General features: G+C 36.6%; 45 protein-coding genes, 1 tRNA gene and 1 other RNA gene. 16 read left to right on the forward strand and 31 right to left on the reverse strand.

Annotated features, from left to right (window positions below):
• Window positions 1-125: 125 nt before the first annotated feature.
• From DKM50_12100 to DKM50_12140, 9 genes are all read right to left on the reverse strand, one after another.
• On the reverse strand, window positions 126-344 hold the full coding sequence (locus DKM50_12100; protein PZM78169.1) for a hypothetical protein: 219 nt from the start codon (window positions 342-344) through the stop codon (window positions 126-128).
• A 96-nt stretch (window positions 345-440) separates the two neighbouring features.
• The gene (locus tag DKM50_12105) at window positions 441-950 is read right to left on the reverse strand and encodes a phospholipase D family protein (GenBank protein PZM78170.1); all 510 of its coding nucleotides are present in this window, start codon (window positions 948-950) and stop codon (window positions 441-443) included.
• Window positions 951-962: 12 nt separating this feature from the next.
• An RNA gene (gene rnpB, locus DKM50_12110) (RNase P RNA component class A) lies at window positions 963-1,313 on the reverse strand.
• 104 nt (window positions 1,314-1,417) lie between these two features.
• Window positions 1,418-2,275 carry a hypothetical protein gene (locus tag DKM50_12115; GenBank protein PZM78171.1) on the reverse strand — a complete coding sequence of 286 codons (858 nt, stop codon included), beginning with the start codon at window positions 2,273-2,275 and terminating at the stop codon, window positions 1,418-1,420.
• The gene (locus DKM50_12120) at window positions 2,265-3,026 is read right to left on the reverse strand and encodes a ParA family protein (protein ID PZM78172.1); all 762 of its coding nucleotides are present in this window, start codon (window positions 3,024-3,026) and stop codon (window positions 2,265-2,267) included. Before DKM50_12120 ends, DKM50_12115 begins: the two co-directional genes overlap by 11 nt.
• 3 nt (window positions 3,027-3,029) lie before the next feature.
• A complete protein-coding gene (gene rsmG, locus DKM50_12125) occupies window positions 3,030-3,740 on the reverse strand; it encodes a 16S rRNA (guanine(527)-N(7))-methyltransferase RsmG (GenBank protein ID PZM78173.1) in 711 nt (236 codons plus the stop codon).
• A gap of 24 nt (window positions 3,741-3,764) precedes the next feature.
• Window positions 3,765-4,283: a hypothetical protein gene (locus DKM50_12130; protein ID PZM78174.1), complete on the reverse strand. Its 519-nt coding sequence runs from the start codon at window positions 4,281-4,283 to the stop codon at window positions 3,765-3,767.
• A 137-nt stretch (window positions 4,284-4,420) separates the two neighbouring features.
• The gene (locus DKM50_12135) at window positions 4,421-6,295 is read right to left on the reverse strand and encodes a tRNA uridine-5-carboxymethylaminomethyl(34) synthesis enzyme MnmG (protein ID PZM78175.1); all 1,875 of its coding nucleotides are present in this window, start codon (window positions 6,293-6,295) and stop codon (window positions 4,421-4,423) included.
• Between the two features lie 20 nt (window positions 6,296-6,315).
• Window positions 6,316-7,500, reverse strand: coding sequence for a hypothetical protein (locus DKM50_12140; GenBank protein ID PZM78176.1), 1,185 nt, complete (start codon window positions 7,498-7,500; stop codon window positions 6,316-6,318).
• Between the two features lie 202 nt (window positions 7,501-7,702).
• Between DKM50_12140 and gap the strand changes: the two genes are divergently transcribed.
• Window positions 7,703-8,704, forward strand: a complete 1,002-nt coding sequence (gene gap / locus DKM50_12145; protein ID PZM78177.1) for a type I glyceraldehyde-3-phosphate dehydrogenase — start codon at window positions 7,703-7,705, stop codon at window positions 8,702-8,704.
• 80 nt (window positions 8,705-8,784) lie between these two features.
• Here the strand turns inward: gap and DKM50_12150 are convergent, their stop codons facing one another.
• From DKM50_12150 to DKM50_12180, 7 genes are read right to left on the reverse strand one after another with little or no spacing between them, the layout of a single operon-like run.
• Window positions 8,785-9,897 (reverse strand): ABC transporter permease, encoded by a 1,113-nt coding sequence (locus tag DKM50_12150; protein ID PZM78178.1) that lies wholly within the window; start codon window positions 9,895-9,897, stop codon window positions 8,785-8,787.
• Window positions 9,890-10,996, reverse strand: coding sequence for an ABC transporter permease (locus DKM50_12155; protein ID PZM78179.1), 1,107 nt, complete (start codon window positions 10,994-10,996; stop codon window positions 9,890-9,892). The genes DKM50_12150 and DKM50_12155 overlap by 8 nt, the downstream gene beginning before the upstream one ends.
• Window positions 10,996-11,730, reverse strand: a complete 735-nt coding sequence (locus tag DKM50_12160) for an ABC transporter ATP-binding protein (protein PZM78180.1) — start codon at window positions 11,728-11,730, stop codon at window positions 10,996-10,998. The genes DKM50_12155 and DKM50_12160 overlap by 1 nt, the downstream gene beginning before the upstream one ends.
• Before the next feature lie 4 nt (window positions 11,731-11,734).
• Window positions 11,735-12,649: an ABC transporter ATP-binding protein gene (locus tag DKM50_12165; protein PZM78181.1), complete on the reverse strand. Its 915-nt coding sequence runs from the start codon at window positions 12,647-12,649 to the stop codon at window positions 11,735-11,737.
• 6 nt (window positions 12,650-12,655) lie between these two features.
• Window positions 12,656-13,540 (reverse strand): secretion protein HlyD, encoded by an 885-nt coding sequence (locus DKM50_12170; protein ID PZM78182.1) that lies wholly within the window; start codon window positions 13,538-13,540, stop codon window positions 12,656-12,658.
• Window positions 13,540-14,826 (reverse strand): hypothetical protein, encoded by a 1,287-nt coding sequence (locus DKM50_12175; GenBank protein ID PZM78183.1) that lies wholly within the window; start codon window positions 14,824-14,826, stop codon window positions 13,540-13,542. Before DKM50_12175 ends, DKM50_12170 begins: the two co-directional genes overlap by 1 nt.
• Complete coding sequence (locus DKM50_12180; GenBank protein PZM78184.1) at window positions 14,823-15,458, reverse strand: TetR family transcriptional regulator; 636 nt, start codon at window positions 15,456-15,458, stop codon at window positions 14,823-14,825. The genes DKM50_12175 and DKM50_12180 overlap by 4 nt, the downstream gene beginning before the upstream one ends.
• Before the next feature lie 431 nt (window positions 15,459-15,889).
• Between DKM50_12180 and DKM50_12185 the strand changes: the two genes are divergently transcribed.
• On the forward strand, window positions 15,890-16,798 hold the full coding sequence (locus tag DKM50_12185; GenBank protein PZM78185.1) for a hypothetical protein: 909 nt from the start codon (window positions 15,890-15,892) through the stop codon (window positions 16,796-16,798).
• On the opposite strand, the gene DKM50_12190 is transcribed toward DKM50_12185, so the two are convergent.
• Window positions 16,799-17,764 carry a hypothetical protein gene (locus DKM50_12190; GenBank protein PZM78186.1) on the reverse strand — a complete coding sequence of 322 codons (966 nt, stop codon included), beginning with the start codon at window positions 17,762-17,764 and terminating at the stop codon, window positions 16,799-16,801.
• A gap of 389 nt (window positions 17,765-18,153) precedes the next feature.
• Here DKM50_12190 and DKM50_12195 point away from each other — a divergent pair, with 389 nt between their 5' ends.
• Complete coding sequence (locus DKM50_12195) at window positions 18,154-18,831, forward strand: 1-acyl-sn-glycerol-3-phosphate acyltransferase (GenBank protein PZM78187.1); 678 nt, start codon at window positions 18,154-18,156, stop codon at window positions 18,829-18,831.
• Window positions 18,832-18,881: 50 nt separating this feature from the next.
• Here the strand turns inward: DKM50_12195 and DKM50_12200 are convergent, their stop codons facing one another.
• The 3 genes from DKM50_12200 to DKM50_12210 all read right to left on the reverse strand — a co-directional run bounded on the left by DKM50_12200 (window position 18,882) and on the right by DKM50_12210 (window position 21,462).
• Window positions 18,882-19,223 (reverse strand): transcriptional regulator, encoded by a 342-nt coding sequence (locus DKM50_12200; GenBank protein ID PZM78188.1) that lies wholly within the window; start codon window positions 19,221-19,223, stop codon window positions 18,882-18,884.
• Between the two features lie 12 nt (window positions 19,224-19,235).
• A complete protein-coding gene (locus DKM50_12205) occupies window positions 19,236-20,546 on the reverse strand; it encodes an ammonia channel protein (protein ID PZM78189.1) in 1,311 nt (436 codons plus the stop codon).
• A gap of 325 nt (window positions 20,547-20,871) precedes the next feature.
• Window positions 20,872-21,462 carry a hypothetical protein gene (locus tag DKM50_12210; protein ID PZM78190.1) on the reverse strand — a complete coding sequence of 197 codons (591 nt, stop codon included), beginning with the start codon at window positions 21,460-21,462 and terminating at the stop codon, window positions 20,872-20,874.
• A 383-nt stretch (window positions 21,463-21,845) separates the two neighbouring features.
• Here DKM50_12210 and DKM50_12215 point away from each other — a divergent pair, with 383 nt between their 5' ends.
• From DKM50_12215 to DKM50_12225, 3 genes are all read left to right on the forward strand, one after another.
• Window positions 21,846-22,133, forward strand: coding sequence for a DUF1540 domain-containing protein (locus DKM50_12215; GenBank protein ID PZM78191.1), 288 nt, complete (start codon window positions 21,846-21,848; stop codon window positions 22,131-22,133).
• 256 nt (window positions 22,134-22,389) lie between these two features.
• Window positions 22,390-23,280 (forward strand): carbon-nitrogen hydrolase, encoded by an 891-nt coding sequence (locus DKM50_12220; protein PZM78192.1) that lies wholly within the window; start codon window positions 22,390-22,392, stop codon window positions 23,278-23,280.
• A gap of 26 nt (window positions 23,281-23,306) precedes the next feature.
• Window positions 23,307-24,371: an agmatine deiminase family protein gene (locus tag DKM50_12225; GenBank protein ID PZM78193.1), complete on the forward strand. Its 1,065-nt coding sequence runs from the start codon at window positions 23,307-23,309 to the stop codon at window positions 24,369-24,371.
• A 6-nt stretch (window positions 24,372-24,377) separates the two neighbouring features.
• On the opposite strand, the gene DKM50_12230 is transcribed toward DKM50_12225, so the two are convergent.
• Window positions 24,378-24,809 (reverse strand): hypothetical protein, encoded by a 432-nt coding sequence (locus DKM50_12230; GenBank protein ID PZM78194.1) that lies wholly within the window; start codon window positions 24,807-24,809, stop codon window positions 24,378-24,380.
• A gap of 124 nt (window positions 24,810-24,933) precedes the next feature.
• Here DKM50_12230 and DKM50_12235 point away from each other — a divergent pair, with 124 nt between their 5' ends.
• Together DKM50_12235 and DKM50_12240 are read left to right on the forward strand one after the other, a co-directional pair.
• Window positions 24,934-25,470 carry a hypothetical protein gene (locus DKM50_12235; GenBank protein ID PZM78195.1) on the forward strand — a complete coding sequence of 179 codons (537 nt, stop codon included), beginning with the start codon at window positions 24,934-24,936 and terminating at the stop codon, window positions 25,468-25,470.
• Window positions 25,471-25,558: 88 nt separating this feature from the next.
• Window positions 25,559-26,167 carry a hypothetical protein gene (locus tag DKM50_12240; protein PZM78196.1) on the forward strand — a complete coding sequence of 203 codons (609 nt, stop codon included), beginning with the start codon at window positions 25,559-25,561 and terminating at the stop codon, window positions 26,165-26,167.
• A gap of 24 nt (window positions 26,168-26,191) precedes the next feature.
• Here the strand turns inward: DKM50_12240 and DKM50_12245 are convergent, their stop codons facing one another.
• From DKM50_12245 to DKM50_12285, 9 genes are all read right to left on the reverse strand, one after another.
• Window positions 26,192-27,109 (reverse strand): hypothetical protein, encoded by a 918-nt coding sequence (locus DKM50_12245; GenBank protein PZM78197.1) that lies wholly within the window; start codon window positions 27,107-27,109, stop codon window positions 26,192-26,194.
• Between the two features lie 137 nt (window positions 27,110-27,246).
• A tRNA-Ser gene (locus DKM50_12250) sits at window positions 27,247-27,334 on the reverse strand.
• Window positions 27,335-27,476: 142 nt separating this feature from the next.
• Complete coding sequence (locus DKM50_12255) at window positions 27,477-28,823, reverse strand: hypothetical protein (GenBank protein ID PZM78198.1); 1,347 nt, start codon at window positions 28,821-28,823, stop codon at window positions 27,477-27,479.
• A 73-nt stretch (window positions 28,824-28,896) separates the two neighbouring features.
• Entirely contained in the window at window positions 28,897-30,264 is a 1,368-nt protein-coding gene (locus DKM50_12260) for a tRNA uridine-5-carboxymethylaminomethyl(34) synthesis GTPase MnmE (protein PZM78199.1), read from the reverse strand.
• A 19-nt stretch (window positions 30,265-30,283) separates the two neighbouring features.
• The gene (locus DKM50_12265) at window positions 30,284-30,901 is read right to left on the reverse strand and encodes a hypothetical protein (protein ID PZM78200.1); all 618 of its coding nucleotides are present in this window, start codon (window positions 30,899-30,901) and stop codon (window positions 30,284-30,286) included.
• 30 nt (window positions 30,902-30,931) lie between these two features.
• Entirely contained in the window at window positions 30,932-31,582 is a 651-nt protein-coding gene (locus tag DKM50_12270) for a hypothetical protein (protein ID PZM78201.1), read from the reverse strand.
• A gap of 12 nt (window positions 31,583-31,594) precedes the next feature.
• On the reverse strand, window positions 31,595-31,816 hold the full coding sequence (locus tag DKM50_12275) for a membrane protein insertion efficiency factor YidD (GenBank protein PZM78202.1): 222 nt from the start codon (window positions 31,814-31,816) through the stop codon (window positions 31,595-31,597).
• On the reverse strand, window positions 31,813-32,151 hold the full coding sequence (gene rnpA / locus DKM50_12280) for a ribonuclease P protein component (GenBank protein ID PZM78203.1): 339 nt from the start codon (window positions 32,149-32,151) through the stop codon (window positions 31,813-31,815). Before rnpA ends, DKM50_12275 begins: the two co-directional genes overlap by 4 nt.
• A gap of 36 nt (window positions 32,152-32,187) precedes the next feature.
• The gene (locus tag DKM50_12285; protein ID PZM78204.1) at window positions 32,188-32,322 is read right to left on the reverse strand and encodes a 50S ribosomal protein L34; all 135 of its coding nucleotides are present in this window, start codon (window positions 32,320-32,322) and stop codon (window positions 32,188-32,190) included.
• A 557-nt stretch (window positions 32,323-32,879) separates the two neighbouring features.
• On the opposite strand from DKM50_12285, the gene DKM50_12290 reads away from it, so the two are divergent.
• From DKM50_12290 to DKM50_12325, 8 genes are all read left to right on the forward strand, one after another.
• A complete protein-coding gene (locus DKM50_12290) occupies window positions 32,880-34,268 on the forward strand; it encodes a chromosomal replication initiator protein DnaA (protein ID PZM78212.1) in 1,389 nt (462 codons plus the stop codon).
• Between the two features lie 228 nt (window positions 34,269-34,496).
• Window positions 34,497-35,630 carry a DNA polymerase III subunit beta gene (gene dnaN, locus DKM50_12295; GenBank protein PZM78205.1) on the forward strand — a complete coding sequence of 378 codons (1,134 nt, stop codon included), beginning with the start codon at window positions 34,497-34,499 and terminating at the stop codon, window positions 35,628-35,630.
• 51 nt (window positions 35,631-35,681) lie between these two features.
• A complete protein-coding gene (locus DKM50_12300; GenBank protein ID PZM78206.1) occupies window positions 35,682-36,809 on the forward strand; it encodes a DNA replication/repair protein RecF in 1,128 nt (375 codons plus the stop codon).
• Complete coding sequence (locus tag DKM50_12305; protein PZM78207.1) at window positions 36,810-37,742, forward strand: hypothetical protein; 933 nt, start codon at window positions 36,810-36,812, stop codon at window positions 37,740-37,742.
• 49 nt (window positions 37,743-37,791) lie between these two features.
• Window positions 37,792-40,254: a DNA topoisomerase (ATP-hydrolyzing) subunit B gene (gene gyrB / locus DKM50_12310; GenBank protein PZM78208.1), complete on the forward strand. Its 2,463-nt coding sequence runs from the start codon at window positions 37,792-37,794 to the stop codon at window positions 40,252-40,254.
• Between the two features lie 50 nt (window positions 40,255-40,304).
• A complete protein-coding gene (locus DKM50_12315) occupies window positions 40,305-42,800 on the forward strand; it encodes a DNA gyrase subunit A (GenBank protein ID PZM78213.1) in 2,496 nt (831 codons plus the stop codon).
• A gap of 14 nt (window positions 42,801-42,814) precedes the next feature.
• A complete protein-coding gene (locus DKM50_12320) occupies window positions 42,815-43,915 on the forward strand; it encodes a redox-regulated ATPase YchF (GenBank protein ID PZM78209.1) in 1,101 nt (366 codons plus the stop codon).
• A 12-nt stretch (window positions 43,916-43,927) separates the two neighbouring features.
• Window positions 43,928-44,470, forward strand: coding sequence for a hypothetical protein (locus DKM50_12325; GenBank protein ID PZM78210.1), 543 nt, complete (start codon window positions 43,928-43,930; stop codon window positions 44,468-44,470).
• Window positions 44,471-44,497: 27 nt separating this feature from the next.
• Here DKM50_12325 and DKM50_12330 read toward each other — a convergent pair whose 3' ends face one another.
• On the reverse strand, window positions 44,498-45,124 hold the full coding sequence (locus tag DKM50_12330; protein ID PZM78211.1) for a hypothetical protein: 627 nt from the start codon (window positions 45,122-45,124) through the stop codon (window positions 44,498-44,500).
• Window positions 45,125-45,339: the final 215 nt, after the last annotated feature.

The raw sequence follows: 45,339 nt of genomic DNA on the forward strand, positions 1-45,339 counted from the left end.
ATTACCTGGACAGCATGAATCTGAATCCCATGGACACCACATCTGAATCGACTGGATACCTTGTTTCTGAATCACCTGGCGCCTTGCGCCTGAATCTGCATCAAAGAGCTTTTTGAGGAAAATCATCAATTAACGATACAAACATAGACGCCAGAAGAGGAATTTTTATATATTGCTAACTTTTTTATTCTGTAAAGGATCCGAATTTCGCCAAACCGGCCTTTTTGCCACACAAGGCGTGGTTCGCCGACTTCCCTGCCCCAAAGCATTAACATGCAAGCGTTGACTTCTTTATCAGGACAAAACGAGGCTCCAAAATAACCAGGCGAGATTAACGCTCTCAATCTTTATGTCACCCTAGGCATTATTGCCATAAGCTATCGGCATGTCAAACTTTTAGCTTAAGACAAGACGCCTTACACACGAATAACCGATGTATTCTATCGTAGGCTCCATAGTTTGTTGAATTCCACTACATATCGATTAACTATATTTATTTCATTAATTACAAGCATATTCTCAAAATTATAACGTTCGGCATTTGTTGTCCAGTTATAAGACCCCGTCATCAAGACTTTCTTATTGAAGATAACAAATTTATTATGCATGATGCCTCGTCTCCCCACACTACCATCCATAACTTTAATAACAAAGCCCTTTCTATCTAGCCAGGCAACTTCCGAACTCTTGCTTTTTAACTGACTTTTATCTACTATCAACCGAATCATCACACCCCGGAGTTTCGCCGTCTCCAAAGCTTGCGCAATATCCGACGAAGTAAAACTGTACATGGCAATATCAATCGATCCGGTAGTCAAATTAATTTCTCTTACTATCCGCTCCGCTATATTTTCATTTGGCGAGAAAAATACTTCCGTCGCAAAGGCTTGCGGGGAAATTAATACCAGCATAAGTGTGATTATATGTAGTTGTTTAAAGATTTTATTCATAGTAATGGTAATAGGGCAGGTAAGCCTATAAGCCGAGTTCTGTCGTGTATGATTATTTCTCTGGGATTATCATCACTGATAACCTCAAGCGACCAACCCAGGAATCGTAACGGAACGAGCAGTTCCTCTTCCCCTATTTGGTCTTGCACTGAATGGGGTTTGCCAAGCAAGCATATTGCTACGCTTCTGGTGAGCTCTTACCATCACCATTTCGCCCTTACCACCGGATTAGAGTGGCGGTATATTTTCTGTTGCACTATCCGTAAGATTACTCTTCCCACTAGTTAAGTGGCATTCTGCTCTGTAGTGCTCGGACTTTCCTCATATAGTAAGAGTACTATACGCAACCATACAGCCTACCTGCCTCAAATATTGTATACCATATCTTAATTTTTGCAAGCAAGAGATTCCAAACAAAAAAAAAGCGGGCTTTTCAGCCCGCTACACTTTCTATAATAATAATTTACCTATTGTATGCCCAGGCTATTAAGCAATTCCTGTTTTTCCTCAGGTGACGAATAACTAAAAACGAACTTCCCTGTCTTTTGATTCCCTTTAAAAGTAAATTTTTTCCAAATGTTTTCCTTTATATAGCTTTCTTTCTCAAACACATACACCTGTTTTGCAGGAGTTGGGACCTTACCTATCTCCATACTTCTGCGGACCAAATCCTCTGCCTGACGAACACTTAATTTATCATTAATTATTTTATGCAAAGCATTAATTCTATCTTCATTTACTGACAAGGACAATAATGTCCTCGCATGTCCGGCTGATATCGTGCCAGAAATAACGTGTTCAATAATTTCATCCGGAAGATCCAACAAACGAATAGCATTAGTTATTGCCGGCCGGCTCTTGCCGATTTTTTGAGCTAGCTCATCCTGGGTATAGCTGAATCGCTTTATCAGCTGCTGATACGCCCTGGCCTCCTCTATCGGGCCAATATCTTCTCTTTGAATATTTTCAATTAAAGCAATTTGGAGAGACTCTTCATCCGTTAGCTCTCTCACTATTGCCGGGATTATTTCCATCTTCAGCATTGAGCAGGCTCGCCATCGACGTTCGCCAGCAACAATCTCATACTTTGCGTTATCAATCTTTCTAACCAATATTGGCTGATTAATGCCATTACACTTTATTGAATCGGCAAGCTCTTTCATTTTCTCTTCATCAAATATAACTCGTGGCTGACTAGGATTTGGAACAATTTTTTCGATGGCCAGATACTGCAGCTCCGAAACTTGTGCCTTGTCTTCATCGAAATCAGGTATTAGGGCTCCAAGCCCTCTTCCCAATCGTGGTTTTTTGTCTTTAAGCAACACTTACTACCTCCTTAGCTAATCGCCGGTAAGCGATCGCTCCTTTCGATTCAGGCTCATACATTGAAATTGGCAATCCATGACTAGGCGCCTCAGACAATCGAATATTCCTGGGAATAACCGTCTCAAAAACTTTTTTCCCGAAGTAATTCTTGGCATCAACTACAACCTGATTATTTAACATAGTCCGAGCATCAAACATCGTCATAACGATACCCGCAATTTCTAACCCCGGATTTATGCTTTTCTTTACTAACTTTAATGTCCCGATTAAATTACCAAGACCTTCTAAGGCATAATATTCGCATTGAACAGGAATAATAACCTTATCAGACGCCCCAAGCGCATTAATGGTCAAGAGTCCGAGCGAAGGAGGACAATCAATAATAACATAATCAAAGCTATCTTTAATGCTCTTCATGCTCGACTTCAACATATATTCTCTTGCCTCCATCCCAGCAAGCTCAACCTCAGCTCCCGCCAGATTCTTCGTAGCAGGTATTATTGAAAGATTCTCGATTTCAGTTGAAACAATACTATCGTTAATATCAACCCGACCTATAATGACTGAGTAGATATCAAACTCTATGCTATCCTTATTTACGCCAAGACCTGAAGAAGCATTGCCTTGTGGGTCCATATCAATAATCAGCGTTTTTTCTCCGCGACTTGCCAGATAGGCACTTAAGTTTACCGCAGTCGTTGTTTTCCCAACTCCGCCTTTTTGATTCACGATCGAAAATATATTCCCCATGGTTCATCCCCTCTTATACATTTTTTTTAGCCTTATCAGTGGTCTCGGCTTAAAATCATTTACTTCTTTAGTCTTCTTATAAATGATGAGCACACGATCATCATCCTCAATAGAATACCGGATCTCTCTTTCAACAACTAAATTATACATCTGAACAATATCTTTTGCATCACTCAATTCTTCGGCTAATCCCTTACATGATTTATACGCAATAATATAGCCATTCTCCCGGACCAGGCCACTACACAATTCCAACATAATTGGCAAATAAAATATTGCCCGCCCAACAACGGCATCAACTTTACCGAGCGGGCTATGCTTGCCCGACAAGTCTTCAATTCTCGCATTTACAGCCTTCACCTGCTTCAAACCCAACACACCAATGACATTTTCCAGAAATTTAACCTTTTTACCAACCGACTCTACAAGGTAAACACGAATATCACCATATAGTATTCCGATTGGAATTCCCGGAAATCCGGCACCGCTTCCCACATCGACGAGGCTTTCAATTTTCACCTGATCAAGAAAACTGACAACCTGCAAAGAGTCCTTGAAATGCTTCAAATATATTGACCGCTCATCCCTGATTGCTGTTAAATTAATTTTCTTATTCCACTCCACAAGAAGATCAGCGTAACGCACAATCTTATCAAGCACAGCATCGTCAGCACTCTTCATTTCCAACAATTCAACAATTTCATCTTTTTTCATAAGGCCCTCGTTTCACGTGAAACATCACTCCCGATCTAATATCATTTCCTTGGTGGCATTTACCGCATATACCATCTCTTCGTCATTGTTTCGAATTAAATCCCGAACATCACATCTTCTATAAAGCCGATAGTCAACTCTCTGAGTAAGGAATGCCAATGTTTCCTGTATTTTACTCGCTATCTCAATGATTTTCGTACAGCCATCACATACCACCACAAGCAACGATTTCGTTGCAACCATACCACTTACGCTTTTTTCATACATAAAGGCGTATTCAATATCGCCAATCTTGGACAAAGCATCCCGAATACACAACCCAGCCAATTCTGTTTTATAAAAAATTCTCTTCAGCTCTGCATAGAACACAAAAGATGTATTAAGACTGAATATCCTTAAATTAGCCCTTCGTTTTTCCAAGATAAAATTTATGCCGACGAGATTATCAAGCTCTTTCTGATAAGAACTGAGATTCTTGCCGAGATCATTTTTTAGCATACTCATATAGATTTCTTTGTCTGGATTACGAAAGAAATACGACATCAAATCAACCCTCGATGCCGACGTAAACAAATTTTTCAACAGCCTGTCATCAGTCATATTTTGTCTTTACTATTTTTTCGTAACGTCGTACTACTTTATAGTTTTATCTTACTATTTTTTTATCGTTTTATAAACAACTAATTTTGGAAACTGTTTTTGTGAAGATATATGACCAGAACGGATATATCTGCGGGATTAACACCGGAAATTCGAGATGCCTGCCCAAGATTTTCAGGGCGAATCTTATCTAGCTTTTCGGCAGCTTCTTTGCGTAATCCTGAAATATCCTTATAATTAACGGCTGCAGGAATCTTCTTTTTCTCAAAATCTTTTGACTTCTGTATTTGGCGATCTATTCTTTCGATATAGCCCTTATATTTGACTTCAATCTCAACATTCTCCCCATAAGGAAAGTCTTTTTCAATTTTGAAGCCATCAAAGGCAGATAAGTTTTTCCAGGTCACCTCGACCCTCTGCAGCAACTCAGCATAAGAAAGCTTTTTTCTTAAAGATGTAGTAAAAGACGCCAGAAGATCATTCGTGATCTCGTTTGGATAAACATAGTTTTTTTCAACGCTATCGAGATAATGACGGATAGATTTTTGTTTCGTGATATATTGATCATAAATAGGCTTAGCTACCAAGCCGATCCCATAACCCTTTTCCAGTAACCGCCGATCAGCATTATCTTGTCTGAGAAGCAATCGATATTCGGCCCGTGCCGTCATCATCCGGTATGGTTCCTGGATATCTTTATTAATAAGATCATCAATCAACAGACCAATATATGATTCCTCGCGTGATAGAATTAAAGATTCTTTACCCTTCACCTTCAAGGCAGCATTAATTCCAGCCATAAGTCCCTGTCCGGCAGCTTCTTCATAGCCACTGGTCCCATTAATTTGTCCTGCCAGAAAAAGTCCCTGAACGGATTTTGTCTCCAAATTGTATTTTAGTTGATATGGAAATACGAAATCATATTCAACGGCATAGCCAGGCCTCATTACAACAACGGATTCCAGTCCAGAGATACTATGTAAAGCCTCAATCTGCACATCAACCGGAAGGCTGGTATTGAAGCCTTGAATATATATTTCATTTGTTTCCAAACCCTCTGGCTCAACAAACAAATGATGTGAAGATTTATCAGAAAACCTCACAATCTTATCTTCAATCGAAGGACAATACCGGGGGCCAATACCTTTAATTTTTCCAGCATATAAAGGAGATCGGTCAAGATTATTCAAAATGATTTCGTGAGTTTTAAGATTAGTATGAGTCAAATAACAAGGGATTTGGGCTCTTGCAGGGCTTGGGTGAAAAAAGGAAAATCGCTTCTCATCCTCGTCCCCAGGCTGAATTACTATTTTTTCGTAATTGATTGTTCTGCCATCTAATCGGGGCGTTGTTCCAGTTTTTAAGCGACCTAAATTCAGTCCTAACGCCTTTAGGCTATCTGACAAATGCACAGAAGTTTGTTCGCCTAATCTCCCGGCAGGTTGAGAAACAAACCCGGTATGGATTATTCCATTCAGAAAAGTCCCTGTTGTTACGATGATGCAGGCCGCCTCATAAGTCACGCCCAGAATAGTTTTTACGCTTTTTACGTAATTGCTGTTATCAACCGAAATGTCAGTTACCATATCTTGCTTGATCTCCAAGTTAGCTTGGTTTTCACAGGTCTTTTTCATATAGACTTGATATAGGAGTTTATCAGACTGGGCACGTAAGGATTGCACGGCAGGACCTTTTGAACGGTTCAGAACTTTCATCTGGATATAGGTCATATCGGCAGCAATGCTCATCTGCCCGCCAAGGGCATCGATCTCTGAAACAATATGGCTTTTTCCCGGGCCACCGATTGCCGGATTGCAAGGCATGTAACCAATGCGATCGAGGTTGATTGTCAGCATTAATGTGCTACAACCCATTCTAGATGAAGCGAGGGCAGCTTCAACTCCAGCATGCCCTCCTCCGATTACTATTACATCATAATGTTTTGGATAAATCATTTCACTCTATAGTACACTAACTAAAATTTAAATGGAATAGCGTAGCCATACTCCGTAGAATCTTCCATTTGTCCTTGATCATTATATACCCTTTTCCAGGTGATTTTTGCATTACCCGGAAAATTAACTCCCAGCATTGTCAAAGGAGCATATGTGTCAACTGCGATATTAGCTCCACCTGAGCCAATTTTTGAAAAAGAAGTCATTTGTACTTGCTCATATCGAGCCTGTGCACTAACGCCAGCGATCTCATTTACAGTTAAAATTGCCTTCAAGGAAGGATCTTCTTTTGCTTTATTTTTATACTTAATATTCTGATACTCAGCAATGAAATTCGCAAGGTTGAAAATACTAAAACCAAGAGAGCCATGATACCCAGACATGCTGCCAAGATTAACGGTTTCTAAGTCTGTTGGACTTAATTCATATTGATAATTAAAATATCCAGGAACAAACTTAGAACCAAAAGTCCTATAATCTACCTGATAATCAAGAAAGTTAAATACTTTACCTTTAACACCAGTCATACCACCCTTACTATAATTGATGAGTTGCCCAACTTCGACAAATAACGTCCCGGCATCTCCGAATACTAACCATCCGGCATCGGCAGCCATAGCCGCTTGCCCTTTTCCTATAGTCCCGGCGGTATTGCTCACACCATCATTATCAACGGCATAGCTAAGGCCAAGTTTAACTTGTTTGCCTAATAATTCTAATTCGGCAGGTTGATAAGTCAGTCTACCTGCATATACCTTTGTATTCGTTATAACAGCCATCATACCATACGGATTAAAAGCATTTGTATAAGCTTTCACGCCAGCCTTTGATGGATCAAAAATTGTTGAGCCATTCACTTCGGTGGAATAATCATTCATTATTAAACCATAGCCAAGAGTAATCCCGCTCAGAACTCCATAACGAATCCCATTTATTCCGTCATCATATTCTACATATCGGATTGAAACAAAGGATGCATTTTTTGGTTTATTTTCAGCTGGCATAAAAAGGTTAACATCCAGTCCGAATCCAAAATTTCCAATACCTAGCGTTGGACTTAAAGTCAAAACAGTAGCTGACTTCCCACCACTTGAAATTATACTTACACCCCCAGTCCCCTTTCCACTCATATTATCCACTGCCATTACCGCGCTACCAACAAACAGAAGCAACGTCGCAGTTAGGATTCTTGATTTAATATTCATATTACAATTCCCCTTTCATTTTTTTACTTTCTACCTTTATTATACTTAAATAGCCATACTTCTAACAATATATAATATTTTTAACATTATTTATTAAATGACTACAATTAAATTCGATTATATTATTGACTCATTTATTGTGTTCTGCTAAATTATAGTTTGTGCGCCTATCGGGCAATATATTTAAAAAGGAGTGTTCAAAATGGGAATTAAAGTCGGTATTAATGGCTTCGGCAGAATCGGTAGACTAGTTTTTAGAGCAATGGTTGCAAACGAAAACTTCGAAGTTGTAGGGATTAATGATCTTATTGATGCAGAATATATGGCATACATGCTGAAGTACGATTCAACACACGGCAGGTTCAAAGGCACTGTCGAAGTAAAAGATAGTCAATTAATCGTAAACGGCAAAAAAATCAGAGTAACCAGCGAAAGAAATCCAGCAGACTTAAAATGGGATGCCATTGGAGCAGAATACGTTGTAGAATCAACCGGTCTGTTTACTACTGTAGAAAAAGCAGAAGCTCACCTTAAAGCCGGAGCAAAGAAAGTTGTTATTTCAGCTCCATCAGCCGATGCGCCAATGTTCGTTATGGGTGTAAACAACACAACCTACAAAAAAGACATGAATGTCGTTTCAAATGCTTCTTGCACAACTAACTGCTTAGCACCTATTGCGAAAGTATTAAATGACAACTTTGGAATAGTTGAAGCGTTAATGACAACAGTTCACGCTACAACAGCAACTCAGAAAACCGTTGACGGCCCTTCGATGAAAGATTGGAGAGGCGGTAGAGGCGCTGGCCAAAACATTATCCCATCTTCAACCGGCGCGGCGAAAGCTGTAGGAAAAGTAATTCCTGAATTAAACGGCAAATTAACTGGGATGGCCTTCAGAGTACCAACTGCAGACGTTTCGGCTGTTGATCTTACCTGCAAACTTGCTAAGCCAGCTAAATATGAAGACATAAAAAAAGTTATGAAAGCCGCATCAGAAGGTGCCCTAAAAGGTATTCTTGGCTATACAGAAGATGCAGTCGTTTCAGCTGACTTCATCGGTGATGCAAGAACTTCTATATTTGACGCTGATGCAGGTATCTCGTTAAATGATACATTCGTAAAAGTAGTATCTTGGTATGACAATGAATGGGGTTATTCTTGCAAAGTAGCAGATTTAATCTCTTACATGGATACAGTAAAATAATTTAAACCAATCTCTCCCCCAAAAGCCGGGCGCAAGCTCGGCTTTTCCCTTTTTTATACACTGGTTGAAATTGAAGACGACTAACTCATACGCTTGTGAAACCTGATAATTGCAAGGGAGAGCATCGTACTCCCATAAAGTGACAAAGATATGATTTCCGGAACCAGATCGGACACACCAGATCCTTTTAAGTAGATTCCGCGAATAACATCCATGAAATACTTAAGAGGATCAAGATAAGTTACAATTTGTACCCATGGCGGCATATTTTCTATCGGGATAAAAAAACCGGATAATAAAATCGCGAAGATGGAAAAAAACCAGGCGTAAAACATAGCTTGCTGCTGGTTCGTAGCGATAGTAGAAATAAAAATCCCCACACCCAGAGTTGAGAGCATAAACAAAACGCTGATCACATACAATAATAGAAGATTTCCTTTCATCCAGATACCAAAGATTAGTCCTGCAGCCAGCATTCCTACATTCAGCATTACAAATCCCATAATCGCAAAGGGTATAATTTTACCGACAATTAATTCCCGACCTTTAATAGGAGTAACTAATAACTGCTCCAATGTACCGATTTCTTTTTCTCTTACAATATTAATCGATGCCAGAAAAACCGTGATCATGGTTAACAGCATCACCATGATTCCAGGAACAATATTATAGACACTATCTAAATTAGGATTATAGAGCATCCGTGTCTGAGTCTCAATAATATGGCGTGGTTGCGCTGAGGGGAGAGCCATAGTCATATTCCGTTGCAATTGCTTGAATATCTGAGTTAAATAGCCCAAGGCGATGCCCGCCGTGTTCCCATCGACGCCATCAACTATCGCTTGTATTTCAGGAGTTTCTCCACTTAAAACGTTGTTTTCAAAATGCTGTGGGATGACAATCGCCAGCTTGATCTTTCCGGAATCCATTTTCTTGACTGCAGCTTCCGTTTGATCAGTACTCCCTTTTATAGTAAAAAACTCGCCGGAACTAACGGTTCTGATAATTTTGCGGCTTAATTGAGACCGGTCCATATCAACATACATCGTCGAGATATTCTTCACATCTGTCGTTATCGCGAATCCTAAAATAACGAGCTGAATAAACGGCATCACAAAAATAATTACCAGATTTGCTTTCAATCGGAAAATTTGACGGAATTCTTTCTGTATAAGATAAAGTATGTTACGCATCAAGGTTCACTCGAAACTTCTTAATACTCACTATAATTAAAACCAACGATAATAAAGTTAAAAAAGATATCTGACTTATCAATTCAGGAATTCCTACTCCCTTGAGCATTATTCCCCGAATAATCTGAACAAAATGGCTGGCTGGTATTATTTTTGATAACCACTGGAACAATATCGGCATGCTTTCGATCGGAAACATAAACCCACTGAGGAGAAAGGTAGGAAGCATAGTACCCATTAAGGCCATCATCATTGCAAGCTGCTGAGTCTGGGCTATCGTCGAGATTAACAAACCCAAGCTGAGACCATTGAAAATATACAGAAGCATCATCAGTAAAAGCAAGAGAAGAGAACCATTAACCGGAACATTAAACCAGAATACTCCGGCAAAAAGAATGATAAGCCCGTCTATAAATCCAAGGATCAAATAGGGGATTAACTTCCCAATAATTATTTGTATTGGATTAATCGGACTCACCAGCACCTGTTCCATCGTGCCTTTTTCTTTTTCTCGAACAATTGCTAAACTGGTCAATAAAGCGCTTATCAGCAATAAAATAACGGCAACGAGCCCAGGCACAAAATAATTTGCAGATTTAAGGTCGGGATTATAAAGAAATCTCGGCTGTAAAGTAAACAGAGCCGAATTGCTTAGGCTCATTTCTAGGTTGCTTTGATTAACAATATTATTAACATAATTGCTGATTAGTTTAGCGCCATTAGGATCACTCGCATCAATTATCACCTGCAGATATGTCACAGGAGAATCAACAATACCGGTAGAATAATCTTTTGGAATAACAATGATACATTTGGCTTCTCTTCTTCGAAAAACCGTATCAATAGAAGATTCATCGATATGGTTGAGCTCTACTTCAAAGAAATTGCTGGAGACTAGCTTTTTAACAAATAACCGGCTTTCCGGTGTTTTCGACAAATCAGAAACGATAGTTGGAATATTTCTCATTTCTAACGTAATTGCATACCCATAGAGAAAGATCATCGCAATCGGCATTATTATGATAATGAGTAACGTTTGAGGATCCCTCAAAATATGAAAAAATTCTTTCTTAATAATACTCAGTAAGAGTGATTTCATTAATCTTCCCTTTTCACAATTGCCAGAAAAACATCTTGCATGGTAGTTAAATTATATTTTTCTTTTAATCTCTGAGGCTCATCAATTTCTGCGATTTTACCATCTTTCATAATACTCAAACGATTACAGTACTCGGCCTCATCCATATAATGCGTAGTAACGAAAATGGTCTTTCCCTTTTCAGCCAGCTCATATATCAGCAACCAGAAATTCCTGCGCGATATTGGGTCGACTCCGCTTGTCGGTTCATCCAAAAAAATAATCGGCGGATCATGAAGGATCGCGGTACTTAAGGCTAATCGCTGCTTCCAGCCTACCGGCAACGAACCTGTTAAGTCATCGGCATGGTCCCATAAATGCAAATAAGCCAGTAATTCTTCTATTTTTAATTTAATTGCCTTACGGGAAAGGCCATAAACTCCCCCATAAAACTCAATATTTTCTCGAACAGTCAGATCTTCATAGAGGCTGAACTTCTGGCTCATATAGCCGATATTCAGCTTAATCTTCTCACTCTCGGTATAAAGATCATATCCAGCAACATACGCCTTCCCGGACGTAGGTAATAATAAGCCGCACAACATCCTGATGGTTGTTGTTTTGCCTGCTCCGTTTGCGCCAAGGAACCCAAATATTTCTCCTTGTTTGACAGCAAAAGACACGTTGTTAACTGCTACGAACGAGCCAAACCGGCGAGTTAAATGTTCTACTTCTACAGCATAGTTACTTTCCACAAAATCAAACCCTTTGTTTACTTAATAAATTCAAAAAAACGTCCTCTAACTTAGGCTGAATGGGGACGATATCGTCAATATGGTATTCACTTAGCTGATCTTGAATCCGGGACAATCCCAGATTATATTCATCAACTAAATGAACTCCCTCGCCAAAAAGTTGAATAGAATCCATATATTCTGTTTGCTGCAATCGTTTAAAAGTTTGGTGGGGTGCCTGAGTTTTTAACAAATAAAGCGGTAACGTGAAATTATCAACAAACTCTTGCGGCGTATTTATGCCTAACATTTCGCCGTCGTAAATAAGACCGATCTTTGAACATTCAGCCGCTTCTTCCATATAGGGAGTAGAAATTAAAATCGTAATTCCCTTCTCAGACAATTCGTGCAATATCTGCCATAACTCATTTCGTGATAAAGGGTCAACACCAAAAGTCGGCTCATCCAAAATGATGACTTCCGGTTCATGCATGAGCATACACGATAAGGCTAACTTTTGCTTCATTCCACCGGATAGAGCGCCTGCTCGCCTACCACGAAAAGGTTCTAATCGAGAAAATCCGTACAATCGTTCTTTGCGATTATCCTGAAGATCTTTTGGAACTCCAAAAAGATCACCAAAAAAATTCAGATTCTGCTCGACGGTAAGGTCCTGATAAAGGCTAAATCTCTGTGGCATATAGCCAATGTTGCTTCTTACATATCTGATGTTATCCGTAATATTTTTGGATTGAAATAAAACACTGCCGGTATCCATCTTTAGTAGCGTTACAATAATTCTCATTATCGTTGTTTTGCCAGCACCATCCGGTCCGATAAGTCCGAAAATCTCCTGTTTGTTTACTTCAAAAGAAATATCTTTAACAACGTGCTTCATGCCATAACTTTTTTTTAACCTATCAACAATTAATGGTTTCATAAAAAGCTACCTTGTAAGCGTTACTTCTACAGGCATTCCGATTTTTAAGGCTCCAGAAATATTATGGACCTTAATTTTGACTTCATAGACGAGCGATGTTCTGGTCTCTTTGGTTAATATCGTCTTTGGTGTAAACTCCGCTTCCGAGGCAATCCAGGACACCGTCCCTTCAATTGGAGCAGGACTTCCATCGACACTGACATAAGCAGTCTGACCAATCTTTATCGTCAATAACGTCTTGGTAGGGATATAAATATATACATTCATTTTTTCCAAATCCGCAATCTCTGCTAAAGGAGTCCCGGGACTTACGAGCTCTCCGGCATTACGGTACTTATTCACTACGGTTCCTCGAATTGGCGAAAGAACCTCTGAGTTCTTAATCTGAATATTGGTTAATTGAATCACGGTATTCGCTTGTTCAATTCTGTTTTTTGCGAGATTATAATTGGTTATTAATGTCCTAAGCTGCGCATCTGCTACCTTTGTCTGCGTTGCCAGCTCATCCCTTAGCTGTACGGTTGCCGCACCTTCGGTAACTAATAATTCTGTTTTCAATAAAAGCTCATGATTAAGATCAATTTGAGGCTGAAGTTGCTGCATTTGTGATTCGATCGATTCCAAGCTTAACTCTGCTTCCCGAACTTTTTCATACTGAAGCTGTCTTTGGACTGCTACATTCTCAGTATCAACTCTGGCGATAACCTGTCCGGTGACGATTGCATCTCCCTCTTCCAGATCGAATTGCCTGATAATTCCTGTTCCTTGAGAAGATAATTTTATTTTTGTTGCCTCAATCTGACCGCTATAAGTATCAAGTTTTTTGTTTGTTGTACATCCTTGAATCGTCACCATCAGCCCAATAATAAGAAATATTTTTAAGTTACCCATTAATTTAACCTCCACTCAGAAATCGGCATTCCACTCAAATAATCAATTTCTATAACTTTTAATGATATCTTTACTTTATGCTGTTCAAGCAGGAGTTCTGCTTCAGTAAATTCATTGTTTGCCGCATTAACATCGGTAAGAGTACTGAACCCACGATCAGCCTGATTTCTAACAAGCTCCATTTTTGTTCGGGCAAGGCTCGCAGATTCTTTCAAATAATCTAATTGTTTCAGCATTGTCTTGGATTCTCTTACTGTCGCGTCATAGGCAAGTTGTATCTGATCACGCGAATGTTGTTCTTGATAGTCAAGGACAGCCATTTCTTTATTTTGAGCGTTTACATTTGCCTTAGAGGTACCAGAGTCCCACAGGTTCCATCTAATTCCAGCGCCTACTGAGTAATACCCCATCCATTCATTATCTATAGGGTTCACTCCTGGTTTTGCATATTTATAAGTAGCGCTTAATGAAATATCAGGATAATCTTTGGATTTATTAATGATTTGATTAGCTTCTGATACTTGCTTTTTTATGAGATAGGTTTTGATTTCTTCCTTTTCTGCTAAATTTAACGTGGAGGCATTCATATCCGTCATATATTTTGAGGTGGCACTAATCGTAACCGGTTCGCCTACCATTGACTTGAGCTGATCTAAATTATTTGAGATATTTGAATTAATTTCCACAAGTTGCTGCTCATATCGTGATATTGAAAGCTTTAAAGTCAGTTCATCCGTTACCAATGCCATGCCTTGATTAATCAGCGCACGTATTTTTTGCACGTGGTTATTCACCCGTTCTTTTACAGCATTTATAATTTCTTTCTGGGCTAATAGCACGTTTGTATTCATATAAACTTTTGCGACATTAAACGCGATATCTTTTTCATTCTTCTTTAATTGCACTTCAGCCACCTGCTTCTGCAGATGTTTGAGCTGAATTGTCGCTTCCCTGGAATACCCGTTGAATAACAAATATGATGTGCCTATTCCTAATTCATAATTATTATTAACTCCGGTCTCAATCTTCCGTGGCGGGAGCGCAATAGACGGGACCTCGCTAATATACCGGTATGAAGAATCTATTATCACAGAGGGAAGATATTGCTTCTGAACAGCCTCGATTTCGTAATCCGCTTTTTCTATTGTTTCACGTGAAGCTTTCATTATAAAATTATTTTTAACTGCTTTTGCGATGAGGCTACGCAAATTTTCTGCTTTCGCTTGATATGGAGATAAAAACAAAAACAATAATCCAACTATCATTACAATCTTTTTCCGATTCACTGGTTATCACCCCTTGGCTTTATACCATAATATATTGTCTCAAAAATTGACTGCTTTCGTTCCTCTATAAAACGACTGGTATCGTAACTATCCTTAACTATAAGAATTTTGATCAATGGTTCTGCCAAAAAATAATACACACAGGCACCGATTATTGTAATCATTAATTGCCGAACATTACCTTTTATAATGTTTCCATCCTTTTGAGCATTCTCCAGTAGTTTAATCAGTTTAACAGGAGGAATTGACTCGATCGCTTTGGTTATATTCGAAATCTGTTTATTTAAGACGGCTCCTCCTTCGCTTAGCTCTCGGCACATAAATGAGACAAATTTAGGATTGTCCCGCAAAATATCAATATACATATAAATGAACGTCCTGAGACTTTCTTCAAACGGTACATCGGCTTCTAATAAAATATTTATTTGGCTAAAGTATCGTACGAATATTGTTTCAAATATTTTTTCATACAGCGTTTCTTTATTTCTGAAATAGTAGTGCAGCAATGCCTTGTTCACTCCGGCTCGATTAGCGATATCCTGCATCCTTGCGCCTGAGCGGCCCTTCTCGATGAAAACATCCATTGCGGCTTTAATGATAAGCTCTTCTTTAGAAACATCTTGATTATTCATTCCCGCCAATTCCTGACCATTCGGTTAAACTATGTGGTTAATGTATAACATCTTTTAAATTTACATGTCAATGCTGCTATGTCAAAATTATCGGACCAGTCCATTGTTAGTTTTCTATAATTATTCAAAAAAATTTTAGATTCTTGATTTGGTCGAGACCAGATTTATCCAAAACAAGATATTCGCTGACACAAAAAAAGCCAAAAGCTCGAATTTTTGCCTATAACGGAAGATTTTTGCACAGAAGACGTATACACCATGATCTCTTGAAATTACAACCCAGAAACGATTTAAAAAGGGTGGTTAAATTAGCATTTTCAACAAATGAAAGCGCGTGTACCGTTATGTTAGTGCATAAATAATTTGTTCGATTTCACTTTAAAATATTGAATATACATTTTTTCCGGTAAAGCTTAAAATACTAAAATATAATGAAAAAAAACAACACAAGTAGTGATAAAAAAAAAGAAAAAATCTTAAGGAACGGATGGCTCTTCGGGGTTTGCGGAATCGGCTCCTCAGTAATTGCCTTATATTTAGGAAGATCTACGACACAGCTAGCTGATCTTATCAGAAAAAGCTGCGAGACTCTTGCTGTTTTTCTGTCCTGGCTTACCTTTCGGAAGTCTAGCGAGGAAACAAACCAAAGTTACAATTATGGATATGGCAAGCTGGAGAACCTGGCAAGCCTTATTGTCGCAGAAGTTATCATTATATCATTTTTTGTAATAGTCTATAATGCCATGACTCGTATGCAAAATCCAAGTCCTGTTGGTAATTTATGGTTCGGCTTTCTGCTGGCAATAAACGATTTTGCGCTCAATTCCTGGTTTTGGAATCAGAATTATAAATTGGCACAACAAACCTATACCCCAATAATGGAATCGCAATGGAGACTATATCGTATCAAAACCATTATTAATGGCTGTGTTATCCTTATTTTGGGTTTAACTATGCTTTTTAAAACTTACGCCTGGTCTCTATTCATCGATCCGGTGGGCTCTCTTCTGGTAGCAATATATTTACCTATCTCTGCATATCATATTGCCAGGCAATCAATTCGTGAGCTATTGGACCGAGCGATTGTCGACGTTGGCCTGCTTAATCTCATCAAGCAAGTAATTGGTTCCAGCGGTAACGATCACCCAAAACTAGTGAATATTCGATCAAGGCAAGTTGGCTGTCATAAGCATATTGAGCTTATTCTAGAATTTGATGGGAATACCTTATTAACTGACATTCAGTCGGTATCTTCTTTCATAGTGGCTGACCTTGAAATCCGAATTCCAAACAGCATAATAGCCTGTATCCCGGCGGCAAGAATATCTAAGTCTTTTTGATTAAAGAAGTCCCCGTTCACGATATTCATTAATTATTTTCGTTGAACCATCTATACATGAATATTTAGGCATATATTCAAGAACGTTTTGAGCTTTAGAAATATCTATCCGTCTTTGCCTGGTTAGCCGCTTGATGTACGATCGAGTTATTATTGGGTCCTTGTTGCTAAACCTCGAAACAAACTCATAAAACAAAGCAACAATATTAACTAACCAGATAGGAATACGCGTCGTAACTGCTGGCAGACCAAGCCCACGCCGAAAGGCCTTATAGACATTTTCATAGGTCATCGGTTCCTGATCTGCTATATTAAATATCTGCCCATAAGCTTTCTTGTTTCCTAAAACCAACAACAATACATCGGCTACGTCCTCAACATAAACTAAATGCCAATAATTCTTTCCGGAGCCCATTACAGGGATTCCCTTTTTTACCTTTTTAAATACATCTAACCATACAGGCTCTACTCCGTATACCATTGTTGGCCTGATTATGGTAATCGGTAAATTGTATTTTTTGTTAAATTCTAAGACTACTTTCTCTGCTTCACATTTAGTTTTCTCATAAGGAGTTTGTGGACAGTATAACGCATCTTCTTTTACCCCTTCTGCTGGCGTTGGCCCGAGGACTCCAATAGTACTGGCAAAAATAAATTGCTTAATATTCCATTTAACAGCTACCTCCAAAATATTTTTCGTAGTAATAACATTAGCTTGATAGAGTTCATTATAAGAGTATTTTTCTTCTTTAATACAAGCTAAATGGTATACGATATCATATTTGTTTTCTAGATTTAGCACTTCATCAAGATTTAAAAGGTTACATTCAACGATGTCACACCCGGCGATAGCCTGGCCACCTTTATTACGTGTAACTACGGTGATTAGATGATTTTCATTTTTTTTTAGTCTTTCTATTAAATGCCTACCGATAAAACCAGTTCCGCCGGTAATAAGTATTCTCATAAGCGCTCCTTTGAAAAGATTTTCAATATTATTATGGTTAATTATTTTATAAATTCTACGGCAAACTTTTAACAGTTAAATCGATATATCAAATTCATCCATTGCAATATAAATATAGATAAAGAAAGTAATTTTTTGTCATACATAATAACATGAAATATTTAATTAATAAACTTTACTAGTTTAATATAGACTTTTTCACAGTAAACGCCTAAAATATAAGACATTGATTTTTGGATAAATTGAAAGAACCTTGCTATATTTATTTGTTAATTAACAAAACTGACAATACTTTTGCAAGCAAATAAAATCAAGAACTTATTTTATCTGAATATAGATTATATCGCTCATAACAGAGAAATTTGCTTACCTCGTAAAATGATTAGTAAATGAATAAGACAATGATTGCAAAAATAAATTGGATTCTTTCGAACCTAGTTGGAAAAACATTAGAACTAACTGTCTGGACCTATTTCACCTTTATTTGTAAGGGAAAAGTAAATCATATAGAAAAACTACCTAACGGACCATGTATTCTGGCATTTAATCATGAAAGTTATATGGATTGGATGTTTGTATATGATATTTTTAAAAGAAATTACAAAAAAAAGATATATTTTGTAGCCAAAAAAAAACTTTTTACTTCATACTTTTTTAATCTGCTAATGCAATATGGAAACGCTATCTGCTTAAATCAAGAAAAAGTAGACAAAAGCAGTATAAAAGAAATTCTTAGAGTCCTCAAAAAAGATTCTGGTATCATAGGAATATTTCCAGAAGGTACTCGTTCGCGAACAGGTAAATTATTAAAAGGATATCCTGGAATTGTAAAATTATGGAAGCTATCTAAAGTCCCAATCGTACCGGTAGGATTAAATGGCTTCTATGAAGTGCTCCCACCCTCGTGCATTATCCCAAGAAGATTTAGCTGCTCAATTGATATTGGAACCCCGTTATATTATGAACAGATAGTCAAAGGCTCTCATAATGACGACTTTTTAGTGAGTAATATTATGCAAGAGATAGCAAAATTAACCAATCAGGAATATGAATTTTGCATCGACTAAAAAGAGGGCATATAATATGCCCCCTTTTATGTGAAACTATTATTAACTTATTATCCTATTGCTACAGATCCCTTTTCTCCGGTCCTTATCCTTATGCATTCTTCCATATCGAACACAAAGATCTTTCCATCACCGATCTCACCTGTTTTTGCTCCCTTGATAATTGCCTTTACTGTCCTATCGGCATAATTATCATTAACCGCAATTTCTAACTTAAGCTTTCTAAGCAAATTGCCGCTTTCCTTAATTCCCCGGTAAACTTCAGTCACGCCCATTTGACGTCCATGCCCCAGCACCTCACTGACAGTCATGAGATTTACATCTTCATCATATAATGCTTCTTTTACTTCTTCCAACCTATGTGGCTGTATAATTGCTATTATATATTTCATTAATACACCTCCCTATTCGACTAATGTATAAGCACGTTCATTATGTTGTGATAGATCAAGCCCTAACAGTTCATCATTCTCAGAAACTCGAACGCCCATTATCATATCAAGCACTTTGAGTATAACGAACGTCACGACAAACGAGAAGGCCACTGTAATGGCAACTGCTTCTAATTGAACTATAAATTGATGTGCATTACCATAAAACAATCCATCTGCGCCTGCAGAATTAACTGCTTTTGTCGCAAATAGTCCGGTTGCCAGCGCTCCCCATATACCACCAATACCATGAACACCAAAAGCATCTAAAGTATCATCATATCCCAGCTTGGGTTTAATAATACCTACAAATACGTAACATATCACACTAACCATCAGCCCGATCGCAATCGCACCCATTATATTAACAAAACCAGCAGCAGGAGTTATTGCAACCAACCCGGCAACAGCACCGGTTATAGTACCAAGCATAGTTGGTTTGCCGGCAAAAAACCATTCAATACAAGCCCAGCTTAGCGCGGCTGCAGCTGCAGCTGTGTTAGTTACTACAAACGCATTTACGGCAAGTCCATTTGCACTTAAGGAACTTCCTGCGTTAAACCCAAACCAGCCAAACCATAATAACCCAGCTCCAAGGACAGAAAACGGCAAATTATGTGGATGAGTAGGATGGTTTTTATAGTTTTTTCTCTTTCCAATAACGAGCGCACAAACCAGTGCTGCAATGCCGGCATTAATATGTACAACAGTTCCGCCTGCAAAATCCAGTGCACCTAAATTCCTTAACCAGCCGCCAATTCCCCAGACCCAATGTGCAACCGGCGCGTATACCAGGGTAGACCACAGAAGTGTGAATACTACCATAGTTGAGAATTTCATTCTTTCAGCAAACGCACCGATAATTAAAGCTGGTGTAATAATTGCGAACATAGCTTGAAATATCATAAACGCTTGATGGGGTATCGTTGCAGAATAATCAGAATAGGGAGATAACTCCACTCCATTCAGCCCAAGCCATTGTAATCCGCCGATAAAGCCGTTTCCAGGTGCAAATGATAAACTATACCCAAACAACACCCATTGCAAGCTTATTACTGCTAATATCATAAAGCATTGCATAAGAACGCTAAGCATATTCTTTCTTCGAACCAATCCCCCATAAAAAAATGCTAACCCCGGAGTCATAAGCATTACTAACGCAGAGGCAATTAAAACCCAAGCAGTATCCCCGGTATCGATTGTAGGTACATCTGCTGCAAACGCAGCCATCGAACTCATGCTAAATATCATTGTCACTACTATTTTTCTTAATAATCCTTTCATTTTTCACCTCCAAAAATATTATGCTAATAAACCCTCTGTCTTTTCGATATTTCGCCTCCTTTTTATCATGAATTGAGAATTAACTAATTCCTGGTTCTTCTCCTAAACAAACAATTTCCCTGCCAATCTTTCAGATCAAGGATAAAAAAAGGAATTTCTTATAAAACCAGGGTAGAAAAAAGGTCAGAATATTACATTTTTGTAGACCGGGCCACATAGTACCAACATTTTTGTATCTTTATCAACACTAAAGTTTGTGAGCAAAAAAAAGGAGTGAACAAATTCACTCCTCCTTAATAGGCAAGACAAAAAAGGTTAACAGTTTTTAGGCGGCTTTTTTTGATTTCAAATTACCAAATCGCGTTTTAACTTTCTTCCGGGCTTTTGTTATGGTGATTTTTATTCCCTTTTGAGTGGCAATACTCGTTTTCGAGTTTTCATCCCCGTACTTGAGGACGAGATCGTTTCTAACATTTATAAATTCCTCATGAGATAACAACCCGTTTTTATTCGCATCACTGATTGGATAAATATTAGCTTCAATTGTGATGTTCTTAATTTTAGTATTATAGGCAACTGCCGCGGACATTCCACATTCATGCTTCTTTAGTACCCCGATACTAACCAAATCATTTTCACAAATACCGCTGATTACCTCTTCAACCTTAAATACAATTCCTGTTTTCTCAATAACTTCTTTAAGCTTATCGTCATCAAAGCAACCTCTATATTTAATCTCTTTATTTGTATTTTTCGGACAATTATTTTTTTTGATGTCACTCTTCTTCTCATAATAAGAATAATATTCTCTTTCACAAAACCTCATTAGTCCTTCGATTTCTTCAAATACAGGCAGATCTGCTTTGTTTACGTTTTCGATTTTCCCATTAACTAACAAAATAACACCATATTTCATGAAAATCCCCCCCCGACGATTTATTATGAACGTTTAATTATGGCTCTATTATTACCACTATTTTCGTTTTTTTACCAGATGTTTTATCAAGTTATTTGCACTTAATCATATCAATATATTATGATCTGATAATTTAGAAGTATTTAGAATGAAAAATCGTATATTTTTATGTTACCTCTACGAGACATAACTCAAATATCATATTTGTTCGGATGCAAATATTGCATAACACTTACCTCTTTAGAAAAAACCTGAATTATTCGGCACAAAAAAATTACTCCATTACAAAAAGAAGCTGAGAATACCAACGCTTATTGACATTCGTTTCAAATCTTATATTATGCACCCAATCTAGGGGGGATACATAAAAAGGAGGGACCATGATGGATTCAATGATACCTAAAGTACTCGATTGCGAAATGACCGATTGCACATATAATCAGGAAAAAACTTGTCATGCTGTCGCCATAACAGTAGGAGATATTGAGCCTGTTTGCGATACGTATATGAAAACAACGGCAAAAGGAGGGTTAGTCGATACCATTGGTGGAGTTGGTGCCTGCAAAGTCGATCGTTGTTTATATAATGAATCTTATGAATGCACGGCAGATGGGATACACGTTGGACTGCACGTTAATCATGCAGAATGCAGTACGTTCACTGCATTGTGATATTTGCATTATCCCCCCAGCTACAAAAAATGCAGAGGGTTATCCAATAACATTTTTCCATCAATGAATTAGTAAATTTACATTTGCTTTTTAGAGCGGAGAACTATAAAATAACTTCTGAATATACTAGCTGACCACCCGTTAGGTAAATAAAAGGACAAATTATGAGAAATCCATTCAACTATCCAACGACTTTATCATATACTCATAAATTCCAAACATAACAATTTAACATACCGGAGGATAGCATAAAAATATGCAAAAAAATATAAATATCGGACTTATACAGATGACTTGTACTGTTGATAGTATAAGCAATCTTGATAAAACGATTACCCTAATCAAAAATGCCGCAAACAAAGGTGCAAACATTATTTGTACCCAAGAGTTATTTAAAACACCCTATTTTTGCCAGACGGAAGATTACTCCAACTTTAAGCTCGGTGAATATATCGACGAAAATAATGAGACAATAAGAACCCTATCAAACCTTGCCAAGAAACTTAAGATCGTAATAATTGCCAGCTTATTTGAAAATAGGGCCGAGGGTCTCTATCATAATACAGCTGTTGTTTTGGATGCCGATGGAGCTTACCTGGGAAAATATCGCAAAATGCATATTCCAGACGATCCTCATTATTATGAAAAGTTCTATTTTTCACCTGGAGATCTTGGATATAAGGTATTCAAAACAAAATATGCAACACTAGGCGTTTTGATATGCTGGGATCAATGGTATCCTGAAGCGGCTCGGCTAACAGCGCTGCGGGGGGCACAGATATTATTTTATCCAACAGCTATCGGCTGGTTACCTTCCGATAAAATAAAGTTCGGAACACAGCAGCATAATGCCTGGGAAACAATCCAACGCTCCCATTCCGTCGCAAACGGCTGCTTTGTTGCCAGCATAAACAGAGTTGGCTTTGAAGCTAGTCCTGACCATAATGAGGGAATAGAGTTCTGGGGACAGAGTTTTGTCTCGGACACATCCGGCCAAATCCTACAAAAAGCATCTTCAGATAAAGAAGAGCTTTTAGTTGTCCCGATAGACCTTGCAGAAATAGAAAATACAAGGGTACATTGGCCCTTTTTCAGAGACCGAAGGATCTCAAGCTATGAATATATTACGAAAAAATATATTGATTAAAAAACAAATCGATTAGGTGAAACATTATGAATTATTCACAAGAGACGATACTCTTAAAACCATCAGAATTAGGTTACTATATGCCCCCGGAATGGGACCTGCATTATGGTACATGGCTGTCATATCCCCATAACACCAGATCTTTCTTTGATAAACTTGAAAAAGTCAGGGAATCGTTTCTCGAATTTGTCAAACATCTAGCACGAGGCGAAGCCGTTCATATTAATGTTAATAATGAGGAAATGAAAAAAGATCTTGAAAACAGGCTGGCCCAAAAAAAAATAACCACAAATGTATCTGCACATATATTCCCAACAAATGACACCTGGTGCAGAGATCATGGCGCTATCTTCATCAAAAATAAAAAAACCGGTAATATTGCCGCAACAAATTGGATGTTCAATGCCTGGGGAGAAAAATATCCGTACGAACTAGACAATAATATACCAAATTATATGGCAGAGTATCTTAAAATAAAGCAATTCAGGGTTGGTCAAATACTAGAAGGTGGTTCTATCGACACTAATGGCGAGGGAATATTATTAACTACAACAGCTTGCTTACTAAACAAAAACCGAAATCCTCACCTAAGTAAGTTTGAGATTGAGAATAATCTAAAAGAATACCTCGGAATACACAAAGTCTTATGGCTTGGCGATGGTGTGGCCGGAGATGATACCGACGGTCACGTTGATGATATTGCACGATTTATAAACAAAAATACCATAGTCACCGTAATAGAGAACAATAAAAATGACATTAATTATGAAGCACTAAAAGAAAACTATGAAAGACTGCAACACTTCACGGATATGAATGGGAAGAAGTTTTCGATTATTCCACTTCAAATGCCAGATCCGGTATACCATAGAGAGGAACGTTTGCCAGCCAGCTACGCAAACTTCTATATTTCTAACAAAACAATAATAGTCCCCATATTTAATTGCTCGAATGATCAACTAGCCTTGGATACATTGCACAAGCTGTTTCCAGACAGAGCTATTGTAGGAATTGACGCCTCAGATCTTGTAGTGGGCTTGGGAACCTTTCACTGCCTCTCACAACAAATACCATACGGAATTAAGCTATAGCTTGTACTAATCTCCCAAAGATAACGGTTTTCTTAATTTTATTGTAAACCCGCAGCCTGGAAGTAATTCCGGCTTAGCGACATAACGGACCAGGGGATAATTCCGGCATATTGCCGGCCTCAAATAATGTGATTTGCATATTCGTTTGGTACTGTCAAATTCGAGACAAGTAAATAGCAACACATTCTGTTCTTCCAAATACCTATCATATTTAAAACTGTTTACCCGCTGATAATAGAAAATTATAAATTTCAACAGAAATGGATTGTTTGCAAGTGTACCGTTAATCGCTAACCCAATATGTTGGCAGCAGCTACCGCACCTCAAACAGTTCCCGGAAACTTGGTAACGCGGCTTAATGATTCTTTTTGTAAACACTTTATCAATAAAGTAATCGATTACGACAATCCATCGTATAACAAGAATTAAGAGCTTCATGGTTCTATTCTATCAGTGTGAATAAGATTTGTAAGTATGAAAAAAGATTCTTTCTTAGAATATACAAATAATCATAAAAAAGTTTATAATAGATATATAAATTTCCAAAAAAAGGAGTCAAAATATGATTCTGAAGAAGAATACATTATTATTACTTGGTATATTCATCATAATAACCAGTGGGGTGTTATGTACTGAAAAGGCAGCACCAACTAACTTAATTCTTACACTTGAAGAACTGGCTCAATATGATGGACAAAATAGTAACCCCGCCTATGTTGCCGTAGATAATATTATTTATGATATAAGTAACTCTTCACTTCGGACTACCAAGACCTTTAAATCAGGAAAAAATGTAACAAAATACGTAAAAGAAAAAAACTCAAAAAATTATGATGCCTTAAAAAGCTGCCCGATTGTTGGAAAAATTATTAAAGTTTACACTATTGAGGAAATAAAGAGGTTCAATGGTAAAGATGGACAAGCAGCCTATATAGTTGCGAATGGTTATGTATACAATGTTTCAAATGTTCCTGAATGGAAAGATGGCACTTACCGAGGTTATTCTGCAGGACAGGATGTGAGTGCCTTAGAAAAGGCAAGTCCGTTTCTAAAAAATTACAATCGCATCGGAAAAATTATCAAGCCATCAGCAAACTAATAATTATCACAAACATTATTTAATCGCCTGTAGATTATAGTTACGTATCCACAGGCTCTCAGCTTACGCTGGAAAGGATTATTAATAAATGAAAAAAATATTACTCACCCTCATAATGGTTATAGGCCTGAGCACATCCGTTTTTGCCTATACAGTTAATGTTACACAAGAACAGCTGGATGACTATTCCTTTACAAATATTGAGATGTCTGGCAATAAAATCTCGCTCAATACTGGTAATCCACTTATGGAATGGATAAAAAAAAATATTCTTGGCGACAAATCTCACCTTAAAAATACTATTGTTGAATTAAATGCCCAGAAAATTGAAGCCGAAGGAACCCCGTCTGCCTATTTACTTATTTTAAAATTTATTGGTAATAAAAATAAATTACCTGATGTCAGCCAACCCTACCAGGTGTATTTCAAAATTGATTATGATACGTATGATGCCACCAGTCCCTCGAACAAAGTGTTAAAAGACAAACTAGCTGATGGAAAATTTGAAATAGATGTTATATTGGACATCAGCGAAGAGAATCTAAAGAAAATAGCCTTCGCTAAATCTCTGGAAATAGACCTGATCGATAAAATCAAAACGAAGAAGCGAACCTTTACGGCACATTTCAAACAAGAAAATTTCGAAAGATTCAAGGACTTTTTTAATAAATATATAGAGAAACTTCCGCAACAATAAAGTAACTGAATTCAATAATAATTATTATTGTACAATATTACCAGCTGTATAATTTACTTCACAACCATTACTCACTAGAGAATCAATAACAGCCTTATTGCTGGATTCTGGCCGCAAATCCATGTTATTCCAACGAATATCCAAACTCTTTAAATTTGAAAGATTTTGAAGGGGGGTTATGTCACTAATTTTATTACTTACCAAAGATATGCGCTTCAGATTTGTTAAAAACTGTAAGGGAGCAAGTGAGCTAATATTATTTGCGTCCAATACTAATTCTTCTAAACTGGTAAGGTCTTGAAGTGGGCTGAGATTACTTATATAATTAAGATAAAGTGTCAGCTTTGTTAACTTACTGAGAGATTGAAGCGGAGTTATATCCATAATCTGATTAACCGGCAATGAAATAGTGGATACATTTTTACAATACTGTATACCGCCTAATCTTACTACCTTTTTGTCATCGTTATATCCGGAGCTATAATTAACCTCTTTTATATCCCACAATTCTCCATCAAATATTGTTCCGCTAAGTTTCTTAATTTGCGCTCTGATAACGTTTTCTAGATTATTATCATCGACAGTAATTGCTAATGACCTGTACCCAAGAGAACTCTGGCTAAAATCCATGACCCCAAAATCAAAATGGGATTTAATTTTATAATAATATTGTATTCCGGCATCAGGCCTATCTTCACACTGCGCAACATTTAAACTGGCGGCAATTTCAGTATAATCTGCATTCTCTGAGGTCGATCTCCAGACAGAATAAGATCGGACACCTTTAATTGCATCCCAGTTGATTAGTACCTTATCTGGATATTTATAGCTTGAAGAAATATTAATCGAAGTCAGGCGTATATCGGTATCAACAGTTTCTTTTTGGGTTGTACCGCATCCGGATAATACTACCAAAAGAAATAAAAAAGCACGTTTTTTCATTAGGTATTCTCCTAAGTGTTTCTCATTCACTAAAAGACTTTACTATAAATATATCAATAAAAGAAAAATAACACTACAGAAAAACAAAATGGTTCAGGAAATTAAGAGTGTAAATCAAGCATTCTGGCTTTTTAAGCTGGCGGAGAGATAGAGATTCGAACTCTAGATATCTTGCGATATACACGCGTTCCAGGCGTGCGCCTTAAACCACTCGGCCATCTCTCCGCAAAATCAATGTTTGCCTTGTCCTGGGACTGCAGATTCAAAAATGCCTTCCTGATAAGACGTTATGGATTATATCACTACTAATAAGAAAGTTTCCACTAGTATGTTGAGATGACAATAGTATGCATCTCAAACTTACAGCCTAAGATTTCTGGCTCATGCCTTCAAGGTCTATCATATTCGTTCCGGTAACATATTCTTTACTTAGTATATTATCTGACTTTGCAGCTTTATTAAGCTGCTCAAGTGTATTCTGAATTTTGTAAATATATTCTATAATGGTAGACGTTCGCTCAGTAATTTCACTACGTAATTCCGGATTATTAACTACTTTATTTTTCATAACCTGCGCTAAAAGCATAATCGCTGTGAGCGGGTTATTAATTTCATGATTAACGCTAACAGCGATCTCACCTAAAACAGCTAATTTTTCAGCCTTTACAAGCTTTCCCTGAGTTTCTTCAAGCTCAATAAGTGTTCGTTCTTTTTCTTTTAAGGCTTGTTGCAATTTTTGGTTCATCTTAATATTTTTTTCATATATATCTGCTTCGATTATAGTAAGAGCTGCTAAATCTGCAAACTTTTCAATAATATTAATCTCGTCTTCTTTAAAATTATGCTCTTTCTCAGTAAATACATTAAGGACACCGATAGCCTCTCTGTCATTATCACCAATTAGGGGTATCGAGAGCATAGACAATAAACCTTCGGCAGCAGCTTTGCTCTTATTCGGATCTAAGTATTGTTCACTCACTGGTTGCTTCGTAAAAAAAGCTATGGAGCTTGTAGCCATCTTATCGGTATCTTTTTGTTTCTCCAGCTCAATAGAAGTAGAGTTGTTTATATAAGAGTTAAAATTCGCGGATACAGCTTTAACAACAAGTAACCCGTCTTCATAGAGCTTTATTGCGCACTTATCGATAAAAGCTAAATTATCGACGATTTTTACTATTTCATTAAGTCTTTCATTCAAGGTCATCTTAGCTGTAATATTCTTAATAATTTCTATTAATTTTTCACGCTGATCTATTTCTTCTTTTTTCCTTACGACTGCCAAAATAAGATTTGTAAATAACTCGGTATTTTTAGGATTAAACAGGTCATTGTCCTCTTTACTTTGAACTTTATATATCCTCTTTATCTGGTTATCCACCATTTTAGGAATTAAAAAGATTGACCCTTGATCTTTTCTTTTTAAATATTTACTTCCTTTTTCAATAAAAAAAGGTTCGCTGCTTCCGATAACGTTGAGTAAGGGTTGATTATATTCTTTATTAGGATCTATTTTGCTGCGATCGTGGTATTCAGAAACTTCCCTGACTCCCCATTCTTCCTGAAGCTTAATCCCCTCTTCAGTAATATCGTATTCAACAATAGATTCTACATTGACCAGGCGCAGAACTTCCATTAACTGATTTAAGTCATTGGCATATAGAGCTCTTTTTAGAAGAAAATTTTCTGCTAATAATTCTTCCTCTTTGCTTAACAATAGACAACCCTCTTAATATTTATAACTCTTATCCTCAATTTTATGATAAATTAATTTTATAATCTTTACAACATTATTTACCAATACAGAAATGAACAAAAATATTGTCTATTATCTGATCGGATATATCATCCCCGGTAATTTCACCCAGCGCAAGCAATGCTTCTCTTATATCGATGGACCACAAATCAATTGGCAATTTTTGCCGGGCAGTAATTCGCACTAACTCTAAAGCATTTTTAGCATGTATCAACTTTTCAATATGGCGAGAATTTGATACGGAAATATCACTCTCATTATTTCGCAGATTATGGATGTTGATACTTTTGAGCAATATTTTTTTTAAGTTTTCTAGCCCTGTTTTTTCTACAAGACTGATGATAACATCAGCTTTTCTCTCAATATTCAGTTTCCTATGATTTGATAATAAATCATATTTATTGCCTACAATAATACATTTTTTATTTTTTTCGATAATTAATGCTAATATTTCCTTTTCGTCAGCTTGCATTTCTGTAGATAAATCTACCACACATAAAACAAGGTCAGCCATTTCAATAGTTTGACGAGAACGACGAATACCTTCTACCTCAACTTTGTTTGATATCTCGCGAATTCCTGCAGTGTCAATAATTTTAAACGGAACGCCGTCAATATTGCAAAATTCCTCAATTGTGTCTCTCGTTGTCCCTGGAATTTCAGAGACAATAGCCCTTTCAGTACCTAGAAGATAATTTAATAAGCTTGATTTACCTACATTTGGAAGGCCGACAATGGCTACGGAAATACCTTCTCGATAAATCTGTCCTTCGTCTGAATGTTTGAGTAAGTTTTCTACCTCTCCTAAAGAATTTTCAAGAATTGTTTCATATTTACTAAGAACTTCACTAGCCATATCCTCTGGGAAATCTATTGTTGCTTCAATCTCCGACAGAACATTAAGCAATTGCACCCTAAGTGCCTTAATTCGGAGAGACAGCGTACCCTGCATCTGCCCAAGAGCAATCGCAGCACCAGCATCAGTTTTAGCAGATATTAAGTCCATTATAGCTTCTGCTTGAACGAGATCAATTTTTCCGTTAAGAAAAGCTCTTTTTGAAAATTCTCCAGGAGCGGCTAAACGGGCACCTTCATTCAATATCAATTCAATTATTGAATTGAGAACAACCCTGCCGCCATGACAATTAATTTCGATAACATCTTCACCTGTGAATGACCTTGGCCCAGGCATATAACTAATGAGTACTTGGTCAATTGTTTTTTGTGAGAGAGGATTGGTTATATAACATAGATTTAAAGTATTTGGCTTTATTGCTGCTTTTTTTAGGAATGACAGCCGCTCAATAATATTAAAAGCATTTTTGCCAGATATTCTAATTATACCTATAGCACCAACTCCAAAACCAGTCGCAATAGCTGTAATTGTATCCTGTATATACATTTGTTGATAATACCCGGGGTTAATAATCCCTGTCAGAGTATACGCTATTTGTATTTTTATTCGGAGCTATAATAACTTGTCTGTTATCTTTCTCACCACGGCTAAAAGTTCGGATACGTCTGTTATTCTCCAATGTCAGGTGAATTATTCTACGGTCTGATGCAGACATTGGTCCCATAGGTACCTCTATATTTTCAATTAAAGCCATTTTTGCTGCTTTGTTTGCTTTGATCTCCAAATTATTAATTCGTTTTTCTCTATATTGATTTGAATCAAGAATCAGATTATATTTTTTTTCATGCCCCTTATTGAGAACATTTCTCATTAAAAGTTGAAGTGCATTTAACGTCGCGCCTTCTTTACCGATAATCCTTCCGGTATCTTCACTCTTGATTTCCATTTCTATTTCATCGTCTTTAAAATTAACAATTTTAACAACAGAGACAAATCCCATTTCATCAAGTATTTCCTGTAATAAGTCTTTAATTTTCGCAATCTCTTCAGGATACCTTTCATTCTTATCTCTGTTATTTAGATCTCTAACATTTTCCGGAATATCTTCTACGTCCGGTTCATACTTTACAGGAACCTCTCCCTCTGCCTTTTTACTAAAAATCCCAAAAAATCCTTTTGCCATTTACACTTACTCCTTTCAAACATTCACTGTTTAAGCAATCTTTGTTTTTTCGTATTTTTTATTCATATATACTTGCTGGGCAATAGTTAGAATCTGTGATAAATTCCAATAAATAAGTACTCCAGCGGGGAAATTCAAACTAATAATTACCATTAAGAACGGCATAAACATAAACATTTTTGCCTGTTGCGGATCAACCGTCATCGTCTTCTGTGATAACCAGGTACTAATACCTAAAAGCGCCGGTAAAATATAAAAATGATCCGGTTTTACTAAGTTACTGATCCAAAGAAATGTTGCATTTGCTGAAGATACAGCCAGCATATTTTGAAAAGCTGGGCTTGTAAGAGTATAAAATAAGGCTATTAAAAAAGGTAACTGAATCAACAATGGAAGACACCCACTTAATGGATTCACTCCATTAGTTTTGTATAGTTTCATCATTTCAGCCTGCATTTTCTGGGGTTCGTCTTTAAACTTAGCTTGAATTTTCTTAAACATAGGTTGTAGTTCTGACATTTTTTTCATAGATATAAATTGCTTCTTATTAAGCGGATAAAATATTATTTTAACCACGAGAGTAAGAATCATTATTGCAAACGCATAACTATGACTGACAGAGTAGAACAGTTTTAATAATGGTAGCATTAAATTTTCGATAAGAAATTGGATCGGATGCATAATTAACCTCTATTACATAACAGGATCGATTCCACCCGGATGAAATGGGTGGCACTTGGATAATCGTTTTATTGTTAGATTAAACCCTTTTAATAATCCATATTTAAAAAAAGAATCTTTAGCATATTGTGAACAAGTTGGATAAAAACGGCATCGAGCAGGCCAGTAAGAAGAAATTAATTGATAACTACTGATCAGTTTTATAATGACTTTCGTTAAATAATTAACGTTCATCCCCCGATCCTCTCTAATTTTTTTAAAACCATATCCACTAACTCTGTTGATTTTTTCTTTAAAATGTCTTTTCTGGCAATTAAAATAATATGTTTAACATTACGACTAACTAAAAAATCTTTTGTATTATTTACCATTACTCGAAGGATTCTTTTAGCTCTGTTTCTTTTGACTGCTATGCCGACTTTTTTGCTGGCTATTATAAGATAGTCTATCAGATCAACCTGATCAGCTCTATAAAGATAGCAAACAAAAAAAGGTGAAACTATCTTTTCTCCTTTTTCGAATACAAGGTCAATTTCTTCTTTTTTGAGTAATTTTTTTATGTTAACTATTTTAGTTCCTAATTACATTATGATTACAGTATATTATTAGGCCGCTAACTGATACCTACCCTTAGATCGTCGGCTTTTTATAATATTCTGTCCACCATTTGTTTTCATTCTTGCTCTGAAACCATGTACTCTTTTTCGTTTTCTTGATTTTTGCTTCATATTCATTTTCATAATTTTCAATCCTCCTGAATGCTTCGTAATATATTAATTAAAAACTAGCATCTGGTCAAGTAAGTAAATACAAAAAGCTTTTTTCCCCTAAATTAATGGAAATTATCGAAGGTAAGAAATAATTGAAAATTTTTCAATATAAATATCCTTAATTAAAAGAATCAATGCTGTCAGCATAAACATTATTGCGTGGTCTCAAAAAAAAAGATCAAAAATTTATCATATATATGTAAAAAAATAATTGAAAAAACACTCCGATTCTGCTAAACTTAACCTTACAGCTGTGAATAACTTTATTAGAAACCTGTGGAAAACATGTGGATAAACAACAATAAATTCAATATAACCAGCAAATACGCGGATTTCATTCACTTTGTTTTAACTTTATTCTTTAGACAATTTAATGAATTTTCATTGTAATTATCATTATTATTATAATTAAGGATTATTTCTGTTATCCACAAGCATTGTTAATAACTGTAAAAAGCATTGTTGTGAAAAGCGTTAATTATTAAGGAGCCACTTTCATCTTGATTACTGATTATTCTATCGAAGACATTTGGCAGGAGCTCATTGCTTCTCTAAGAAAAAATCTTAGTACCCCCGGGTTTGAAACGTTCAAAACGACAGCTCAACCCATTTCCTTTAATGATGGAGTTTTAGTTATTGGCGTTCCAAATGAGTTTACAAAAAACTGGCTAAAAGAGCGTGTTGAACTATTAATAAAAAGTACCATCAAAAATGCCTTCTTTATTAGTGTGATGGTAGATTTTCAGGTTTCTTCTGAAGCTAAGAAAAGTTTGGAAACCGTGTCGGTGGAAGAAGAGCGCCGTACCAATGAAACCAAAGCAAACTCCAGTTCAGAGTATCACAACCGAAACAACAATAATGCCAGCAATTCTCTTGCAATGAAAGTAAGTAGCTCCAACCTAAATAGTAAGTATACTTTTGAATCATTTGTTGTCGGGCAATCAAATCGATTTGCCCATGCTGCCACGATTGCAGTTTCGTCGGCTCCGGGAAAAGCCTATAACCCATTGTTCATTTATGGTGGGGTAGGTTTAGGAAAAACCCATCTTATGCATGCTATCGGCATGAAAGCCATGGAAAATAATCCAGATATAAATGTTCTCTATGTATCGTCAGAAACATTTACAAATGAATTAATCAACGCCATAAGGGATGATAAAACCGCTAAATTCCGGGAAAAATATCGGAATATAGACGTCCTCCTAATTGATGATATCCAATTTTTAGCTGGAAAAGAAAGAACACAAGAAGAGTTTTTCCATACGTTTAACTCTTTGCATGAATATAACAAACAAATTGTCATCTCCTCTGATCGCCCGCCCAAAGACATACCGACGCTAGAGGACCGGTTAAAATCCCGGTTTGATTGGGGTTTATCGACAGATATTCAGGCTCCGGAGCTTGAAACCAGGATAGCTATTCTAAAAAAGAAAGCCGAACTGGAAGGTTTAGAGATTCCAATTAATGTCCTTAATTTTATTGCGACCCAAATTCCTTCGAATATCCGTGAGCTGGAAGGCGCACTTATACGAATAATAGCTTATGCCTCGTTAATTAATAGTCAGATAAGTATTGAACTCGCAAGCGATGTCATTAAAGATATCATCATACCGAAACAGAACAAACCGGTAACAATCGATCTTATTAAGAAAACTGTAGCCTCGTATTTTAATATTACGGTAGATAATATGTGCTCAAAAACACGTACCAAGGATCTGGCTATGTATCGACAAATAGCGATGTACCTGGCACGAGACCTGACAAATACCTCACTGCCTAATATCGGCAAAAGCTTTGGAGGTCGGGACCACACTACCGTTATGTATGCGTGCGATAAAGTAAAAGAAATGTTAGAAATTGATGAAGTAACAAAGAATTCTTTTAAAGATATTCTAACAAAATTAGGAAGAATCTAAGTTACTAACATTATCTAATAAGTCTTGTAGATAACCTGGTGATATTTTGTTAATAATTTGTTATTATGAAAAGGATGTTGATTGTTATAGAGTTATTCCATAAGATATAAACAATGTCTTTATTAAACAAACGTAGTAAACATATGAACCTTAGAAAGTTATCCACATATTAACCGACATTACTATAGACTACTAAAAAGTATAAATTAAACAAGAAGGAGATAAGAAATGGAATTTAGTTGTCAAAAAGAGGATTTAGCGAAGGCCGTACAAATTGTAGAAAAAGCCGTAGGAACAAAAAGCACTTTACCAATTATTGGTAATATATTAATTGAAACAACAGTGAATGGAATAAAATTAGCCTCTAATAATTTAGAAATAGGTATTGAAGTAATAATACCAGCTACAATTCTTTCCGCAGGTAAAATTTTAGCTCCTGCAAAAACCTTAGGCAGTATCGTGTCAAAACTACCGGATGCAGAAGTAAATATAGAGATATTTGATAATCAGGTAATCAAAATTAACTGCGGGCAATCAAAATTTAATATTCATGGTCTGGCAGCAGATGAATTTCTTATGCTCAACAAAGTAACAGATGGAGAAAATATTACTATTAATGCGATGCATTTTAAAGAAATGATAAGACAGGTTATTTTTTCTGTTTCTTTAGATGAAAGCAAGCATATTTTGAATGGTGTTTATTTTCAGTTCGGTTATAATCCTGAACAAAAAGAAAAATTCAGAATGGTATCTACCGATGGCTATAGACTGGCTTTAAAAGAAGGAGAAATTGAGCAGGCGGTAACTAATCCTATTAATTTCGTTATACCTACAAAAGCATTGAATGAAGTTGCGTCGATTATACAAACGAACGAAGAAGATAATATGGTCCTTAATTTTTCTTCAGATCAAGTAGCATTTACTTATAAAAATAATTATCTCGTTACAAGAATTATACAGGGGCAATTTCCAGATTTTAACCAAGTCATTCCAAAATCTTCATTAACAAAACTTTTGATTAACAGGAAAAACTTTCTAGAAGCAGCAGAGCGTTGTTCAATTATTGCCAGTTCAAGCGCAAATATTATCAAATTAGAGCTTTCAAATAACAAATTACTAATCACTGCTAGAACTCCGGATGTAGGTGAATTCTCTGAATTGATTGATGTCGATATGAGTGGCGATTCAGAAACACAAATATCGTTTAATGTACGTTTATTGATTGATGTGCTTAAGATAGTGAGTGATGAAAAGGTATCGCTTAATTTTTCCGGTACATTGAATCCAGGCGTAATAAAACCTGAGGGAAAAGAAAGTTATCTGTATGTTATAATGCCGATAAGAACTACGGACAACAGATAGAGTATTGTCGAATGTAATTAAAGTAATAGGGCGGTGTTATGCCGCCCATATATGCCAATAATGATTATAAAAAGCTTAGAGCTAGAGAATTTTAGAAATTATTCAAAAGCTAAAATAGATATTGATCCATATATAAATATTTTGGTTGGACTTAATGCTCAAGGAAAAACGAATATTCTTGAAGCAATTTTCCTTATTGCTACCTCAAAATCACATAGAATCCAAAAAAATAATGAGCTAATTAAGTTTCAAGAGGACCATGCTCTGGTTTCATTGCGAGCAGAGAGTTTACGAGGGAATAATTTTTTTAATATTCAGGTGATGAATGATAATAATAAGCAGATTCATGTTAATGGAAAAAGAATCAAGAGAGCTACCGAACTGCTTGGATATTTTAATGTTGTTCTTTTTTCGCCGGAAGATATTGATATAGTCTGCGGTTCTCCAATAGATAGAAGAAAATTTATTGATATTTTTGTTTCTCAGGTTAAGCCATCATATGCAGTTTTGCTAAGTGATTATTATAAGGTGCTGAAGCAACGAAATAAAACACTCAAAGATATAAGTAAGCAGAAGTGTAAAGAAGACATGCTTAATATGTGGGATGAGCAGCTTGTTAACCTCTCGTATACCATAGTTAACGAACGTTTACAGGCAATCAAATCAATAGAAGAAAAAGCGAATAAATTTTATAGTTATATTAGTGATTATCAAGAGCAGCTCACAATCGAATACTATTCTGGTATTGGCGGAAAAGACAAATATACAGCTCAAGAGTATAAACACATTTTTCAACAAAAGATTAAAAGCTCTTTAAAAATGGATATAATTTTAGGAACGACATCCTGTGGACCGCATAGGGATGATATGTTATTAAAACTAAATGATAAAGAAGCCAAGTTATATGCGTCCCAAGGTCAGAAAAGATTGGTGAGTTTAAGTCTTAAATATGCTGAAGTTGAATATATCAGAGAAAATACAGGTGAATACCCTGTTTTACTTTTTGATGATGTTTTATTAGAATTAGATTTAAAGAGAAAACATAAATTATTTGAAGAACTGATAAAAAAAGCTCAAATCATTATAACGACAACTGATTTGAAAAGATACCAGGAAGTAGTTGTAAAAGCGGCAACTATTTTTAGTATAAATCAAGGTGAAGTGATCAAGGGTACTTAATTGAACGATCTAAGTAGCGCGATAAGAAAAATAATCGAATCGAATGACACATTAAAAAAAGCTTACGAATTATTATTTTGGAATAAGCAATGGTCAAGAATTGTTAATAAAGATATATCTGATAAAACGTATGTAGAAAAAGTTTCAGGTACAACGATCTATATTTTAACGTGCAGTCCGGTATGGTCAAATCAACTTACGATCCTCAAACCTCACCTCATTAAGAAGATTAAAGAGGTTTTCAAAAATAGTTCCATAAAAGATATTCGCTTTCGCACAACATCACTTCAAGATATTAAAAAATTAAAATCTGAAATTTTAGGCACTGACGAACTTTCTGAAGAATCATCACCTTCTGAAAAATATTCAATAGATGTTGAAAAAAAAGAGCTTTTGAGGGATAATGAAGAGGGGATAAATGAAGAACTTTGCTGGAAAATTAACAGAATTTATTCTAAAGATCAACTATTAAAAAATACTAAACTACGAAGTGGTTGGAAACCGTGCGAAAAGTGCGGGATATTATGTAAAACACGAGGAAGAATTTGTCCGACTTGTTATTCCATTAGCAATCAAGAAAAAGAACAAAGAATACTCCGCTATCTAAGGGAAGCTCCGTGGACAAAATTTGAAGATTTTCAAAAAACTGACAGGACTATGAACGATTCATTTTTCTATAGAGTAAAAGAAAATTATAAGCTTAATAAAATCGAAGAGATTAGAAAAAAGACGGCCGTATTTGTCAATGAAGGCGATAACCGGCTAAAAGAACATATAAAAGAACAGATTAATTGTTATGTGATGCTAACGTCCGCGTTACAGCCTCAGTACATTACTGATGAGATTATAAAACAGAAAATCGGGAAAAGTATTTATTCTGTCATTTATGAAAATGGTAAACGATTGTTTAAGAGATCGAATAAAGGTAATTAGATATATTTTTGATTATACAAAAGTGTAAAGACGAGAGAAAGGAATAATTATGAGTGAATTACATTATGATGCTTCACAAATAAAAATATTAGAAGGTTTGGAAGCAGTGAGATTGAGACCTGCCATGTACATCGGGTCAACAGACAAAACAGGCCTTCATCATCTTGTGTGGGAAGCAGTAGATAATAGTATTGATGAGGCTTTAGCCGGGTACTGTACAGAGGTAGAAGTTATTATCGGTGAAGACAATATTATTTCGGTTATTGATAACGGGAGAGGAATCCCAATTGATATCCAAAAAGATAAAAACAGACCTGCTGCTGAAGTTGTGCTTACGGTACTTCATGCCGGAGGTAAGTTCGAGGGTGAAGGCTATAAGGTATCCGGTGGACTTCACGGGGTAGGTATTTCATGCGTTAATGCGCTCTCCGAAAAATTCGAAGTCGAAGTCTTCCGTGATGGTAAAAGGTATACTCAAACATTCGAAAAAGGAATCCCAAAAGAACCTGATGTAGTCACCTTTAAGTATGCAGGTACCGGAACTAGGGTGACTTTTAAACCTGACAGGACTATTTTTGATACTTATGTCTATGATTTCGAAATCTTGAAATACAGGCTTCGTGAATTAGCGTATTTGAATAAAGGAATCAAGATAATTCTTCGAGATAAACGAGGAGAAGCCATAGAAGAAGAAGTCTATAATTATGAAGGCGGAGTTATTTCCTATGTTGAACATTTAGACGAAGGGAAAGCACCGATTCTTTCAAAACCGGTTTATATTAATAAAGAAAAAGACGGAGTCGAGGTTGAAATAGCCCTGCAATATAATAAAGATTATTATGATGAATTGATTCTTTCGTTTGCAAATAATATTAAGACGAAAGAGGGCGGAAGCCATCTTTCTGGGTTTAGGGCCGCACTAACCCGCTCACTTAATTCGTTTGCAAAAAAATATAAGATATTCAAAGGTGATGAAAGCCTTTCTGGAAATGATGTGCGGGAAGGTCTTACCGCAATCGTAAGTGTTAAGCTGGCTAATCCCCAATTTGAAGGCCAGACCAAATCAAAACTTGGCAACAGCGACGTGAGGGGTATTGTTGATTCTATTGTTGATGAAGGATTGTCTAATTACTTTGATAGAGATCCTAATGGCGCAAAAGCTATTATCAATAAGGGGCTCGCAGCACTCAGAGTAAGAGAAGCCGTAAGAAAAGCCCAGGACCTTGCACGAAGAAAGACTGCCCTGGAAAGTACCACTCTCCCGGGTAAGTTAGCGGATTGCTCAGAAAGAGACCCTTCAAAATGTGAAATATATCTGGTTGAGGGAGATTCAGCCGGTGGTTCGGCAAAACAGGGCAGGGACAGGAACTTTCAGGCAATCCTGCCGCTTAAAGGAAAGATACTTAACGTTGAGAAAGCACGTATCGACAAAATCTTGGCGAATGAAGAAATTAAATCAATGATTACTGCTATTGGACCGGAGATAATCGCTAAGCTCGGAAATGTAAATGAAGAAACTGCTGAAGGTGGAGAAGAGAACGACGAAAAAGCCTTAGCGTTTCTTCTCAGTAAACTTAGATACCACAAAATTATTATCATGACCGATGCAGATGTTGATGGTGCGCATATCCGAACATTACTCCTTACGTTTTTCTATCGTTACGCTAAATCTATGATAGAAGCCGGGACCCTTTACATAGCACAACCGCCGCTGTATTTAATTAAAAAAGGCAGTTCAAAGATCTATGCCTATAACGAAGAAGAAAAGAAAAAAGTCATCAGCGAACTCAGCTTAGATAATGTATCGGTTTCCTCCCGGGAAGAAACTTATGTGTATAAGAAAAAAGAGATTCTTGACTTTTTAGAAAGAATAAATGAATACAATAAATTTTTGCAGCTCCTGGAAGAGCATAGTTATAATCTAAAGGAGTTTGAATCTGCAATTGATGTTGTTAATATGGATAAATTTCTCGATATTAAAATGAGAATAAAAGCAGAGACAATAGGTCAAATTTCGATTACCCCTTCTTTATTTGATACAACCCCCACTGAACAACCTACCAAAAACCAGGTTGATTTAGAGAAATTGTTTAAAGAACCTGAAGAGCGATTATTTGGCCAATTAATCCTGGATGAAAGAATGGATATTCAAGAAATTAAACACATAATTACCATGTACAAGGAAATTAATGAAAAGAACAATGCTCCATATACGATTATGACCGGTGAAGAGAAACAATTGATAGAAACGCTTAAAGATCTTATGGATTTTATAGATAAAAAAGTCAACAAAGGAATCGGACTCCAGAGATATAAAGGTTTAGGAGAAATGAATCCTGAACAGCTGTGGGATACTACCATGAATCCGGATGTAAGAACGTTACTTAAAGTTAATCTGGAAGATGCTGAAAAAGCCGATGAAATTTTTACGATCCTTATGGGGAGCGAAGTAGAACCAAGAAAAGATTTTATACAAAAATATGCCAGAAACGTACGATGGCTTGATATTTAGGAAGGAGAATAATCTTGATTAATCAAGACGGTTTATTTGAAAAGATTAGAATGATCAATATTGAAGATGAAATGAAGTCTTCTTATATAGATTATGCCATGAGTGTTATTGTAGGTCGAGCGTTGCCCGATGTGCGGGACGGACTGAAACCGGTTCACCGAAGAATTCTGTTTGGTATGAACGAGCAGGGGATGACTTCCGGAAAGCCGTACAAAAAATCTGCGAGAGTTGTCGGTGACGTTTTAGGTAAGTACCATCCGCATGGTGACTCCGCCGTGTATGATTCCTTAGTCCGTATGGCGCAACCGTTTTCCTTGCGTTATCCGCTTATCGATGGTCAAGGAAACTTTGGTTCGGTAGATGGAGATAATGCCGCGGCTATGCGTTATACGGAAGCTCGTATGGCCAAGATAGCCATGGAAATGATGTCTGATATCGATAAAAATACCGTTGACATGGTGCCTAACTTTGATGAATCTCTGGAAGAGCCGGCTGTTCTTCCTGCGAAACTACCTAATCTTCTGATTAATGGTACGTCAGGTATAGCGGTAGGTATGGCAACAAACATTCCGCCTCATAATCTTTGTGAGGTTGTTGATTGTATAGTGCATTTAGTTGATAATCCTGCTTCGTCAATTGACGAGCTAACTCAATTTATCAAAGGACCTGATTTTCCAACTGGAGGAGAAATCTGCGGAACTCGTGGAATATACGATGCTTATATGACCGGCAGAGGACTCATTAGAGTCAAAGCCAAAGTGCATGTGGAAGAGACGAGAGGGAAAAAAGGCAGAGAATCAATTATCGTTGACGAGATTCCATATCAGGTTAATAAGGCACAATTAATAATTAAGATAGCAGATCTTGTAAAGGATAAAAAGATCGAAGATATTTCGGATCTTCGCGATGAGTCCGATAGAAAAGGTATGCGTATTTGTATCGAGCTCAAGAAGGATGCGAATGTCCAGGTTGTATTGAATTTGCTGTATAAGCATACGCCGATGTTTACAACCTTCGGAGCAAATATGGTTGCGCTGGTCAAAGGAGTTCCTAAGCAGCTCAACGTTAAGCAGATGCTTGAGCATTTCATTGATCACCGGGAAGAAGTAATCACGAGAAGAACACAATTTGAACTCGACAAAGCTCGTTCTAGGGCACACATCCTTGAAGGATTACGTATAGCCCTTGATAATCTCGATGCGGTTATAATTCTTATCAGAGGATCTGAAACGGTTGATGTTGCTCGGGAAGGATTAATGGCCAAGTTCTCATTATCAGAATTACAGGCCAATGCAATCCTTGATATGAGATTGCAGAAATTAACCGGACTCGAACAAGATAAAATTGAAGAAGAATATAATGCTTTGCTAATTGTTATCATAGATCTCGAAGATATTTTAGCGAGAAAACTCAGAAAGATGGAAATTATTAAAGCTGAGTTACTGGAAATTAAAGCTAAATATGGCGATGAGAGAAGGACTTCTTTTAGTGATGAAATGATTGATATGGATGAAGAAGACTTAATAGCTCAGGAAAAAGTAGCTATTTTCCTTACGAAGCAAGGCTTTGTGAAGAGAGTGAGCTTAGACACCTTTAGAAGCCAGTTGCGTGGCGGCAGGGGTATCGCCGGCATGTCAACTAGAGAAGATGATTTGATTGAGAACGTTTTTGTTATTTCGACTCATGATTATCTCATGTGCTTTTCCAGTAAAGGAAAAGTCTATTGGCTCAAAGCATATAAGATACCGGAAGCCGGTAGATTGGCAAAAGGTTTACACATTTCTCATCTTATCAGTTTAGACGAAGGTGAGAAAGTGACCGCCGCCGTTGATGTAACCAGTTTTGAAACAGAAGACTATTTCATAATGGCGACCGTAAAAGGCGTCATTAAGAAAACGAAGATCAACGAATTTAAAAATATAAGAAGTAATGGAGTTATTGCAATCAATTTGGATGAAGGTGACGATTTACAGTGGGTCAAGCATACGAATGGCAGTATGGAAGTGATGATGGCCACTCGAAACGGAATGATTATCAGATTTAGCGAAACCGATGTCCGTGAACTTGGTCGAGCTACTCGTGGTGTTCGAGGTATATTGTTGAAACCTACTGACAAAGTAGTGACCATGGATGTTCTCAAGGAAGATCATGATATCCTGATTGTGGGTGAAAGTGGTATCGGAAAGAGAACACGCTTATCTGAATATCGGCTGCAAAGAAGAGGCGGTTCAGGCTTAAGGGCAATTACTTTACGCAAGAAGCCTGCTGATTATGTAGCAAAAGTCCAGGTTGTAGAAAATGAAGACGAAATAATTATCGTAACCCAAAATGGAACTGTTTCAAGGCAAAGCGTAAGTAAGATTTCCAAACAACGCAGAGCAGCTCGAGGCGTACGAATACAAAAACTCGATGAAGGTGATAAGGTAGTCGACTTCACAAGAGTTATTGAAGACAACGTCGACACTAAAGAAGATTCTGAGTTGGATAGTAAGCCAGAAATGGAAACGATGCTGTCTGAAACGATACCTCAGTTTTCTGATAATTAAGGAGACATAGTGAAATGGGATTATCTTTAGGTATAGTTGGATTACCAAATGTTGGAAAGTCCACGTTGTTTAATGCCATAACTAAGGCAGGTGCGAAAGCAAACAATTTTCCTTTTTGTACCATTGATCCGAATATCGGCGTGGTAGCTGTCCCGGATGAACGCCTAGAAGTATTAGGTAAAATTAATAATTCAGTAAAAACAGTTCCGGCATCTATCGAGTTTGTTGATATTGCAGGACTGGTTAAAGGGGCTCATAAGGGCGAAGGGCTTGGCAACCAATTCTTAGCAAATATCAGAGAAGTTGAAGCTATACTTCATGTTGTAAGATGCTTTGAGGACGATGATATTATCCACGTCGACGGAAGTATTGATCCTGTACGCGATATAGAGATTATTGAGCTGGAATTATTGTTCGCTGACTTGGCTACTATTGAGAAACGATTATCAGGACAGAGCAAAAAAATTAAGTCTGGTGACAAGCAAGAAATAGCTAGAATGGAAGTTTATGAAAAAATTAAGAAACACCTGGATGATAATAAGCTTATCCGGTACCTGGAATTGACCGACAAAGAAAAGGAACTGATTAAGGAACTCCATTTTCTTACCGAAAAACCAGTTATATATGTGGCTAATATAGCAGAAGATTCTATTCTTACTTATGAATCAGATCCGTTTTTTAAACGTGTGAAAGAATATGCTGAAAAAAGTGACGATAAAGTTATTGCCATTTCTAGTAAGATAGAAGCCGAGCTGGCTGAGCTTACCGATGAAGAGGGCAAAGAATATCTTTTGTCATTAGGCTTAAATGAATCAGGGCTTAAACGGTTAATACGATTAAGTTACCAATTACTTAATTTGCAGACTTATTTGACTTCAGGGCCAACAGAGACAAGGGCTTGGACCATTCATACCGGATCAAAAGCGCCTGCCGCCGCCGGTGTTATCCACACTGATTTTGAGCGTGGCTTCATTAAAGCAGAAATCGTATCTTATAATGATCTTATTGCTGCCGGTACCTATGCGAAAGCGAAAGAGAAGGGTTTAATACGGCAAGAGGGCAAAGAATACGTTATGAATGATGGGGATATTGTTGAGTTTAAATTCAATGTCTAATAGGTGATGATTATGAGCATGAAAAGACACATTCTTAGTTTGTTTATTGTTTTTTTATTTCTTTCAACTATCGTTTCTGCAGAATCGGATAATACATTTGTCAGTTCACGCTACAAGTGTTCAATCCAAGGTCAGCCAGACTGGCTGATGGAAACGTCTCCGCAAAAGGGGATATTGGTTGCTTATAATCACGTTGATGGGTACTCGACTATAACTCTGAAAGCCTTTACATTAACTGACGTCCCGTCGCTCAATGTTATTGCTGACAAAATATCTCAATCTGATTTTAACGGCTGGGTAAAAATCGGGGGGAAATATGGTAGTGGAAATGACATTTTTATTACTGGGGCCTCTAATAAATATGAATCCGTTTATCAGAAAATATTTCTTAACGATAAAGGGGAAAAAAGTTCTAATATAGCAGCTGTTGCCTATTATTTTAAGAATAAAAATGTTTACGTGATATCAGCAACTACCAAAAGCTTTACCTATCCTTCAATCAAAAAAGATATCAGAAAAATGATGAAGAGCTTTTATATCGACGAAAATCTATAATATTTAAAAAGTAAATAGAATTAAGTCTTATCTAGATTTCCGTTTAGGAGTTGGGGGCATTTCCTCGGAGATAAAAATGATAGGTTTATTGGTTTTTTGAATCTTAATAATGTGATATGGAGAAATAAACGCACAAGTAACTATCGCATTACGGTCAGGTTTTTTTTCTTTTAAGTACACATACAATTGGTCATTACTCATTATTACTTTTTCAATCCTGATATCATAGCCACCAGTAGGTTTTAGCCCTTGAAAAACGGCTATCAAAATTTCTTTGTCGAAATTGATATATGGTATGCTACTTGGCGAGATATCCGGTATTTTCTTTAACAGACAGTTAAACTCAGCTGAATTCCTTATTGCATAACTTGAATACTCTTTTTGCTGGAAAAGAAAGCTTTCAAAAAAAATTGTTTCGAATTTAATATCTTCGTTTGCCCTGGCTGTTACCGTATTGAAAGAAGTTATTAAAAAGATATAAGCAATTATTGATAAAACTCTATATAGCATACTTGGAATCCTTGTACTATTTAACTCGACCATTATGAATAATACTATTTTTTCCCATATTAAATCAAGCTTTCTAAAATTTCCATTTATAATGTCATTATTGTTTAATTCCAAGGATACAGAGAGAAAATTAAAATACAACAAGATCTAACTGGTTGCACATAAAGAAGAAAAAGTTACTACTAACCCGAGTCGCCTAATTCATAAATGCTAATTGTGTTGAGTCTCTGTGATAATTGAAAAAATATGCGAGTATGGGTGTAATATCCTAAAATAAAGCAACTAAAACGTCCTGCATTTTCTCAAGATAACCCAACCTGAAAAGATACTTTCCATAATTAAAACAACCTAATGGATAA

The sequence above is a fragment of the Candidatus Margulisiibacteriota bacterium genome, assembly GCA_003242895.1.
GTDB lineage: Bacteria > Margulisbacteria > Riflemargulisbacteria > GWF2-39-127 > GWF2-39-127 > GWF2-39-127.

Bases quoted from the DNA above. Each gene is read 5' to 3' on its own strand.
- dnaN (PZM78205.1), top strand. From the start codon at position 34,497: ATGGAATTTAGTTGTCAAAAAGAGGATTTAGCGAAGGCCGTACAAATT.
- DKM50_12195 (PZM78187.1), top strand. From the start codon at position 18,154: ATGAATAAGACAATGATTGCAAAAATAAATTGGATTCTTTCGAACCTA.
- DKM50_12225 (PZM78193.1), top strand. From the start codon at position 23,307: ATGAATTATTCACAAGAGACGATACTCTTAAAACCATCAGAATTAGGT.
- DKM50_12220 (PZM78192.1), top strand. From the start codon at position 22,390: ATGCAAAAAAATATAAATATCGGACTTATACAGATGACTTGTACTGTT.
- DKM50_12200 (PZM78188.1), bottom strand. From the start codon at position 19,223: ATGAAATATATAATAGCAATTATACAGCCACATAGGTTGGAAGAAGTA.
- DKM50_12230 (PZM78194.1), bottom strand. From the start codon at position 24,809: ATGAAGCTCTTAATTCTTGTTATACGATGGATTGTCGTAATCGATTAC.
- DKM50_12315 (PZM78213.1), top strand. From the start codon at position 40,305: ATGATCAATATTGAAGATGAAATGAAGTCTTCTTATATAGATTATGCC.
- DKM50_12135 (PZM78175.1), bottom strand. From the start codon at position 6,295: ATGATTTATCCAAAACATTATGATGTAATAGTAATCGGAGGAGGGCAT.
- rsmG (PZM78173.1), bottom strand. From the start codon at position 3,740: ATGAAAAAAGATGAAATTGTTGAATTGTTGGAAATGAAGAGTGCTGAC.
- DKM50_12150 (PZM78178.1), bottom strand. From the start codon at position 9,897: ATGCGTAACATACTTTATCTTATACAGAAAGAATTCCGTCAAATTTTC.
- DKM50_12170 (PZM78182.1), bottom strand. From the start codon at position 13,540: ATGGGTAACTTAAAAATATTTCTTATTATTGGGCTGATGGTGACGATT.
- DKM50_12270 (PZM78201.1), bottom strand. From the start codon at position 31,582: ATGCATCCGATCCAATTTCTTATCGAAAATTTAATGCTACCATTATTA.
- DKM50_12105 (PZM78170.1), bottom strand. From the start codon at position 950: ATGAATAAAATCTTTAAACAACTACATATAATCACACTTATGCTGGTA.
- DKM50_12235 (PZM78195.1), top strand. From the start codon at position 24,934: ATGATTCTGAAGAAGAATACATTATTATTACTTGGTATATTCATCATA.
- DKM50_12325 (PZM78210.1), top strand. From the start codon at position 43,928: ATGAGCATGAAAAGACACATTCTTAGTTTGTTTATTGTTTTTTTATTT.
- gyrB (PZM78208.1), top strand. From the start codon at position 37,792: ATGAGTGAATTACATTATGATGCTTCACAAATAAAAATATTAGAAGGT.
- DKM50_12180 (PZM78184.1), bottom strand. From the start codon at position 15,458: ATGAATAATCAAGATGTTTCTAAAGAAGAGCTTATCATTAAAGCCGCA.
- DKM50_12275 (PZM78202.1), bottom strand. From the start codon at position 31,816: ATGAACGTTAATTATTTAACGAAAGTCATTATAAAACTGATCAGTAGT.
- DKM50_12320 (PZM78209.1), top strand. From the start codon at position 42,815: ATGGGATTATCTTTAGGTATAGTTGGATTACCAAATGTTGGAAAGTCC.
- DKM50_12185 (PZM78185.1), top strand. From the start codon at position 15,890: ATGAAAAAAAACAACACAAGTAGTGATAAAAAAAAAGAAAAAATCTTA.
- DKM50_12260 (PZM78199.1), bottom strand. From the start codon at position 30,264: ATGTATATACAGGATACAATTACAGCTATTGCGACTGGTTTTGGAGTT.
- DKM50_12165 (PZM78181.1), bottom strand. From the start codon at position 12,649: ATGAAACCATTAATTGTTGATAGGTTAAAAAAAAGTTATGGCATGAAG.
- DKM50_12240 (PZM78196.1), top strand. From the start codon at position 25,559: ATGAAAAAAATATTACTCACCCTCATAATGGTTATAGGCCTGAGCACA.
- DKM50_12300 (PZM78206.1), top strand. From the start codon at position 35,682: ATGCCAATAATGATTATAAAAAGCTTAGAGCTAGAGAATTTTAGAAAT.
- DKM50_12140 (PZM78176.1), bottom strand. From the start codon at position 7,500: ATGAATATTAAATCAAGAATCCTAACTGCGACGTTGCTTCTGTTTGTT.
- DKM50_12120 (PZM78172.1), bottom strand. From the start codon at position 3,026: ATGGGGAATATATTTTCGATCGTGAATCAAAAAGGCGGAGTTGGGAAA.
- DKM50_12215 (PZM78191.1), top strand. From the start codon at position 21,846: ATGGATTCAATGATACCTAAAGTACTCGATTGCGAAATGACCGATTGC.
- DKM50_12245 (PZM78197.1), bottom strand. From the start codon at position 27,109: ATGAAAAAACGTGCTTTTTTATTTCTTTTGGTAGTATTATCCGGATGC.
- DKM50_12190 (PZM78186.1), bottom strand. From the start codon at position 17,764: ATGAGAATACTTATTACCGGCGGAACTGGTTTTATCGGTAGGCATTTA.
- DKM50_12265 (PZM78200.1), bottom strand. From the start codon at position 30,901: ATGGCAAAAGGATTTTTTGGGATTTTTAGTAAAAAGGCAGAGGGAGAG.
- gap (PZM78177.1), top strand. From the start codon at position 7,703: ATGGGAATTAAAGTCGGTATTAATGGCTTCGGCAGAATCGGTAGACTA.
- DKM50_12285 (PZM78204.1), bottom strand. From the start codon at position 32,322: ATGAAAATGAATATGAAGCAAAAATCAAGAAAACGAAAAAGAGTACAT.
- DKM50_12130 (PZM78174.1), bottom strand. From the start codon at position 4,283: ATGTCGTATTTCTTTCGTAATCCAGACAAAGAAATCTATATGAGTATG.
- DKM50_12205 (PZM78189.1), bottom strand. From the start codon at position 20,546: ATGAAAGGATTATTAAGAAAAATAGTAGTGACAATGATATTTAGCATG.
- DKM50_12210 (PZM78190.1), bottom strand. From the start codon at position 21,462: ATGAAATATGGTGTTATTTTGTTAGTTAATGGGAAAATCGAAAACGTA.
- DKM50_12155 (PZM78179.1), bottom strand. From the start codon at position 10,996: ATGAAATCACTCTTACTGAGTATTATTAAGAAAGAATTTTTTCATATT.